Here is a 55,977-nt window from a genome sequence, read left to right as displayed (position 1 = left end):
GGCCGTGACGGCGGACGATGCGCATCGATATATCCTTCCTTCCGGCGCTGGCCGCCGTGTTCATGCTGGCCTTCGCGCGCGTCGGCGCAATGGTGATGCTGTTGCCGGGCCTCGGCGAGGTCAACATCCCGGTCCGCATCAAGCTCGCGACCGCGCTGCTGCTCACGATGATCGTGCTGCCGCTGCACCGTCAGGCCTATCGGGTCGACCTGCAGGCGTTGTCGCCGCTCTTGGTGATGATGGTGCACGAGATCGTGATCGGCATCGTGCTCGGCGCGACAGCGCGGGTGACGCTGTCGGCGCTGCAGGTCGCGGGCTCCGTGATCGCGCAGCAGATGGGACTCGGCTTCGTCACCGCGGTGGATCCGACGCAGGGACAGCAGGGCGTCCTGATCGGCAACTTCCTCACCATGCTCGGCGTGACCCTGCTGTTCTCGACCGACAGCCATCATCTGGTGATCGCCGCACTCAGCGACAGCTACAAGATCTTCGCGCCGGGCGAATTGATCCCGAGCGGCGACGTCGCCTCGCTGGCGACCAAGGCGTTTGCCGCGGCGTTCAAGATCGGTCTGCAATTATCGGCGCCGTTCCTGGTGTTCGGCCTGGTCTTCAACATCGGGCTCGGCGTCTTGGCGCGGCTGATGCCGCAGATGCAGGTCTATTTCGTCGGCGCGCCGCTCTCGATCCTGATCGGCTTCCTGATCTTCGCGCTGGTCCTGACCGCGATGATGGGAACGTTTCTCGGCTATTTCGAAGGCGTCATGCACGAGATGATGCCGCGGTGAGGGGGCCGATCGATGTCCGATGAGGCCGATTCCGAAGACAAAACAGAAGACCCGACGCAAAAACGGCTGGACCAGGCGCTCGAACGCGGCGATGTCGTCAAGAGCCAGGAGCTCAACACCTGGTTCGTGATCGCCTCCGCGACCTTGGTGATGTCGACCTTCTCGGGCTCGATCGGCACCGCGGTGCTGGTGCCGATGCGCAACCTGATCGCCAATTCCTGGATGATCCACACCGACGGCGCCGGCCTGCTGGCGCTGGCGCGCAGCCTGTCGTTCGCCGTGATCGCGGCGATCGGCGTGCCGATCCTGATGGTGATGCTGGCGGCGATCGCCGGCAACATGATGCAGCATCGCCTGGTCTGGTCCGGCGAGCCGATGAAGCCGAGCCTGAGCAAGATCTCGCCCTTGGCCGGCGCCAAGCGCCTGTTCGGCAAGCAGGCCGCGGCCAATTTCGCCAAGGGCCTCTTCAAGCTCGTGCTGCTCGGCACGGTCATGGTCATGATCCTGTGGCCGGAGCGGCTGCGCCTCGAATCGCTGCTGCATATGGACGTCAGCGAGCTGCTCGGCGTCACGATCTCGCTGACGACGCATCTGATGGGCTCGGTGGTCGCGCTGCTCGCCCTGGTCGCGATCGGCGACTACCTGTTCCAGTATCGGCAATGGTACGAGCGCCAGAGGATGTCGGTGCAGGAGATGAAGGAGGAGTTCAAGCAGTCGGAAGGCGACCCGCACGTCAAGGGACGCATCCGGCAGATCCGCCAGCAGCGCATGAAGAAGCGCATGATGGCCGCGGTTCCCAAGGCCTCCGTGATCATCACCAACCCGACCCACTACTCGGTCGCGCTGTCCTACGAGCGCGGCATGTCGGCGCCGGTCTGCGTCGCCAAGGGCGTCGACAACATCGCCTTCAAGATCCGGGAGGTCGCCAAGGCGCACGACATCCCGATCGTCGAGAACGTGCCGCTGGCGCGCGCGCTCTATGCCACCGTCGAGATCGACGAGGAGATCCCGGTGGAACATTATCATGCCGTCGCTGAGATCATCGGCTACGTGATGGGGCTGCGGCGCAACCTCTCGGGGCGCCCGCGATGACAACCGATTCGGTCCATGGACGGACCGCAAAATACGGATAAATCATGGAATATCGGCTTGACGGGCTTGCGCTTGACCCGTCGATTCAGGCAGGTGGAAGGGGGAGCCGCGCGAACGGGCTGGGGCTCCCAGCCGACAGGTCGCGTCCCCGAGCCATGAGCGCCGATTCCGACAACGATGGGTTACAGGATCAGGTGGGCCTGCCGGAGCGGCCGCGCCGCAGCGGCAGCATTCTGCTGATCCTGCTGGTGGCGTTCGGTCTCGTCGCGGTCGCGATCGCGTTGATGACGATCGGCCGCGCCCAGGCGCAGCCCTATATTCTCGGCCTGCTGTCGCTGCTCGCCACCGTCGGCCTGTTCAATCTGTTCGCGTTCGCCGCCGGCATCGTCCGCTTCGCCGACAAGGCGACCGACGATCCGGTGTTGGGCGCGATCGCCGATCACGCCTTCGATGGCCTCGCAGTGACCGATCCGCGCGGCCATGTCGTCTACGCCAACGCCGCCTATCTCAACATGACGGGAGCGGCGACCGCGCAGGAGGCGCGTCCCGTCGAGCGTGTCTTCATCGGCAATCCCGATGTCTCCGAAGCGGTGTTCCGCCTGCTCAAGGCGGCGCGCGAGGGCAAGCGGCAGCAGGAGGAGGTGCGCATCACCGCGGCCGAAGGCGCGCAGGGGCGCTGGCTGCGGATGCGCGTGCGCCCGCTCGGCCAGACCAAGCGCCACGCCCGCTACGCGGTGTGGTCGATCGCCGACATCACGCGGGATCGCGAGCGCCAGGAGGACGTGTTCCAGGAGCTGCAGCATGCGATCGAATATCTCGACCATGCGCCGTGCGGCTTCTTCTCGGTCAATCCGGAAGGCAGCCTCGTCTACGTCAATGCCACGCTCGCCAACTGGCTCGACTACGATCTCGCCGAGATCGGCTCGGGCGGCCTGAAGCTCGCCGACGTCGTCTCCGGCGACGGCGCGTCGCTGCTGACCTCGATCGTGGCGGTGCCCGGCGAGGTCCGCACCGAGGTGTTCGACATCGACCTGAAGATGCGCGGCGGCAAGACCATGCCGGCGCGGCTCTACCACAAGCTCGCCTTCGGCGCCGACGGCAAGCCGGGCGCCTCGCGCACCCTGGTCATCAGCCGCGCCCGCGACGAGCGCTCCGATCCGGAGCGCGCCGCCGAGGTGCGCTTCATGCGCTTCTTCGACCATACGCCGATGGCAATCGCCACCGTCGACCGCGGCGGCGCCGTGGTCAGGGCCAATGCGCGCTACGCCAAGCTGGCGCAGAGCGTCAGCGGCGACGTGGCCGCGGCGAAATCGATCTTCCGCACCGTCAGCCAGCGCGACCGGCACCTCCTGATCGCCGCGATCAACCAGGCCTCGGAAGGGCAGGCGGACATTCCGCCGGTCGAGGTGATGCTGGAGGGCGCGAAGGAGCGCTTCGGCCAGTTCTTCGTCACCGCCGTCGACGAGGACGAGCGCGAGACCGAGGCCGCGATCGTCTATCTGCTCGAGACCACCGAGCGCCGCGCGCTGGAGAACCAGATCAACCAGTCGCAGAAGATGGAGATGGTCGGCCAGCTCGCCGGCGGCATCGCCCACGACTTCAACAACGTGCTCTCGGCCATCATGATGGCCAACGACTTCCTGCTGAACGCGCACAAGCCGACCGACCCGTCGTTCCAGGACATCATGCAGATCAAGCAGAACGCGACCCGCGCCGCGACGCTGGTGCGGCAGCTGCTCGCGTTCTCGCGCCGCCAGACCCTGCGGCCCCAGGTGCTCGATCTCGGCGACGCACTGTCCGACCTGACGATGCTGTTGCGTCGGCTGATCGGCGAGAAGGTCAAGCTCGACCTGGTTCACGGCCGCGACCTGTGGCCGGTCAAGGTCGACGTCTCGCAGTTCGAGCAGGTGGTCGTGAATCTCGCGGTCAACGCCCGCGATGCGATGCCCGATGGCGGCAAGCTGTCGGTGCGCACCGCCAACGTCTCGGCCGACGAGGTCGCGCAGGCCGCCTACAAGGGCATGCCGGTGGCCGACTACGTCCGCATCGAGATCAGTGACACCGGAACCGGCATTCCGGCCGAGATCCGCGAGAAGATCTTCGAGCCGTTCTTCTCGACCAAGGAGGTCGGCAAGGGCACCGGTCTGGGACTGTCGACCGTCTACGGCATCATCAAGCAGACCGGCGGCTTCATCTACGTCGACAGCGAGGTCGGCAAGGGGACTTCGTTCCAGATCTTCCTGCCGCGGCACATCGTCGTGCCGGAGGTCCAGGCCGAGCCGCACGCGGCCAACGGCGCCGTCAAGGAGCCGGCCGTCGCGGAAGCGTCGAAGCCGCGCGCCGACCTGACCGGGCAGGGCACCATCCTGCTGGTCGAGGACGAGGAGGGCCTGCGGGCGCTGAACGCGCGCGGCCTGCGCTCGCGCGGCTACAGCGTCATCGAGGCGTCGAACGGCGTCGAGGCGATGGAGGCGCTGGACGAGTGCGACGGCGTGCTCGATCTCGTGGTGTCCGACGTCGTGATGCCGGAGATGGACGGGCCGACGCTGCTGAAGGTGATGCGCGAGAAGAATCCGGACATCAAGATCATCTTCGTCTCGGGCTATGCCGAGGATGCGTTCGAGAAGAGCCTGCCCGAGAACCAGCAGTTCGCGTTCCTGCCCAAGCCCTTCACGCTCAGCCAGCTCGTGGCGGCGGTCAAGGAAACCATGGCGCCGCAATAGGTTACCGGAGTTCCTTGGCAAATTGCTGGCAAGCCGGCCGTGCGCGTTTCATCCCGCGACCCCGCGCCGCAGCTGCGCGGCCTCGTGCCGCCTTCCCTTTTCGCGGGTTGTGCCCATCTTACAGGCATCCCCATTCCGGGGAGTTATGGGAAACACAGATGAGCTTCATGCAGCGCAAAAGCGGCCTCCTCAAGGCGATGGCCGTGGCCCTTTCACTGGCGCTGCCGACGGTGCTCGCCGTCTCGGCGGCCGACGCCCGGATCGGCGGCGGCTCCAGCTCGGGCTCCCGCGGCACGCGCACCTTCTCCGCGCCGCCTCCGACCACGACCGCGCCGGGATCGGCGTCGCAGTTCAACCGCACCATCACCCAGCCGGGCCAGCCCGGCGGCTTCAACACGGTTGCGCCCGCCCGTGGCGGGCTGTTCGGCGGCCGCGCGGGTGGCCTTCTGGGCGGCCTCGCTGCCGGCTTCCTCGGCGCCGGCCTGTTCGGCATGCTGTTCGGCGGCGGGCTGTTCTCGGGGCTCGGCGGCTTCGCGTCGATCATCGGCCTGATCCTCCAGGTCCTGCTGGTGGTGTTCCTGGTGCGCATGGGGATGGCCTGGTGGCAGCGCCGCAACCAGCCGGCCTATGCCGCCGGCCCGGCGCCATCGCCCACCGACGGCCAGCCGAGCTCGCGCTCGGGCCTGAGCGGCCTTGGTGGTTTCGGTGGCTTCGGCGGTGGTGGCAGCAACACGCCGCCGCTGCAGATCCTGCCGGCCGACTACGAGGCGTTCGAGCGGCTGCTCGGCGAGATCCAGTCCGCCTGGTCGAACGAGGATGTCGGCCGCCTGCGGCTACTGTCGACGCCCGAGATGGCCTCGTATTTCGAGCGCGATCTCGAGCAGAACCAGGCCCGCGGTGTGGTCAACAAGGTCAGCGCCGTGAAGCTGCTGCAGGGCGACCTCGCCGAAGCCTGGCGCGAGAATGGCGCCGACTACGCCACGGTCGCGATGCGCTTCACCTTGGCCGACAAGACCATCGAGCGCGCCTCGGGCCGCGTTGTCGACGGCTCCGACCAGCCGCAGGAGGTCACGGAGATATGGACCTTCCTGCGCCACGCCGGCGCCGATTGGCAGCTGTCGGGAATCCAGCAGGTCGGCTGACGCCATAGGTCGAACGATCATCGGGCGCCGCGGAGCAATCCGCGGCGCTTTTGTTTTGCGCGTGGTTATAGTGGCGTGCCGCGATGAACAGGCAACGAGGATGGGCCCATGCGTTACGAGCTGTATTACTGGCCGATGATCCAGGGCAGGGGCGAATATGTGCGGCTCGCGCTGGAGGAGGCGGGCGCCGCCTATCGCGATGTCGCGCGCGAGGACGGCATCGGTGCGATGACGGCGATGATGGACGCCGAAAGCGATACGCCGCCGTTCGCGCCGCCATTCCTGAAAGCGGGCCGCCGCATCATCGGCCAGACCGCCAACATCCTGCTGTTCCTCGGCCCCCGCCATGGCCTCGCCCCGAAGGCCGAGGCGGGGCAATCCTGGCTGCATCAGCTGCAACTGACGATCTCCGACTTCGTCGTCGAGATCCACGACACCCACCATCCGCTCGGGCCGACGCTGTACTACGAGGACCAGCGCGCGCCGGCCAGGAAGCGCGCCGCCGAGTTCTGGAACGAGCGGGTACCGAAATTCCTCGGCTATTTCGAACGGCTCCTGGCGAACAGCGGCGGCACCTATGTCACGGGGCGCCGGCTCACTTACGTCGACCTGTCGCTGTTCCAGATCGTCGCCGGACTGCGCTACGCGTTTCCCCACCGCATGACGGCATTCGAGCGCAACATTCCCGGCCTCGTCGCGCTGCACGACCGCGTCGCCGCCAGGCCGAACATCTCGGCCTATCTGGCCAGCGACCGCCGCATCCCCTTCAATGAAGACGGCATCTTCCGCCACTACAAGGCACTGGATGCGTGAGGGCTGAGGGCGTGCAGTCGTGCTGGAGTGAGCGTGCTCATCTGAGAGCCTCGCCGGCGCCTCGTCGGCGCTGCGCTCCCTCTCCCCGTTCTTCACGGGGGGAGGGGCGGCCGCACGGGAAGTGGGTGTCGAGAGACCTGTAACGCCTCGCCCGAACGAGCCGCGCGTGAGCTGAAACCACGTGGATCGCCGCGCCGCCACGGCCCAGCTCACACGTATAGCGGCAGGCGCCTGAGGCGCCGCCGCTATACGAAGTTGGCCTGAGGGTGTGGGATCGTCAGGCGAGAATGTCGACGCGGGTGCCCTGGCCGGGCGGCAGCGGCGGACGCGAGGCCTGCTTCTCCGCGGCCGCCTCGTCGCCGGTCTTGGCGGGATTCACGGCCTGGCTCTGCTGCGTCTGGTTGCGCGCCTGCGTGTCTTGGGTCTGCGGCTTGGTCGTCTCGGTCGAGATCGGCGGCGGTGAGGGCGGCGGCGATGACGACGAAACGCTCGAAACGGACATGGTCCAGCTCCTCGCTTGGTGTTGCGACAAGCGTGGCCATCGCTCACGAAAACTTCGTCAAGCAGATCGTTCGAATTGTCTGCAACTGTCGGTGGCGCGGCGAATAGTGAACGGGTCGCTGCCGCCGGCGCAGAAACCGCAAGGCTGTCGCGTCACCCCCGGCCTATTGGTCCTTGCTGCGGCTGATCGTGATCGAGGACTCGGTCTTGGTTCGGGCGCAGCGCATGTCGAGCCGGCGGTAGCGGCTGGCGACGTCGTCGCCGCGGAAGATTCCGAGCCGGCGGTAACAGCGTGTGACGCCGCGCTGCATGTCGTCCTTCGGCAACGTGAAAACGATCGCCGCTGCGCTCGCCATCAGCTCGATGAAGGCCGGCGTCGGCTTGCGCTCGGATTTTCCGAACAATTGATTGCTGACATTCTTCGATGAGCAGCCGAGCGTGATCTCGCGCGCCTTGGGATGAGCGAGATAGACCGTGCCCGCCGCGGTCTGTCCGATCTTGATGCCGTCGATGCCGTTCTTCAGTTCCTTGGCAACGTCGTCGCAACGATCCGCCCGGGCCGCGTGCGGCAGCAGCGTGCTGCTCGACGCAACGAGAAAAACAAAACCGGCCAAGCGGCCAAATGAGCAAAGCGATGACTGCATTCCAAATACCCCCGCGCCATTGAAGCCTGCGCGCGGAGGTCATGCAAGCGCGATGCGCCGCGGCCGCACAAGATCGTCGGCCGACGTGACCGCGTGTTGACGGGCCGCGGTCATATGCCGGCGGCAGCGGCGCGATCGCTTCGTCAGAACCAGCAGCGGCCCGGATGCGACAGCGATACGCCCGCGGCGCGACGCTCGCAGTCGTTGCTGTAGGTCTGGAAGTTGCAGCCGCACACCGGCATGTAGATCCGCGGGCAGAGCGTCGGCTTTCGGCGGCAGACACCCATCATGTCGAACCGGCCGCACTGGCCGGCCGGGAACTCGCAATAAAGACCGGCATTGCAGGGGATGCCGGCAAATCCGCCGCACGCACGGCCGGGACCGACTGCGCCGGCGCTGCCGGGGAGCATGGTGATCAGGGCAAGAGCAAATGTGATGGCAACGAAGAGACCTCGTGTCATGACGCCTCCAGGAGGAAAATGAATATGTCAACAATCTAAGGTTACATAATTCGGCGACCGATCGCAATCGATCTCGCCGTACGACATTGCGCTGGTCGCGGCGTCATGTTGCGGCGACCTCGCGGGCCGTCTCGATCAGCAGGTCGAACGTCTCGTCGGGTGCGTGCTGCACGACATCGTGCCCGCACGCAAATGCGTGCACGCGCCACGCGGGATCGCTGCGCAGCCGCTCATATTGCGCGGTGAATGGCGTCGCGCTCCATCCGCTGGCGTAGACGAAGGTGCGCTGCAGAGCCGCCGGCGCCGGACCGTGGAGGTTCAGGGCCTGGATGAAGGTCCCGAGCGGATGCGGCCGGCGGCGCGGATCGGAGCCTTCGCGCGGCAGCGCCGTCAGCCCGTCATGCCCGGCGCGTTCGATCACGAACCGGCGATACGCGTCACCGGCGAGATCCCACCATGACTGACCGTTCTCGGGTGCGAAGGCATCGAGATAGACCAGTGCGGCGAGCCTTTCCGGCACGCGGTCGGCGACGCCGGTCGCGACCATGCCGCCATAGCTGTGCGCGCACAGGATGACCTCGGACAGGTCCTCTATCGCCAGGAGCTCGACGACGTCGGTGATATGGGTGTCGAGATTGATGGCATGGGCGCGGGCGGGCGTCTCCTCCAATCCGCTCAGGGTGGGGGCATAGGCCGCATGGCCGGCTTGCCGGAGCCTGGCGCAGAGCGAGTCGTACATCCAGCCACCGTGCCAACCTCCTGGAATCAGAACGAAAGTCGCCATGGTCCTCCTCCTCGACGGATGCACCGAGACATGTCTTGCAAGGCTTCAGACGGGTAGCGTATCAGACCTGTCAAGACCGCTTTGGGCGGCCATTTCTAGAACCCCACGAGCTCGCCATGAACGCGCCCACCGCCTTTCCCGACCAGTCCAAGCCCGTCCCGCCCTACAAGCACACGCCGCTGTTTCCGCTCGGGCCGGACACCACGCCCTACAGGAAGATCACCACCGACGGCGTGCGGGTCGAGAAGGTCTTGGGCCGCGACATGCTGGTGGTGTCGCGGGAGGCGCTGCGGACCTTGTCGGAAGCCGCGTTCGGCGAGATCAACCACTTTCTGCGTCCCGGCCATCTGAAGCAGCTGCGCAGCATCCTGGAGGATCCGGAGGCCAGCCCGAACGACAAGTTCGTCGCGCTCGACTTCCTGAAGAACGCCAACATCTCCGCCGGCGGCGTGCTGCCGATGTGCCAGGATACCGGCACCGCGATCATCATGGGCAAGAAGGGCTGCAACGTCATCACCGATGGCGACGACGAGGCGGCGCTGTCGCAAGGCGCGCGCGACGCCTACTTGCGCCGGAACCTGCGCTACTCACAGGTCGCACCGCTGTCGATGTACGAGGAGAAGAACACCGCCAACAACATGCCGGCGCAGACCGAGATCTATGCCGAGGGCGAGGACGCCTACAAGTTCATGTTCATGGCCAAGGGCGGCGGCTCGGCCAACAAGAGTTTTCTGTTCCAGGCGACGCCCTCGGTGCTCACCAAGGACCGGCTGCTGGCGTTCCTGAAGGAGAAGATCCTGACGCTGGGCACCGCGGCGTGCCCGCCTTATCACCTCGCCATCGTGATCGGCGGCACCTCGGCCGAGCTGTGCATGAAGACGGTGAAGCTGGCGTCTGCGCGTTATCTCGACGCGCTGCCGACCCAGGGCTCCCCGGATGGCAATGCCTTCCGCGATCTCGAGATGGAGCAGGAAATCCACAAGATGACGCAGTCGCTCGGCGTCGGCGCGCAGTTCGGCGGCAAGTACTTTTGCCATGACGTCCGCGTCATCCGCATGCCGCGCCACGGCGCGTCGTTGCCGATCGGTCTCGGCGTGTCGTGCTCGGCCGACCGCCAGGTGCTCGGCAAGATCACCAGGGACGGCGTCTATCTCGAGGAGCTCGAGCATCATCCGGCGCAGTATCTGCCGGAGGTCGAGCAGGCGCTTGGCGGAGAGGTCGTGAAAATCGACTTGAACCAGCCGATGAAGGACATCCTTGCCACTCTGTCGAAGAACCCGATCAAGACCCGGCTGTCGCTGACCGGCACCATGATCGTCGCGCGCGATGCCGCGCATGCCAAGCTGCGCGAGCGTCTCGACCGCGGCGAGCCGCTGCCGGACTACTTCAAGAACCATCCGGTCTACTACGCCGGCCCCGCCAAGACCCCGGACGGCTACGCCTCCGGCGCGTTCGGCCCGACCACCGCGGGCCGCATGGATTCCTTCGTCGACCAGTTTCAGGCGGCCGGCGGCTCGATGGTGATGGTCGCCAAGGGCAACCGCGCGCCGGCGGTGCGCGAGGCCTGCAAGAAGCACGGCGGCTTCTATCTCGGCTCGATCGGCGGCGCCGCGGCCAACCTCGCCGAGCACTGCATCAAGAAGGTCGAGGTCGTCGAATATCCCGAGCTCGGCATGGAGGCCATCTGGCGCATCGAAGTGGTGGACTTCCCGGCCTTCATCATCATCGACGACAAGGGCAACGACTTCTTCAAGGAGCTGAACCTCGGCTGAGGTGAGCCGGGCGTGATGTTTGTTGCGGCGGCCGGGAGCGATCCCGCCCGTTGGTGTATGGGGGAGGCCCATCTCGCCTGAGCGCGTAGCGTGGCAACCGAATTCGCACGCCGACGGTGCGCTCCCCTCCCCCTTGCGGGGAGGGGTTGGGGGTGGGGGTCCACGAGTCGCGCTCTATCTGATGGGCGAGGAAACGCAGCGCGATGCGACCTCGCTCTCTCGATAGTTTGGTGGTTGATGTGTGTGCGCGCCCATAGCGTTCAGCGCCCGGAGACCCCCACCCCCGACCCCTCCCCGCAAGGGGGAGGGGAGCTCACTGCTGTTGTGGGGCCAGCTCGGCTCCGACTACCGTGGGACTCAGCGTGCGTTCGTGGCAAGAGGAGCACGATGCTGAACGAAGCAACTGGTAGTCTGATGTAATGCACGCCAACCGCATCATCGGTCTCGACGGCTCCTCCCGCGGCTGGGTCGCGGTGTCGATTGCAGGCGACCGGCGCGACATCGCCTTTCCCGCCGACGTTTCGACGGCACTATCGGCTCCTTTTACCCGCGCCGCGATCGACATCCCCATCGGCATGACCGACGGCGGCAACAGAACCTGCGACAAGCTCGCGCGAGACAAACTCGCGCCGCATCGCTCGCGCGTGTTCACCGGCGCGCGGCGCTGGCTGTGGGAGAACTACAAGGACCCAGATGAGGCCAATATCGAGGCGTCGCGGCGCGGGCAGACGCGCGCCTCGCGCCAGCTCTGGCATCTCGGCCGAAAGATCATGGAGGTCGACGCCTTCGTGCGCGCGCATCTCGATCGCGACATTCGCGAGGTGCATCCCGAGCTAGTGTTCCTTCGCCTCCACGGCGCGCCGTTGCCGTCGAAGAAGACGGATCATGGCGCCAGGCTGCGGCGCGACTTGTTAGTTTCTGCAGGCTTCGCCGCCATCGACGACTGGATGACTCGCGCCCGCATCGGCACCGGTGCCAAGCCCGACGACGTCCTCGACGCCTGCGCGGTCGCGCTGGCCGCTCGCGACTGCGCGGGCTGCGTACCGGAAGAAGCTGCGCCGCGCGACGCGCATGGCGTGCCGATGCAGATCTGGTTTTGAGGCGCGGCCCGGCCAAGTTTGTCCCACATCTGCTTCAGCGTGGAGGGCTGGCGTACATGGGGTAAGCGATCAACGGACGGGTTTCCGCTTATCCCTGCATAGGGCTAGGCCGTCGAGTTTCGAGATGCTGCTAGCGGAAATCGCGTGCGTTGAGCGGGTGCTTGTGGTTGGGCACCGGGCCGAATTCGCTGCGTGGTGCAAGAGGGAGCGTCTTTGTTGAGCACTGAACCATGTTCGTGCTGAGATTCAGGTCGCAGTCGTCATAATCCAACGTCACCCGCCGCTTGCAGCTGTTCTTCAGGCTGTACCAGTTGACCCCAGGAGCTTTCGGCCACGCCTTCTCTACCACGCACTGGCTTGGATCTGATTGTAGGGCCGAACTGACTGTCCGCGCCGGTCGAACTACGCTTGATGGTGGCTCGGCAACGGGCTTGGTAATGGGAGTTGCTGCCGGATTCGGCTGCGTTCTGTCCACGCCGAGAATGTCAGCGGTCACATTCTTCGCTGCAGAGCCAAGATCCCGGGAACGAGCGTTTGCCGGTACCGCTCCGATGCGGACAGCGGTAGCGGCCCCGCCATTCGTGGACATGGACTTTCCGTCCGGCTCGAGCGTGTAGTTCCATGTCCCCGCGCTGTTCGTATAGGTCAATACGTTTCCCGAGCAGGTCCACGTACCCTGGACACAAGCCGGGTGTTCGCTGCACAATGCTCTGCCGTCAGGGAGTAGCGTACCTCTGTTGCCACTGCCTGAGTGTCGCCAGTCACCGATAAACTTGGCTGCGCAACTCGATTGCGGAGCGGCCTCTGCCGCGGCGGTACCGGAAAGTAGTACCGAAAGAAGTAAGAGATATCTCATTGTAGTTCCAATGAAGCAGGTTGGACTATGATTACCCAATTCCTAGCTCGAATGTGAGTTAGGTGATCCAATCAGATTCCGATCGCGACCGCAACGATGACCGCTTGAGCCATTGCGGCAGCCGTAGCGATGGATATAGGAAGTCCCCGCCTCACGGTTGATGGCTTCGATGCCTGCCAGGGGTCGAAATACAAACAAGTGCGCACCGTTCCGCTGGTCGGACCTCAATGAGGGGGCGCGGCTTCCCTGACGGGCCATAGGCCAATGTTCGATCCGATTTCCAGGGGGAAGGTTCTAAAAAAAATAAATCGCTTGTGATTTTTCCGAAATCGTGATTTTATCTCGCCATCCCGCCTCACTGCGGAGGGGCGTTGCGCGCGATCGTCACGACACGCGAGGCGGGGAGGCGATGGCCGCGATGGAGCCGCAGCGTGTCTTCGGATACGCGGACGAACGGCTTGGCGCGGACGCGAAGTCGCAGCGTCCTGACACCCCGAAGCTGGTGTCACGTTCGTGCGGTGCTGAGCGCATCGCGCGGATCATGGTGGCCAACAAGCCGGCGCACCAGGGAGACTGCGTATAAGCGTGAAGCCATCGCGCAGGGAAGGCCGGGCGTTTCCGGCTGCACCTGTGGTACCTGCCGCCTGCATTTCTTTCGCAGGCGGGCCGCAGGCGTCAGCCGACGCCTGGCCTTCCCTGCGCCCTCTGCATTTGGCGAGGGACATGCCGATGCATCACTCGGGCCTTATCAGCCGCGAGGCTGCGTCCGCTTGTCCGGGCTGTTTGAGATGTGAAGCGGAACGAGCCGGACAAACGCTGCCGCAGGGTGGGCAAAGCGTCCGCCCGTGGGGCGGGTGCATGCCCACTGTCGATTGGCGCACTGCGGAGCTAATGGTGGGCACGGCGCGCGTGGGGCCGCCACGAAGCGGCAGCGGCGTGGCGTGCCTTTACCCACCCTTCAGAACGGTGATCAGCCCCGCGCGCCGGTGAACGGGAAGCTGCCCATGAAGCCGATGCCCATCTCGCCGGAGATGGTGTCGCCGGCGACCTTGCCCTTGAAATCCAGCGTCAGCGGCATCGGGCTGGTGATCGAGACCTTCCAGGCGACGTCGTCGCCGTTGACGGTGCCGTCGAAGATCTCGGCGGAATCGCCTTCCGCGGCCTGGGTCCCCGTCAGCGTCGCGCCCGAGCTCTTCAGGCTCAGGGTCGCGCTGCGCTCGCCCATGGGCGTGTTCAAGGTCAGATTCCAGTTGCCGTCCACAGCCATCGATCGTTCTCCTGGCATTGCGATTTTGCGGACCTCGAGGCAACGACCTCGAGGATGCGTTCGGCCGCCCCTATAGCGCATCTTTGCGCGTAAGCCCATTGCGGCGATCGGATGCAGCGATCAGGCCCGCGCCGCCCTGAGGCGGTTGGCGACCACGAAGCGGAAGGCCATGAACTGCAGCGCGAAGGCCGCGACCTTGGCGCCGCCCGCGACCACGGTGATGTAGAGCACCCACAGCTTGATGTCGCCGGTCATGGCGACCGCGATCGTGCCGAGACCGAGCGCGAACATCAGCGCCGCCCAGGCATAGCCGGCGATGGTGACGTATTCCGGAATGGTCTCCGACACGATCGGCGGCACGTAGCGCAGCATCCAGCCGCGCTTGAGCATGATCAGCCCGATGGCGAAATGGCCGATCGCGGGCTTGGCGAACATGAAGCGGGGGTCATTGGTCAGCAGCGTCACGCCGCCGAGCACGATGACGAGGCCGACGCTGGCATAGGCCATGAAGCTGAGGTTCACGCCCCTGATGCGCGCCCAGACCACCTGCACCACGGCGACGGCGACCGCGGCGGCGGTGGCCAGCACGACATCATCGGTTGCGATGTACAGGATGAAGAACACCGCGGCCGACAGGAAGTCGGCAATCAGCTTGGCAAACACGATTTTCACGCACGTCTCCTGCAGCAGACCCCGGTCACGAATCTTGGCCGGACATTGCGGCGGCAGTCTGCGCTGCCACGTCCTTTGTTCGGCGGTAGTCAGGATACCAGCGCGTGAAATAAAGTGCACTATTGCGGGCGGCAAAGGCGATGGCGAGGCCGGTCCAATAGGGCAGGCCCGGCACGTAGAGCGTCATCAGGTTGCCGACGATCATCAGCAGCGCCGATACGGTCCAGGCGCCGGTGATGACGTAATTGGCGCGCAGGAAGCCCGGAATCGCCGCGGTTTCCGGCGGTACGGCCTCGAGCGCATATTGCAGCGTGAACGGCGCGCGCAGCAGCATCGAGCCGAGCGACAGCGCGAAAATGCCGCAGTCGACCGCAAGACGCACCGCGGATGCGCTGAGGGTCGGATCGATGAGGCCGAGGTAGGCGGCTATGCTTGCGAACACGATCGCCGAGCCCAGGCCGAGAATCTTGATCGAGCGTCCCTTGACGACGTCGACCGCGACAACGATCAGGCACATCGCCGTGGCCACGGCCAGGCTGAGCGTGGCCGAGACCACCATCATCAGCGCCGCGTAGACGCCGTAGGGCGCAAGGATGAGGAAGATCGTCATAGAGCTCGCCCGGCCAATCTTTACACTGCCAAGATTAGTAGGATCCCGGCGGAACCGGGTCAAGCAAATCTTGACAATGTCAAAATTTTGTGAAGCAACATATTTAGCTAAGCTTTATCAATGACTTGCTTCGTTTGCGCCGACCCAATTGCCGTGGAAGCCATCGGGCACGCGGTGGCCGAGATGAACCAGGGCCACCGGACCGCCGCCGATGTCGGTGGCGTTGAACACGGCGAGGTCGCTGGTGTTGGAGCCGGCACGCCAGACCACGGTCAGCAGCCAGCCGTCGCCCTCGGCGGCATCGCGGCTGCGCGGCACGAATACCGGCTCGGACAGGGTGTCGCCGGCGGGCAGCAGATGCGTCGCGTGGCGCGTGCCGGCGCCGTCGACATGGACGAGGCCGGACAGCGCCCCGAACAGCGGGCCGTCCGGATTGGCGCAGGCGTACCAGCCATGGCCGCTCTTGAGCCCGGCGCGGCGGTCGTCGATGCGGGGGAATTCACCGGTGAGGTCGTCGAGATAGCTCTGGGTGAAACGGTCGGTGTTGCCGGCGAGATCGAAGCTCCAGCGGCACAGCCGCGCGACCGACTTGGCCGGATCGGTCGGACGTCCGTCGGGATGCGGAAACAGCGGCGCTTCCTCGAACTGCATGACGTCGGCAATGATCCGGCTGCCGTCCTCCCAGGCATTCATGATGTGGAAGACGTAGCAGGCGTCACCGCGAAACCAGACGATGTCCTTGATGTCGCCGCTGCGCTTCATCACACCGACATAGGCGCCCTTGTCGGGCTCCCAGGCATAAGGCGGCTTGCCGGACATTGCGCGCTCGATGCTGCCGGTGAGCGGCAGGATTGGAAACAGCACGTGATTGGCCGTGACGATGAAGTCGTGCACCATGCTGGCATAGGGCGCCTCGAAACGATTGAGACGCGTCAGCTTGCCGGCCGCATCGACCGTGCCGTAGGACAGCGCTGGCGTCAGCGGACCGGCGGCGTTGTAGCCGAAGAACAGCAATTCGCCGGTGACCGGATCGGTCTTCGGATGCGCGGTGAAGGCGCCGCGCAGGCGGCCGCCGAAATCGTGATAGCCGCGGGTGGCGAGCGTGCCGGGCTCGATCTCGGTCGGCAGATGCGCCTCTTCGAGCGCGAGCAGGCGGCCGGCATGGGCGATGATGTTGGTGTTGGCAACGCCGCCATCGGTGACCTCGGCTGGCGCGTCCGGCAGCCTGCGGCCGAAGCCGCCGAACAGCGCGCGCCCCGCGCGGCGCTCGGCCTCGAATTTCGGGGTGCGGATCCAGCGGTTGCGATAGGACGCGCGGCCGTTCTCCAGATGGAACGCGTGCAGCATGCCGTCGCCGACGAACCAGTGCGAACCCGGCGAGTCGAATTGCGGATTGGGGCCGTTGCGATAGAGCGTGCCGTTCAGCTCACGTGGCAGTTCGCCGGTGACTTTCAGGAACGGCGCGTCGCATTCGAACGGGATCGGCGCGATGTTGTCGCGCGGTGTGGGGCGCTGGCGGGCTGTGTCGTGCAACGGTCCGTTCATCGACTGTCCATTCATGGCGCTTCCTTCCCCTTGGATCCGGCTTTATCTTTACGATGTAAAGATAAGGCTACCGGCCGAGCGCCTGCAGGTCAAGGCTAATCTTTACGCTGTCAAAATTGCTTGTATAAGGAGAGGCATGACGAAGATCGAACAGGCAAGACTGAGCAGGCACCGGACGGCTACGGCGGTGGCCCGGACGCGGTCGCGCCGCGCGGTGAGCGCGGGCGAGCCGGCGGCGCCCTATCATCACGGCGCGCTGCGCGATGCGCTACTCGAAGCGGCCGAGCGCGTGCTGGAGCGCGACGGGCTGGCCGGACTCACCTTGCGCGCGGTGGCGCGCGAGGCCGGCGTGTCGCATGCGGCGCCGACGCATCATTTCGGCGATCTCACCGGGCTGGTCAGCGAGCTCGCGGCGATCGGCTTCACGCGGTTCAATGCGGCGATGAAAGCGGCCGGCGAGCAGCCCGGCACGCCGATCGAGCGGGCGATGGCGCGGGCCCGCGCCTATGTCGCCTACGCGCAGGCCAATCCCGGCATGTACGGACTGATGTTCCGCACCGAGCGTCTGGATTATTCGCGCCCTTCGCTGCACGAGGCCGCGGAAGCCTCGTTTGCCGGACTCGCGGGATCGGTCGCCGCGCGCAGCGAAGGCCCGGTCGGTGACGAGGAATTGTCGCTCGATCAGTCGGCGGCGATCGCCCGCGCCTGGTCGCTGGTGCATGGCTACACGATGCTGCTGCTCGACGGCCGCCTTGCCGACATTCTGCGCCGTTCGCCGCCGGGCACCACGGCCGAATCGCTGCTGGAGGCGATGCTCCGGGCCACCGTGCCGAAGCTGCCGCCGGGCGCGTAGTTCGACACACCGGAAACCGGGTGGGGGATCGTGCGTTGGCAACGCATGGCACGAACCCCACGCGCTCCCTGGAGCAAGGCCAATCCGCGCAAGCGCGCCGGCAAGGCCTCCGTCCGTCTCACCCCGGCCGAAAAGGCGGCGGCCAAGGCCCGCGCCCGTCGGGCCGGGCGGCGCTATCCCAACCTGGTCGACAATATGCGCGTCGCGGCCAGGAAGGCGGCAAAGACCAAGACCAGTGGCCGCAAGCGGGCGGCGAAATCGAAGACCGGGAAGGGCGCATCGAAGACGGCGAGCAGGCGCACATCCGCCGTGCGCAAGACCGCAAAGTCCGGACGGAAGTCGGCGCGCTAATTGGGCGGCAACGCCAGATCGACGGCCCGGCCGCGCGCGCCGACGATCTTCACCCTGTCCTTGCCGCAGGCAAAGCCTCGCGCCGTCTGGTCAGCCGCCTGCCGCGCTAGTTCGTTGGCATTGGAGTTGGCGGCAGCGTCGACATAGGCGACGTGGCAGACCGGTCCGGGCGGCAGCCGGGTCACCACCAGCATCGGCTTGTCCTTCGGCCCCTTGCTGCCTTGATCGTCGTTGTCGGCGATCTGCCAGCGCTGGATGATCGCGAACGGCCTGCCGTCAGCCAGCCTCCATTCGACAGCGTTGCCGGCGGAGTTGAACGGTCCGAACCAGGTCTGAGCAGCCGGCTCCTTGGCGGCCGCGCGGACATTGCGCCCCACAGACACGGTCTGGCGAAGATCGCCTTCGTTGACGAGCAGAATCAGGCCGTCCTTGCCAGGGCAGGTCTCAGTCGAGCTGTCATCCTCCTGCTTGCCGCCGATGGTCCGGCAGTCCTTGGCGGCGGCCGATGTATAGGCGCTGGCGATGGTCTCTGCAGCCGCCTGTCCGATCCACGCCGTGCAGAGCATCAATGCGACACTGATTCGTCGCGCCACGACGCGATGTGGGAGGAATTCGGACATGCGAGGGCCCCTGATGACCGGAATTCGTCCTGCGCAGGACGCTGCAAACTGGGGACGGCGTGAAACGGCGGCGGGAAACACCTGACATCGTCGCGAATTTATCCTAGAACGGCGGCCTCGCGAGGTCCATGTCTTCTCATCACTCATGCCTGTCATCCCGCAATCCAAACCCTATCGCATCGGCCGCTCCAAGACGGGGCTTGGTCTGTTCGCCACCCAGCCGATCAAGAAGGGTACCAAGATCATCCGCTATTTCGGTCCGCTCTTGGATTCGAAGAAGGCGGACGAGGACGCGATCGAGAACAAATATCTGTTCGAGCTCGACAAGCGCTGGACCATCGACGGCTCGATCCGAGAGAACGTCGCCCGCTACATCAATCATTCCTGCAAGCCGAACGCCGAGTCCGACGTCAAGCCGCGCAAGAAGAAGATCTTCATCCGGGCCATCAAGAACATCGAGCCCGGCGAGGAGATCAACTACGACTACGGCACGGACTACTTCAAAGCCTATCTGAAGCCGATCGGCTGCAAATGCGACGCCTGCGAGAAGAAGCGCGCCAAGAAGAAGGCCGAGGCGCGCGCCGAGCGGACGCGGGTGAAGGCGAAGGACGTGCGCAAGGCCGAGAAGAAGGCGAAGAAAAAGGCCGGGAAGCTCGTCAAGGACAAGGCCAAGCAGCGGCCCAAGGCCAGAGCCCAATCGGGCGAGGCGGCTCGCGGCAAAGCCAAGACCCGGCGGCCGGCTGCCGGCAATCGTGGCAGGACCAAATCCACCCCGGCGAAGACGCAGACCAGCCGCGCCAAGGCGGCCTGATCCGATCAGCTCGTTTCCGGGATCTCTCAGGACGGCTTGCCGAAGGCCAGCGTCGTCCAGGTGACGCCGGCCGCCCGGTTCTCCGCGCCGAGCGACTCGCCACGCCGGTTGAGCTGGAGCGTCAGCCCGAGCTGCCGCGCAGGCTCAACGATCGTCTCGGCCGCGACCTCGAACATCCGGCGGCCCGGCGGCACCGGACCATGCCGCAACGTCATGATCAGCAGTCCGCCGGGAGCAATCCGCGCCGCGATGTTGGGAAGCGCACGTCGCCGCTGTGCCTCGTCGAGATGCATCAGGACGGCGGTCAGCATGACGAGGTCGAACTGCTCGTCACGAGCGGCCAGTGCGGCGAGCTCCGGAAGGCTGTCGTCGACCCAGGTGATCGCAGGCGAGGCATGCAGTTGCATGGCGCCGACGCGCAGTGCTTCGGTCGGCTCGACGGCCACCACCTGATGTCCAAGACCCGCGAACCAGGCGGCGTCGCGGCCCGTGCCCGCGCCGATGTCGAGCACGCGCGCGGGCGCGTTGGGCAGCAGATGAAGCACGGCGGCATGGACCTGTTCCGACGGGATGCTCTCGTAGCGCACGAAGAGATCCTCGGCCTCGGTGGCGTAGCCCTCCGTTCCGATCACCTGAGGCTGCATCGCTACGATCTCCCGTCGATCTCCAATTATGCAGAAGAGGCGTTCGCCGCGCATGTCCAAATATCGGTTTGGCCGTGAGCGCCGGGCCGCTCGATCATGAAGCCCGGCGCTCACCACCGGTCAGGCCGTGACCGCGGCGGCGCTCCGGCGCAAGCCCATATACTGCAATTCGGCGAATAGGCCGGTGCCCACCGCCTGCACTGCGACGAAGATCTCGCCGAGCACGTTCGGTGCGACCAGGCCCGAAAACAGCAGCGCGACGCTGCCGACCGTCCACGCCGCATTGCCGGCGATGACCAGGACGATCAGCGGCCTCGGCGCCACCGGCCGCCAGCCCAGCCAGCCGACGAAGCTCGCGTAGACGACCAGGAACAGGCCGGTCTCGCGCAGCAGCGCGTCGGGCAGTTGCAGCAGCGCCGCCAGCGGCGAGGCGCCGAAGGTGAGCGCGAGCCCGGCAACGCCGCTGAAGGCGGCATCGGCGAGCAGAGCGCGGCGGAGCAGGGCGGACGAGGTGATCATGTCGGGTCTCCTTTCGGTTGGGGGCGGTTCAACGGAACCAGGCCAGGAGCTGACGGCGCAGGCGCGCCGGGCGCAGCGAGCGCGCTGCTCTCGTCTCGATCGCGTACACCTGTGCAAAGACGAGGCTGCACGTGACGTACAGCAGTGGCTCCGGCATGTTGAGCGAGCGCGCCAGCAGCGATGTCGCGAGACCCGCCAGCCATTGGCTGGCGGCGGTGAACGGAAGGGTCTCGAGATTGCGCTGCCTGCTCATCGTCATCTCCTGTGGTGAGGACGATGACCTGCGCCGGGAGGCATTTCGATTACCTGGCAGGTCATGGAGGTGCTGACGTCAGCGTGTTAGGTCTTGGCTCATGAATGCACAGCTTGCTTCGGCGCGCGCCGACCGCGCCAGACCCGTTCATGTCGGCGAGCACCTGCGGCAATGGCGGCAGCGGCGGCATCTGTCCCAGCTCGATCTCGCGCTCGATGCCGAGATCTCGGCGCGCCATCTGAGCTTCGTGGAAACCGGCCGCGCCGCGCCGTCGCGCGACATGGTCCTCAAACTGGCGGAGCGACTGGACGTGCCCCTGCGCGAACGCAACGTTCTGCTGGTGGCGGCTGGCTACGCGCCCGCCTTCCAGCAGCGCCCGCTGGATGATCCGGCGCTCAAGCAAGCGCGCGAGGCGATGAACCTCGTGCTCAAGGCCCACGAGCCCAACCCTGCGCTCGCGATCGACCGGCACTGGAACCTGGTCGCGGCGAACCGGATGATCGCGCCGCTGCTGTCCGGTGTCTCCGAGCGGCTGCTTGCGCCGCCCCTCAATGTGCTGCGCGTGGCGCTGCATCCGGAGGGGTTGGCGGCGCGGACGGTGAACCTTGCCGAATGGGCCGGCCATCTGCTGGAGAGACTGCACCGGCAATGCGAGGCAACCGCCGATGCCGGCTTGCTCAAGCTCTATGAGGAGCTGAAGTCCTATCCGATCCCCGCGCGATCGGCGCCGCTCGCGGCCGACAGCGTCGCGATCCCGTTGCGGCTTCGGGTCGGCGATGATGTGCTGAGCTTCTTCTCGACGACGATGGTGTTCGGCACGCCGGTCGATATCACGCTGTCGGAGCTGGCGTTGGAGACCTTCTTTCCGGCCGATGAGCTCACCGCGCTCAGACTGAAGGAGATGGTTACCTCGCCGTGACCCCGCTTGTGTTGGCCGTGCGTGGGTTTATCTTGGGCGCAGCCATGGGAACCTGGAGGCACGCGCATGAGCACCTTGAAGCCGCTGATCATCGATGTCGTCTCCGATGTCGTCTGTCCCTGGTGCTACATCGGCAAGAAGCGCATCGAGGAGGCGCTGAAGCTCGTGCCTGACGTGCCGGTCGAGGTGAACTTTCGGCCGTTCTTCCTCAATCCCTGGGTGCCGCGCGAGGGCATCAGCCGCGAGCAGTACCTCACGACCAAGTTCGGATCGGTCGAGGCCTACAAGGGCATCGCAGGCCGCGTGGTCGCGGCCGCGGAGCAGGAGGGGCTGAGCTATCATCCCGATCGTGTCGCCCGTCAGCCCAACACGATCGATTGTCATCGCCTGATCCGCTGGGCCGGCGAGATCGGCAAGGCGCCCGAGATGAAGCAGCGGCTGATGGAGTTGTATTTCCGCGACGGCGGCGATCTGACCGATGTCGAGGTGCTGGTACAGGCCGCAGCGGAGTGCGGGCTCGATGCCGAGGTGGTCCGCAAGATGCTGGCGACCGACGAGGATGTGGCGCTGGTCTCGGCCCAGGCGCAGGAGGCCGCAGAGAAGGGCATCTCCGGAGTGCCGACCTACGTCTTCGCGCAGAAATACGCCGTCTCCGGCGCGCAGGATCCGCAGATGCTGGCGCGCGCCATCCGGCAGGTGTCGGCGGAGGTCAACGCCGAGGCGGCTGAGTAGTCGGCCGGCGCTTTCGGATGGCGCGGACCGCGTGCACGGCGCGGCGTGCCATGGCGAGGCCTTCGCGTCGCGCAGTCAATGCGCCGTGAATAAGCTCGACGACCGGATCGCGCGTATAGAGCGGGATAATCACGTCGCCGATGGCGAGGCGCTCGCGCCAGATCGGGTTGATCATGGGATGGTCGGGACCGGCGGTGGAGTCGGCGGCGTTGATCTTCGGATCCGCGCAAAGGTGCCGCGTCAGGTCGAGCGTCAGCTGGACACCGGGCGAGTATTTCGCGAAGCGCTCGTCGACGCCGAGCTTGAAGAAAAAGGCGCGATCCTGATGCCGTAATACGACGCCTGCGGCGACGGTGGTGTCGCCCGCGATGAGGCTGATGATCTCGCAGGCCTCGTGCTGTGCCAGCGCCGGTGCAGCGCGTCGGATGAACGCCGCGTCGCCGTCGTGCTGGATCAGCGCAGTGCCGCGACGCCCCTTCCAACCGCTCGCCTCCAACACCAGAAAAGTCTCCAGCGCAGTGGAAACGTCGCCGGGAGAGCGCGCGACCTCGAAGCGGACGTCGCCATGCTCGGCCAGCCGATGACGCAGGCGGCGCAACTCCTTCAGCTTTTTGGCGCCGAGCGCATCATGCAGCACCGTGTCGGCGTCCCCGCTCGCATCGAGCAGGGCCCGGTCATAGGATTGCAGCACGCGCGGGCGCAGATCCACGCGACGAAGCGCCGCCTCGAACGCCTGCATCACGGAGCCTGCCAGCGACATGTCTCGCAGCAGCAGGGCGCGCGCGCCTGTTCGTCGCGCAGCGTCGAGCAGTTGCGCCGCAGCCCGCTCAGCGCTCCTTCCGTCGAGCAGCGGCGTGCACAGCGTGCCGTAGGGATGGCCGCTGGCGAGCGCGGGCAGGGGAAGCCTGCAGGCATGCCATAGGGAGGTCGTGGGCATCAGGCCGATGAGACGCGAGGGCTGATCGTCATCCCATGCGCAGAGCGCCGATGTTCCGGTGCGGCCGCGTGCCGTGGCGTTCACCGCGCGTTCCCAGCCGGGCAGGTAATAGCCGTTCGGCTCCCGCGCATGCTCCGCCAGATCCTGCCACGCCTGCGGTGAAACGGTATCGAGCGGCACCAGGTCAGCGGCGCGCACGCGTTCGAGCGGACCGGCCTGCTGGTTCCTTGCCGTCGATGAAGCAGTCGCAATCGCGCGATCGATGATCTCGGCCACGTCCCGATGGTCCCCTCGCGGCGCGGACAACCCACACCGCGGGCGACACTAGCGCAAAGCTGACAAGAGACACTTGCCGTTGGCAGACAATTCGAATCGATGCGTTAACGGCCGGTTCAGCACGTCGCCTGATGCGATCAGCGGATCAGCGCCACCTCGCGGAAGGCGCCGATCAGCGGCTTCTCGAGCTTGCCCTCCATCCCCCGGAGGATCTCGTAGGCCTTCTCGCGCGTCATCATCGGCTTGTAGCTGCGGTATTCGATCAGCGCCGAGAAGATGTCGGAGATGGTGAGGATGCGCGTCAGGTCCGGGATGCTGTCGGCCATCAGCCCATCGGGATAGCCGCTGCCGTCGAGAAATTCGTGATGGTTGCGCACCGCCTTCAGCACTTCGTCGGTGATCGCTGCGTTGTCCTTCAGTGCATCGTAACCGGCCACCGGATGGGTTTCCACCAGCGTACGTTCCTTGACGTCGAGCCGGCCCGGCTTGTCGAGAATGGTGAGCGGGATCTTGGCCTTGCCGATGTCGTGGAACATCGCGGCCATGTAGAGACGCTCCAGATCGGAACTGTGGACGCCGAGGCTCAAACCGAAATCCACGGTGATGCCGGTCACGAGCAGGCAGTGTTGATAGGTGCCTTCGTGATGGCGGCGAACGGTGGCAAGCCAATCGGACAGACCGTTTTCCGCTATACAGTCGGCGATCCGCTTGCCCGCCCGCCGGGTCTCCTCGACGTCGATCGCTGCACCGCCCAGCACGGCTGCAAACATCGAGGCGATGCAGGACGCGCCGGCAAATGCGGCCTGTCGGTCGTCGACCGCGATGCTCTTGGCCGCAGAACCCGGACGCACATCGAGCAGCTTTCCGAGCAACTGATTGCGGCTCGGCGTGCTCGACAATACACTTGTCGCACCGAGCGCATAGGCCTGGACCGTCGACAGACGGGATTTGTTGTTGGTCAGGAAGATCCGCCGCGGAATACGCGAGAGCCGCTCGGAGATCTCCTTCAATGCGGTGATGTTGTCGACGTGGCGCAGATCGGCGGCCACGACGATCGCGTCGATATCGCCGCCTTTGAAGTCGGCATCACCGATCAGTTCAGATGTGAGCGAGCAGCGTTCGGCCAGCATGCCGCGAAGCATAGCGAGCTTGGCCGTGTCATCGCCGACGAGGTGAACGTTCATGGAAAACCAGGTCCAGGGTCATTCCGCGTTTAGGCCCCGATGTTCCGCAGGAATTGTTAAATTTGAGCCATTCGTTCGCTGTGCGGTTGCGGATTTGCGTTAGCTAAGAACTAACAATCGGCGACCGGTGTGGTACCCCGTTCCTGCACGCCCACCGACGGGACGAGTTCCAGTCGGCGTGGCGGATCCAGCTCGCCTTCGGAGGAATTACTTCGTCGGCAGGATGGCTTTGTAATCTTCAGAAACACAGTCGTCGCCGGCCGCCGCGCGCCGCCGGTCGATGATCTCGTTGTGCCTGATCAAGAGCCGATAGGTCTGGCGCCGGAGCGCGGTCCCACTGGCGGATATGATCTGAGCCCGCACGCAGGCGGTCCATGTATCGCCGGCATCGGCATGTCGGGCGGATGTGGCCTCGACATCACGTGGCAGCGTCGTTGCGACGAAGATCATGTCGAGATTCTTGCGCACGAGAAGCGCGACATCTGGCGCGGCTTCGGGCTGCGGCGGCTCGGGCGCCTTGGCCCGCATGAAGGCCGGCAGGCGCGCATTGCTGTCGGCGGCGCAGCCGATCAGGAGCAGGGCCGAGAGCAGCCCCGAGAGCAGCCCCACGCGTGACGCAATCCGCCGCATGCCGCATCGTCCCCCATTGCGGCGCGCACGCTAGCGAGAGATCGCGGCATTGCTGCGGGAAACTCGTGCAGCAACGATGTCCGGTCGCGGCCGGCGGCAGTCATGCGCGCCCGAACGGCGCCGGCCGTCCGGCATCGTGCTCACCGGATTGTGCTCGTCGGGATGAACCGGGCCGCGAACCGGCTCGACCAACAGGCACGCCATGAGCAGATTGGAGATCCCATGTTTCGGCACGCTCTCAGGGCTGCATTGCTCGCCGGCGGCCTGTTTGCCGGCCTTGCTCCCGCATTGGCTGAAAGCAGCAGGCTGGCGCTGGTGATCGGGCAGTCGGCCTATCGTTCGGTGACGCCGCTGCCGAATCCCGCCAACGATGCCAAGGCAATGGCGAAGATGCTGGGTGAAGCGGGGTTCGACGTGACGACCGCCGCCGATCTATCGCAGCGGGACCTCAACAGGGAGGTCGGCGACTTCGCCGCCAAGATCGCGGCCAAGGGACCCGACACGGTGGCGCTGGTGTTCTATGCCGGCCACGGACTGCAGATCGACGGCGAGAACTATCTCGTACCCGTGGACGTCGATCCGCGACGTGAAGCCGACATTCCGCTGCAGGCCGTGCGTCTCAACGATCTCCTGAACACGCTCAATTCGGTGCCGAGCCGGATGCGAATCCTGCTGCTCGATGCCTGCCGCAACAATCCGTTTCCCGCCATCAGCCAGAACGCGGGCCGCGGTCTTGCGCTGGTCGACACAAAGACGGGAGCGCCGGGCACCTTCCTGTCCTACTCGACCTCGCCCGGCGCGGAAGCCGAGGATGGCACTGGCGCAAACAGCCCCTATACCACGGCACTACTGCAGGCGGCGCGGGAGCCGGGCCTTCCCATCGAGCAGGCGTTCAAGCGCGTGCGCGTTGCGGTGAACAAGGTCACCGAGGGCCGGCAGACGCCGTGGGATTCGTCGTCCTTGACGGAGGATTTTCGCTTCGTCGGGTCGGCGGATGGAGGCGCTGCCAATGCCGGCCCGCAGCCGGTCGTCGCCAAGCGCAGCGTCGACGAATGGAAGCGCAGCCTGGAGGGCAAGCCGATCGAGGCCGCCAACGAAATCATCGTCGGCGACGGCAGCGTCGAGGCGTATGAGGCCTTCGTGACGCTCTACACCGCGCCGCCCTATGGCCCGCAGGCGCGGGAATGGCTCGACCTCCACAACAGGATGGCAGCCTGGAACGAGGCGGTGCTGATCAATACGGTGGCGTCCTATCAGGGCTTTCTCGACCGCTATCCGAACAGCGACCTGACCCCGACCGCGCGCAAGCTGATCGAGCGCCTGCGCAACCGGCCCGTGGTGACGTCGGTGGTGGCGGCCGCCAATGCGGCGATCCCGGCCGCCGCTTCGGCAACCCTGCCGGTCGTGCCGGCCGTAGCGGCGGCAGGCCCGACCTGCCCATGCTCGCAGACGCCTCCGCCGGCCCGGAAGTCTGAGACGCCGAAGCGGGTCGAAGAGAAGCCGGCGAGGAAGCGCGACGAGGACCCTTCCAAGCGCGCCGGCCGCACGCCCCGACGCGACCCTGACGACGATGTCGTCGTCTACGCGCCACCGCCTCCGCCGCGCGCGTATTATGGACCGCCGGTGCGCGTGGTGCCGCCGGTCAGTATCGGGATCGGCATTGGCGGCGGCTATGGCGGTGGCTATGGGCGGGCACCTCAGAACTATCCGACACGGCGCGGCTATGGCTACTGAAGCTGGCTGACGTCTGCGCATCGATGTGGCCGCCCGCAAGGGCGGCCACTGATGTTTGGCGGGGGACGTCCGTTCGGATCATCCTCTCGGTTCTGCCATTCGTCATCGCTCCTCACCACTCGTCCCGCGGATGCCGCCGCCCGTCCCATCCTGCTCGATCCGCCCGCGAAGGCTGCTTTCATCGTCCCGGTGCGTCGCTTCGGATGCAGTCTGCGGGAGGGAAGGGTCATGTCATTGCGTCGAGCAGGTGTTTGCGCGGTCCTCGTCGGGAGCCAGTTGATGGTCGTGCCGGCCCTTGGCTGGCAGCACTGGGGCGGCGATGCCGGTGGAACGCGGTTCTCGCCGCTGGCGCAGATCACGCCTTCCAATGTCGATCGGCTGGTGCCTGCCTGGGAATATCACACCGGGGATCTGCAGAGCCGGCCGCCCGCGGCAGCCTTGCGGACCAAGTTCGAGGCGACGCCGATCCTGGTCGAGGACAGCCTGGTGTTCTGCACGCCGTTCAATGAGGTGGTCGCGCTCGATCCCGGCACCGGCGTGCAGCGCTGGCGTTTCGATCCCAAGGCCGGTGACGGGCGGCGCCCGGCCAATCGCTATGCCTGCCGCGGCGTTGCCCATTGGGTGGACGAGCGGGCGCCGACCGGCGCGGCATGTCGCAGCAGGCTGTTCATGGGCACGGTCGATGCTCGCCTGATCGCCCTCGACGCGCAAACGGGACAGCCCTGCGCCGGCTTTGGATCGGACGGCGAAGTGCGGATCGACATTTCCAAGGATCTGCTATGGCCGGGCGAGTTCCAGATCACCTCGGCGCCGGTGGTGGGCGGGGGTGTCGTGGTGGTCGGCTCATCGATCGGCGACAATGTGCGGGTCGATGCGCCCAAAGGCACGGTCCGCGGTTTCGATGCGCGCACCGGCGCGCTGCGCTGGAGTTTCGATCCGTTGATCCATGACGGCATCGCTGCGGGACATGCGAACGTCTGGGCGCCGATGTCGGTCGACGAGACGCACGGCCTCGTCTTCCTTCCGACCTCGTCGCCCAGTCCGGATTTCTTCGGCGGTGCGCGTCCGGGTGACAACCGGCATGCCGATTCCGTGGTCGCTTTGCGGATTGAAAGCGGCGAACTGGCCTGGTCGTTTCAGACCACGCACCACGACGTCTGGGATTACGATCTGCCGGCGCAGCCGACGTTGGCCCGAATCGATGCCGGGCAGGGGGCGCGTGACGTCGTCATACAGCCGACCAAGCAGGGCTTCGTGTTCGTGCTCGACCGCGACACCGGCGCGCCGGTCTGGCCGGTGGAGGAGCGCGCAGTGCCGCAAGGCGCCGCCGAGGGTGAGGTTCTATCGGCGACGCAGCCATTTCCGACCCATGTGCCGCCGCTGCTCGATCAGCGCTTCGCAGCGGATGATATTTTCAGGGCCGTGCCGCGCGTCCTGGATTCCTCCTGCGACGATCAGCTCGCGTCATTGCGCAATGAGGGTTTGTACACGCCGCCCACGATCCAGGGCACGTTGCTGTTTCCGATGACCGGCGGCGGCGTGAACTGGGGCGGAGCGGCGTTCGATCCCGTCCATCAAATCCTCTACGCCAATGTCAGCCGTGCCATCCACATCGTCCGGCTGATCCCGCGTGCGGAAGCTGACGGGATGACGCCGCCGCGTGGTGTCGATGTCGGGCTGCAGCGCGGGTCGCCGTTCGCGGTGACGCGGGTGGTCGCCATGTCCAAGCTCGGCCTGTTGTGCAACCGGCCGCCATGGGGCGAAATGGTCGCGGTCGATCTCAAGGCCGGCAAGATCCTGTGGCGCTCGACCGTCGGTACCACCGAGGATCGCGCACCGCTCGGGCTGGCGTTCAAATGGGGCACGCCGCTCGTCAACGGCGTCGTGGTCACAGCCGGCGGCCTCGTCTTCACCGGCGCAATGGACGCCTATCTGCGCGCCTTTGATGCTGTCTCAGGTCAGGAGCTCTGGCAGGGCCGGTTGCCCGCGCCGGGCGTCGCCAATCCGATGACCTATGAATGGAAGGGCGAGCAATTCGTGGTGACCGCAGCCGGCGGCCATTCGGAGGCGGGAACGTCGCTCGGCGACAGCGTCGTGGCGTTTCGGCTGGCGCGCGATGGCGAAGGGCCCTCGCTGTGGTCACGGACGATTGATCGTCCGGGCGGACGGTTCGCCGCCGGCTCCCTGCTCGCGGCCGGGGTGCTGGCCGGCCTGTTGGTGGCGTTGTGGCGATGGCGCCTGCGGTGGGTCTAGCCCGCCGCGCCGCTATCAGTCGAATGCCACGCCGATCCGCTTGTCGTGGCTCCAGACTGCGTGGCAGCGCCGCGTGAATTTGTCGGCCGGGATCACCAGCGTGAAGGCTTCGGGCAGACCGACCGGACTGACCACCTCGACCCTGGCGCCGGTGTCGGACATGTTGCGGACCATGCAATCGACCGCGCCGCCGCCGTCGAATGCCAGCCTGCCCTGCTTCAGCACCCGATGCCTCGGTGCAATGCGCTTGTCACTCGTCTCGCTCATGGCCTGTATTCCGGTGCCGGACGGCGTCACCTTTCGCGTCAAAAGCACCTAAAATAAATCAGGCTCGCGTTTCGATCAGATGAATCCGGCGTGCGAAGCCCGGGCCCTCGCCTTCACGTTTCGTTAACCCGGCCAGGCCGCGGATCAGAGCATCGCGAAGGCGCTCGACACCATGGCCACTGGCTTGCCATCGCCGGCGCTGGTCAGTGTGACCCGGCCGAAGCTCATGGTGCGGCCCATCCGCACCACGCGCGCATCGGCCATCACGTCGGCGGAGGCAATGGCGCGCATGAAATGCGTGGTCTGGTCGACAGTGGTCATCGGCCGGTAGCCGCCGCTGGCGGTGACCATCCCGATCACCATCGCGGTATCGGCAAAAGCCATCAGCGCCTGGCCGCAGACGACGCCATTGTCGCGGCAGAGCCGCGGCGAAAACGGCATGCGCAGGATGGCGCCGGCTTCGCCCTGCGGAGACGGCGCGATGTCCTCGACGATCAAGCCAAGATCCTTGATCCAGGGCGCGAACACGTCATCGAGGATGCGCCTCGCGTCGTCGGTGGTGAAGTTCAGGGTCTCGTTCGGCACGCGCGGAGGTCCTTCCATGATCGTGTCATCGACGTGTCTTGGCATCGACTTGCCTCGCCGCGATCGGCGGAGCTGCCGGAATGTTGCCGCAGAGCGGCGGCTTGAAAAGGCCGGAGTTGGAAAACTATGATGATGGCCTGCCGTGGAACAGACGGGAGGTGCGCGCAGACGATGCGGCCGTGAACATCCCGACCTGCGCTCCACCGTTCCGGCACAGTGCCGCGGGCTTGGCGCATGGCGAAGCGATGGTATAAGGCGCCTATACCGGGGAGTAACCAATGAAGAAGCTGATCGTGACGATGGCGGTCGCCGTGCTGGCCGGCTGGGCGGTGCCCGCAATGGCGCAGATGCCCAACATCAACCTTCTCGCCGACGGTCCCTCCAAGTCGCCCGAGGAGAAAGAGGCCGAAGCGGCGCGGGAGCAGGCCTACAGGGACACCATGCGCAAGATTCCTGACGCCAAGACGAGCACCGATCCCTGGGGCAACGTCCGGGCGGCGGAGCAGCCCAAGGCGGCGCCTGCCATGAAGACCACCGCGGCCAAGAAGCCGAAGGCTGTCGGCAGCACCAACTGAGATTTATCGCGCTCGGGTCGGGCGGGCTCTGACCCTCCCGGGCCCGCTTGCCGATTGCGGACTCGGATTCTTCGCGGCCCCGTCTATATTGATGGTGTGGCAGCGCGTTGGAGTTCGTCGATGGGGATGCGCCCCCGGGACATTGCCAGCCGGATGGCGGCCCGGCGCCAGAAGGGCGCCCCGCAGGCTCGCGACGGCTACGTTCGCGACACGTTCACGCTGCCGCGCGAGCAAGCGCGCGCCAAGGCCCGCGACTATCTGACCCGCTATCCCAAGGCCGGCTACATGAGCGCCGTCGAAAGCTGGCGCGAGCTTCCCGATGGGGCCATCGAGTTCACGATGCGGCGGCTTCCCAGCGCCGATTGAACGATTGCGGCGAGCGCCTCATTCCTTTTCGCCGAGAAGCTTGCGTGTATCGCGATTGATGAAATGAAGCCGCGTGCAGGCCTTGCAGACCACGGTTTCATAGGAGCACGTGGGATCGCCTGGCTTCGGCTCTTCCAGCCAATGCTGCACGTTCATCCCCGTTCGCGGACATTTGAAGATCAGATTACCCATACAAATTTAAATGTCTGCCAAGATGCAGACAGGCATTTTGATCTCGATCAAGTTCGGCTGCCGAAATGAAGAGCAGTCAACCTCGCTGGCCACAATCTTCGGTGGCGGTTTTCGCCGATGACGATCCATAAGATGTGTGGCGAGCCGTCAGGCCTGATCCAGCGACTCGGCGACGATCCGGATGCGGAAGACCGGCTGCCTTGCCTCGTCGAGCAGCTCCATCTGCCATTCGGAGTTTTCGGCGAGCTTGCGCGAGATGCTGCTGGCCATGTCGGCGCAGACGGTGGTCATCTCTTTCCAGGCTGCGTTGCGGTCGGCGCACTCGGTCCCATACTCGGACGCGCCTGAGAAGTGGCCGTTGCGGATACGAAAGAAATAGAGCGGCATTGCCAAAACCGGTGAGCCCTGACCGCCCCAGGCCGCTGGGTTTGATGTACGCACCACAAATGGAAGCGCAAAACCCACTCGGATCAATTCCGGTAAAATACGGTCGGTCGCGCTGTTCGCTTCCGTTAGGCTGATTGCCATGGGTGATGTGCGGCGCAACCGGACGAATCGCGGGCCAACGAATGAGCCTCGGACCGCTGCGGTCCGAGGCTCGGCGTCAACGTCGTAGCTTCCCAGCGAGGGCAGTTCGGCAGTGACACGATTAAATTAGTGCGAAATCTGTAGGCGTGCCTTGCGTCAGATCAAGGTTGCAATCTCGATCGGCCGCCGTGGGACGCGCACCTGGCTGTGGTCGAAGATCCGTTCCGGCACGGCTGTCAGTCGGTAGGCGATCTGCGTCGCGCCGTCGACCATTTCCAAGAGTTCATCGCAGGCCGGACAACGCCTCTCTCCCGCGGCGTCTTGCTGCGAGTGAAGCTCGATCCTTTGAAGGCCGGCCCTGCAGGACGGGCACGTCACGTCATTTGTTGTCATCGCCAATATGAAGCGCAACGCACGCGATCCGTTCCCCGACATCACGACAATGACGGAGGGAGATGCATCCCGAGCGGAGCTATCAACGTCGAAAGCCCCGGACGTCGTCCGGGGCTTTCTTTCGGCGCGGATGGTTTCAGGGCCGTGCGCCTACGTGTGACGGAGCCTGCAAGTGCGGGAGCTGACAGGCTGCAAGGGATCGGTCGACGGCACACCAAAGGCGATAAACTAGACGATGTGCGGCGACCATCATCGCAACGAACAAACAAATCCGGGGCTGATCAAAAATCTGCTCAGACGTACGACAACCACGATTCTATAACGCAACCCAAAGTTTATGACAATGGTTTGTGGCTTGAAGATGTCGTGAGCGCCGGCGCGCGTGATGCGGATCACGCGGGTTTTTTCCGGGCCATTCCTCGGGCCGGCATGAGGAGCCGCGCCAATGGCGCGCTAACGCATTCTTGGGCAGGGTCCGACACGGGGGCGTCCGAGGTTCGTCGCTTCATCTGTCGTCCGTCATATGGTGGCCGTCGAGTGCTTGCACGCCACGTGATGCGGAACCTGATGGCCGGCCGCCGCTTGCGCGCGGCTGCGCGTCTGCATCGAAATCGTGCGCCTGCACGCACGACGAGCCGAACAAAAGCAGAAGAGGCGATGGAACTTCGTTCCTCTCAGGAGAACCACGGAATGTGCGATCTACGCACGCGTGTAGGAGTTGGTAGTTTCAAGGAAAAGACCTGACAAGCACGATCGGTCCAACGATTGCGGCGTTGAAGTCGGCGAGGTCTTCGCTGGGAATCCAGTACTCGCGATGCTTGCGGCCGCCGGCCTCGCGCACCTCGTAGGTGTCGATGAAGCCTCGCAGGATCGCAAAGCGCAGCACGTGGCCGGCGCCGCTCGCCGGCACGTTCCAGTCCCGTGCGATCTTCACGGCATAGTCCTCGGTCAGCACCGGGTAGAAGATCGGCTGCTCCGGAAGGCGCGGCGGAAACGCACGCATGCCCGACGCCTCGATCAAGGCAAGCTCCTTTGGGCCGACAGGGCGCCACAGCGTGAGGGTCTGTTCGTTGTTGGATCCGGTCATGCTGGTTCCGAAAATTGGAAGCGGTCTGCGAGGCTCAGAGAGAAGGACCAGCAGGATGATAGGGCACGGCCGAGACGACAATAACTACTTATAATTGATTTTGTGTATGCCGCAGGCGTGGAAAGCGAGGTTGGAGCGCTCGCGCAGGCTGGTCGTAGTCCGCGCGATCACCGGTCGGCGGCCGCGCCGTTCGCGCGCATGGCTTCCGCCTCCAGCCGGATCGGGATCCCTTCGCAGTCGCCGTCATCCAGCATCCCGCATGCCGTACTTCGCTTCCGGGCGCGCTGATCGGGCAGCGCTCCCTCGCTGGTGCGCGGTGCACCGCGCGCCGGCCCTCGGCCCTCGAGCGGCAGGCGTGTCTCCCGCGGGTTGTCAGGGGTTTGTGAAAGAGAGGTGTGAATGTCGAGAAGAACATATTGCGAACAAAGAACGGATGGAGTACATTCACCTCAAGATTGCTGGCCGACCTCGTTAACCGTTTGTCCATCCCGCGAATCCCCGCCATAAGGAGCGCCAATGTCCGCCACCGCCCTGCGTATCGTCGAAGGTTCCTCCATGGATAAGAGTAAGGCGCTCTCCGCTGCGCTGTCCCAGATCGAGCGTCAGTTCGGCAAGGGCTCGGTGATGAAGCTGGGCAAGAACGACCGTTCGATGGATGTCGATACGGTGTCCAGCGGCTCGCTCGGGCTCGACATCGCGCTCGGCATCGGCGGTCTGCCGAAGGGCCGCATCGTCGAGATCTACGGGCCGGAATCCTCGGGCAAGACCACGCTGGCGCTGCACACGGTGGCGGAAGCGCAGAAGAAGGGCGGCATCTGCGCCTTCATCGATGCCGAGCATGCGCTCGATCCGGTGTATGCGCGCAAGCTCGGCGTGAACATCGACGAGCTTCTGATCTCGCAGCCGGATACGGGTGAGCAGGCGCTGGAGATCTGCGACACCCTGGTGCGTTCCGGTGCGGTCGACGTGCTGGTGGTCGACTCCGTGGCGGCGCTGGTGCCGAAGGCCGAGCTCGAAGGCGAGATGGGCGAGTCGCTGCCGGGCCTGCAGGCCCGCCTGATGAGCCAGGCGCTGCGCAAGCTGACGGCCTCGATCAACAAGTCCAACACGATGGTGATCTTCATCAACCAGATCCGCATGAAGATCGGTGTGATGTACGGCTCGCCGGAGACCACCACCGGCGGCAATGCGCTGAAGTTCTATGCCTCGGTCCGCCTCGACATCCGCCGCATCGGCGCGATCAAGGAGCGCGACGAGGTGATCGGCAATTCCACCCGTGTGAAGGTGGTGAAGAACAAGCTGGCGCCGCCGTTCAAGCAGGTCGAGTTCGACATCATGTATGGCGAGGGCGTCTCCAAGATGGGCGAGATCCTCGATCTCGGCGTAAAGGCCGGCATCGTCGAGAAGTCCGGCGCCTGGTTCTCCTACGATAGCCAGCGTCTCGGGCAGGGACGTGAGAATTCGAAATCGTTCCTCAAGGCCAATCCGGACATGACCGCCAAGATCGAAGCCGCGATCCGCCAGAACTCCGGCCTGATCGCCGAGCAGATCCTGGCCGGCAACGCCGAGCGCGACGCCGACGCCGACGGCGAGGAGCCGACGGAGGAGTAGAGGTAAGACGGCGGCGGGTGCCGTGGACGTTGCGTTGCCGACGTTCCGGCGCCCGTTTGCAGATGTGTGGTGTTCTGCCGAAATCTGCGGTTGCTGCATGACCGAATGCAGTGAGCCTGAGTTTCCGAGCGCCGGATACGATCTTCAGCGCGAATAATCGAATGCGTGCGCGCGGACGAGCGGACCGGATCCGCGCGGCGGCACCGACATTTCCGACGCCAGTCCTGGGCGCCGGGAGCCGATCGCGAGCGTGTTGATAGCGTCTTGAGCCAATCAGGTCGTGCCGGAGCCAACAGCATGACGCGTTTGATTCTAGCGGCCGATGATCCCAGCGCCGGAGCGCTTCGGAGAGGCGGCTTTGCCGACCTAGTGGTGCCAATTCTCCATCGTTTCGTATGGGGACCGTTGCCATCAGATGCCGAGTTATCGGCTTATCTCGTCCAGCGCACCGCGCGACCGAAGCGCGGGCATTGGTTGGATTTCGCCTCGCGTGGCGACTTCATGGCGGTCGGCGGGCGGAGTCAGAGTTTTCTCGAACTTGTCGACCGTTGCGATAGCGTCGAGCTGTGGATGGGGACCCGTCCGAACGACCAGTTGGTGCTGATCTGGCTCTTGGACTATCTGCGCCATCACGCGGAGATCGCGACGAAGATCGTATTGCGGCATGTCGATGTCCCGCTATCCGATGCCCCGGCCGGGCGACTCGCCGGTCGGGCCATTGCCGGCGTAGAGCTTGCGCGTGAGCATCTCGATTTGGGCCATCTGGCATGGCAGGCGTTTCGGGCGCCCACGCCGCAAGCCTGGTTCGATCTGTTGAAGCAGGATCTCAGTGCACTGCCGCAGCTTCGCCGCTGCTTGCAGGAGATGCTCGATGAGCTTCCTGGTGTTGCGACGGGCCTGGGAGCATCGGAGCTGAGAATCCTCGAATTGCTGTCAGCCGGCTATCAGCACCCATTCGACCTGTTGCCGCATCATCGGGATCGCTTTCAACGCCGCGTCTATGACTATTGGGAGGGAGGCGCGTTGCTCGACGGTCTGGCACTGGCGCCGGCGCCGGCAATTTCGGGCCTCGCCGAACGGCCGTTCTCGGTCGAGATGCACGACAGCCGTGAACGCCTCGAGCGCTACAAGGCGAGCACGCTGTCGCTGACGCCGCTCGGCAAGGCGATCCTGGCCGGCGAGGAGGATTTCAGCAGCCATAATCCGATCCGGCGCTGGTGGGGCGGCACCGAATTGATCAACGCCAATCTCTGGCGTTGGCATGCGGTGCTCATCGCTCCGGATCCCGACACGCCTCACGTCATTGATTGTCGCGAGCCGTGGCGCCCGATCCACTGGAACATGCGTGAGGAGGCTTACTCCGCCGCCTGGGCGTAGTCCGCCACCGGCGGGCATGAGCACACCAGATTGCGGTCGCCGTAGACGTTGTCGACGCGGCCGACCGGACACCAGTACTTGTCGGTGCGCGAGGTGCCCGCGGGGAAGCAGCCCTCGCTGCGCCGGTAGGCCCTGTTCCAATCGTCGTCGGCGATGTCGTGCACCGTGTGCGGCGCGTGGCGCAGCGGCGAGGCCTCGATTCCGAAGCGGCCCTGTTCGACCTCGGCGATCTCCTTCCGGATCGCGATCATGGCGTCGCAGAAGCGGTCGAGCTCCGCCTTGGACTCCGATTCCGTCGGCTCGATCATCAAGGTGCCCGCCACCGGGAAGCTCATGGTCGGCGCGTGGAAGCCGTAGTCGATCAGCCGCTTGGCGATGTCGTCGACGGTGACGCCGCTGCTCTGCTTGAGCGGCCGCGGGTCGATGATGCATTCATGCGCGACGCGGCCGCGCTCGTTGCGGTAGAGCACCGGAAAATGCGCATCGAGCCGCGCCGCGACGTAGTTGGCGTTGAGGATCGCAATCTCGGTGGCGCGGGTCAGGCCGTCGCCGCCCATCAGCAGCATGTAGATGTAGGAGATGGTCAGGATCGAGGCCGAGCCGTAGGGGGCGGCCGAGACCGGCCCGATCGGATGCGCGCTCGCGCCGTCGGTCGCAGGGTGACCGGGCAGGAAGGGCGCCAGATGCGCCTTCACGCCGATCGGGCCCATGCCCGGGCCGCCGCCGCCATGCGGAATGCAGAAGGTCTTGTGCAGGTTGAAATGGCTGACATCGGCGCCGTAATCGCCGGGTCTGGCGAGGCCGACCTGCGCATTGAGGTTGGCGCCGTCGAGATAGACCTGTCCGCCGTGGGCATGGACGATGTCGCAGATGTCGCGGATGTGCTCCTCGAACACGCCATGCGTCGAGGGATAGGTGATCATGATGGCGGCGAGCTTGGCGCTATGCGCTTCCGCCTTGGCCTTGAGATCGGCGAGATCGACATTGCCGCCTGCATCGCAGCCGACCACGACCACCTCCATGCCGGCCATGTGCGCCGAGGCCGGGTTGGTGCCGTGGGCGGAGGAAGGAATCAGGCAGATGGTGCGATGGCCCTCGCCGCGGGCGGCGTAGTAGCCGCGGATCGCCAGGAGGCCGGCATATTCGCCCTGCGCGCCCGAGTTCGGCTGCAGCGACACCGCGTCATAGCCGGAGATCCGGCACAACCAGTCGGTCAGATCGGCGAACATCGTATGATAGCCGGCGGCCTGCGCGCGCGGCACGAACGGGTGCAGGCTGGCGAATTCCGGCCACGTCAGTGGAATCATCTCGGTCGTCGCGTTCAGCTTCATCGTGCAGGAGCCGAGCGGAATCATCGCGCGATCGAGCGCGAGGTCGCGGTCCGCGAGCTTGCGCAGATAGCGCAGCATCTCGGTCTCGGAGCGATGCGCGTGGAACACCGGATGGGTCAGGAACGGCCGCTGCCGCTTGAGCTCGGCCGGCAGAGCCTCGCGCGCTTCCGCCTCGATCGTCGTGTAGGAGAGCTCGCCGCCGAAAGCGCGCCAGACGGCTTCGACGACATCGGCCGTCGTGGTCTCATCGAGCGCGATCCGCAGCCTGCTGCCGTCGCGCCCGAGATTGATCCGCTCGCCTTCCGCGCGGGCGATGATCGACTCGGACTTGGCGCCGGCCTCGACGGTGACCGTGTCGAAGAAGGCCTCGCTTTCCGGCGCAAAGCCGAGCTTGCGCAGCCCTGCAGCCAGCACCGCGGTCCGCCGATGCGCGGTGCGGGCGATCGCCTTCAGCCCGTCGGGGCCATGATAGACCGCGTACATCGCGGCAATCACCGCCAGCAGCACCTGCGCCGTGCAGATGTTCGAGGTCGCCTTCTCGCGGCGGATGTGCTGCTCGCGGGTCTGCAGCGCCAGCCGATAGGCGGGAGCCCCGCGTGAATCGACGGAGAGGCCGACGATGCGGCCGGGCAGCGACCGCTTCAGCGCATCGCGCACCGCCATGTAGGCCGCATGCGGTCCGCCATAGCCCATCGGCACGCCGAAGCGCTGCGCCGAGCCGATCGCGATGTCGGCGCCGAGTTCCCCCGGCGAGGCAATCACGGTCACCGCCAGCAGGTCGGCGGCGAGGATCGCGAGCGCGCCCTTGTCATGCAGCTTGGCAATCGCGGCGCGCGGATCGCGCAGCGCGCCCGTCGTGTCCGGATATTGCAGCAGGCCGCCGAACACCTCGGTGCCGTCCAGATCCTCGGCGGGGTCGCCGACGATCAGCTGCCAGCCGAGCGGCTCCGCGCGGGTGCGCAGCACCGCCAGCGTCTGCGGATGCACGTTCCGATCGACGAAGAACGCCTTGGTCTTCGCCCGCGCCGAACGCTCGGCCAGAGCCATCGCTTCCGCCGCCGCCGTGGCCTCGTCGAGCAGCGAGGCGTTGGCGACGTCGAGCCCGGTGAGATCGCAGATCATGGTCTGGAAGTTGAATAGCGCCTCCAGCCGGCCCTGGCTGATCTCCGGCTGATAGGGAGTGTAGGCCGTGTACCAAGCCGGGTTCTCCAGGATGTTGCGCTGGATCACCGCCGGCATGAGCGTGCCGGAATATCCCTGGCCGATCAGCGAGGTGAAGACCTGATTCCGTGCGGCGAGTGCGCGCATGTGTGACAATGCTTCGGGCTCGCTCAGCGCCGGCTCGAGGGTGAGCGGCGCCGTCTGCCGGATCGTGCCGGGTAGCGTCTGCGCCATCAGCTCCGCCACGCTCTTGGCGCCGACGGTCTCCAGCATCGCCGCGACGTCGCGCGGCGAGGGACCGATATGGCGGCGGGCGAAGCTGGTGGCGGCATCATCGAGCGGCTTGAGCGGCGTGGTCATGAGCAAATCCTCTATGCCTCGTCATGCCCCGCGACGGCGGGGCATCCAGTAAACATCGATGGTGAGATCAGGCGGAGAGAGCGCGGCGTACTGGATCGCCCCCTCGAGCCGGGCGATGACAGTGGTGAGTGTCGCCGCACCGCACGTCTCACGCCGTATGCGCCTTGTAGGCGGCCTCATCCATCAGGCCGCCGAGTTCGCCCCGGTCGGCGATCTTGAGCTTGAAGAACCAGGCCTTGCCGCCGGCGTCGGTGTTGACGAGCGCCGGCTCGTCGACGATCGCCTGGTTGACCTCGACCACCTCGCCGGTGATCGGCGCGTAGACGTCCGAGGCGGCCTTGACCGATTCGACCACCGCGGCGGCTTCCGACTTCTTCAGCGCGCGGCCGACCTGCGGCAGCTCCACGAACACGACGTCGCCGAGCTGGGCCTGCGCATAGTCGGTGATGCCAATGGTGGCTGTGTCGCCATCGATGCTGAGCCATTCATGGTCGGAGGTGTAAAGCGTGGTCATGGACGTCCTTCAGCGCTTGTAGGTGTTGGGAACGAAGGGCATGGCGGCGACGCGCAGCGGCAGGCGTTGGCCGCGCACATCGGCGAACAATGGGGTGTCGAGCGCAGAGAGAGTGGTCGGCACGTAACCCATCGCGACCGGAGCATTCAGCGTCGGGCCGAAGCCACCAGAGGTGACCTGGCCGACCGGCTCGGCTGAATCGGCCGACGCGAACAGCGCAGCTCCCTCGCGCACCGGCGCGCGGCCCTCGGGCCTCAAGCCGACGCGGCGGCGTGTCGCACCGCCATCGAACTGGGCAAGGATCTTGTCAGCGCCGGGGAAGCCGCCGGCGCGCGCGCCACCGCTGCGGCGGACCTTCTGCACCGACCACTCCAGCGCGGCCTCGACCGGGGTCGTCGCCGTGTCGATGTCGTGGCCATAGAGACAGAGCCCGGCCTCGAGCCGCAGGCTGTCGCGGGCGCCCAGTCCGATCGGCAGCACGTCCTTGTCCGACAGCAGCGCTTCGGCGAGCTGCTCGGCCTTGGCGGCGGGAACGGAGATCTCGTAGCCGTCCTCGCCGGTGTAGCCGGAGCGCGAGACGTAGCAGGCGAGCCCGTCGACCGTGCGCGGGCCGGAATCCATGAAACGCATGCCCTCGGCATCAGCGCAGAATTTTGCCAGCACGCTCGCGGCCTTCGGCCCCTGCAACGCCAGGAGTGCCCGGTCGTTCAGCGGCTGCACCTCGCAGACGTCGGACAGCCCGTCGCGCAGCAGCTCGATGTCGGCGTCCTTGCAGGCGGCGTTGACCACCAGCACCAGGTGCTCGCCGAAATTCGCCACCATCAGGTCGTCGAGGATGCCGCCGTCGGCGCTGGTGAACTGGGCATAGCGCTGCCGGCCCGGGGGAATGCCGATGACGTCCTGAGGCACCAGCCGCTCGAGCGCGGCTGCGGCGTCGGCGACTTTGCCGGATTTCGGCACCAGCGCGACCTGGCCCATGTGGGACACGTCGAACAGTCCGGCCGCGCTGCGGGTATGGAGGTGTTCCTTGAGCACGCCGGGCGCGTACTGCACCGGCATCTCATAGCCCGCGAAGGGCACCATCTTGCCGCCAAGGCTGACGTGCAGCGCATGGAGCGGCGTTCGCTTCAAAAAAGGGGAGGCAGCCGGTTCAGCCATCGATCAGGGGTCCTCGCGCGGTTCCTCGGGACCAGTCCCGAAAAACGCCACCGAAGCCCCATCTGTCGCTGTGCCTGAGAGTATTATCCCGTCGGCGGACGCGTCCCGGTCAAAACCGGACAAGCGTCTCTTTCCAGATGCAGTATCAGTCGCGAGGGTCCTTTTGCCTGAGAGTTTCCGGGGCGGTTGCTCCTTCGGCGCCGACCCTTGACGTTCAACCAGAACCTCAAAAGGCCAGTCTCTCCCGACGCGACTGTCGTCTATGTCTGGGACCAAACACCAGCCCGCGCAAGCTGTCAACGCGTCACGGCGGCTTTCAACCAGCTTTAGGAGCCGTGCAGCAAGCCCATGATGTTTCTGCACAGTTTCTGGACACGCGAAGTTGCCTTGTCTAAAAGCATTGCCGCCGAATTCCCGGACTTCTTCGATTGGATTGCTATGAGCGGCGTCAACGAGATCAGGTCGACCTTCCTCAATTTCTTCGCTGCGAACGGCCACGAGATCGTGCCGTCCTCGCCGCTCGTGCCGCGCAACGACCCGACCCTGATGTTCACGAACGCCGGCATGGTGCAGTTCAAGAACGTCTTCACCGGCGTCGAGAAGCGGCCCTACAACCGCGCCACGACGTCGCAGAAATGCGTGCGCGCCGGCGGCAAGCACAACGATCTCGACAATGTCGGCTACACCGCCCGGCACCACACCTTCTTCGAGATGCTCGGCAACTTCTCCTTCGGCGACTATTTCAAGGAGAACGCCATCGAGCTCGCCTGGAAGCTCGTCACCAAGGAGTTCGGCCTCCCGAAGGACAAGCTGACCGCGACCGTCTACATCGATGACGACGAAGCGTTCGGGCTCTGGAAGAAGATCGCGGGCCTGCCGGAATCGCGCATCATCCGCATCGCCGGCTCGGACAATTTCTGGCAGATGGGCGACACCGGCCCGTGCGGCCCGTGCTCGGAGATCTTCTACGACCACGGCGACAAGATCTGGGGCGGCCCGCCCGGCTCGCCGGAGGCCGATGGCGATCGCTTCATCGAGATCTGGAACCTCGTGTTCATGCAATACGAGCAGCTCGAAGGCGGGGTCCGCAATCCGCTGCCGAAGCCGTCGATCGACACCGGCGCCGGCCTGGAGCGCGTTGCCGCGGTGCTGCAGGGCAAGCACGACAATTACGACATCGACCTGTTCGTCGCCCTGATCCGCGCCATCGCCGACCTCACCAATGCCGACCCGCAGGGCCCGCAGAAGGCGTCGCTCCGCGTCATCGCCGACCATTTGCGCGCCTCGTCGTTCCTGATCTCGGACGGCGTGCTGCCCTCGAACGAGGGCCGCGGCTATGTGCTGCGCCGGATCATGCGCCGCGCGATGCGCCACGCGCAGTTGCTCGGTGCCCGCGAGCCCTTGATGCACAAGCTGGTCGGCACGCTCTCGCGCGAGATGGGCCAGGCCTATCCGGAGCTGATCCGCGCCGAGGCGCTCATCAAGGAGACGCTGCGGCTCGAAGAGACCCGCTTCCGCAAGACGCTGGAGCGCGGGCTGGCCATCCTCGACGAGAAGTCGGCCTCGCTCTCGAAGGGCGACATGTTCGACGGCGACGTCGCCTTCACGCTGTACGACACCTACGGCTTCCCGCTCGATCTCACCCAGGACGCGCTGAAGTCGCGCGGCATCAGCGTCGACCAGGCTTCCTTCACCGACGCCATGGACCGCCAGCGTGCCAAGGCGCGCGCGGCCTGGGCCGGAAGCGGCGAGGCTGCGACCGAGACCGTCTGGTTCCCGCTGCGCGAAAAGCTCGGCGCCACCGAGTTCCTCGGCTATGAGACCGAGACCGCGGAGGGCGCGGTCACCGCGCTGGTCAAGAACGGCGCCGAGGTCGACAGCCTCAAGGCCGGCGAGAGCGGCGTCATCGTCCTGAACCAGACCCCGTTCTACGGCGAGTCCGGCGGCCAGGTCGGCGACACCGGCCTCATGACCGGCGACGGCGTCCGCGTGCGCATCACCGACACCCAGAAGAAGGCCGGCGACCTGTTCGCGCACATCGGCACCGTGGAGCAGGGCACGCTCAAGCTCGGCGCGGCGCTGCAGCTCGACGTCGACCACACCAGGCGCTCGGCGATCCGCGCCAACCACTCGGCGACCCACATCCTGCACGAGGCGCTGCGCCAGGTGCTCGGCGACCACATCGCCCAGCGCGGCTCGCTGGTCTCTCCGGACCGCCTGCGCTTCGACTTCGTCCATCCGAAGCCGATCACCCCGGATGAGCTCGCCCGCGTCGAGGACATCGCCAACGACGTCGTGCTCGAGAATGCCGAGGTCACGACCCGGCTGATGGGGCTCGACGACGCCCGCGAGGCCGGCGCCCGCGCGCTGTTCGGCGAGAAATATGGCGACGAGGTCCGCGTCGTCTCGATGGGCAACGCCGCGCGTGATCACGGCAATAACGCCATGGGCTGGTCGGTCGAGCTGTGCGGCGGCACCCATGTCAGGCGCACCGGCGACATCGGCCTGATCGCGGTCACCTCGGAGAGCGCGGTGGCGTCCGGCGTCCGCCGCATCGAGGCGCTGACGGCGCGCGGCGCGCGGGCGCATGCCAACCACAATCTCTCGCTCGCCAAGGCGGCGGCGGCCGAGCTGCGCACCACGGTCGAGGACGTGCCGGCGCGCATCACCGCGCTGATGGAGGAGCGCAAGAAGCTGGAGCGCGAGCTGTCGGATGCGCGCAAGAAGCTCGCGATGGGCAGCGGCACCTCGATCGGCAATGGCTCGCCTGCTGCCGGCGTCCGCGACGTCGGCGGCGTGAAGCTGATGGCGCGCGCGGTCACCGGCATCGAGATGAAGGATCTGAAGTCGCTGGCCGACGACGCCAAGAAGCAGCTCGGCTCCGGCGTGGTCGCGCTCGTCGCGACCTCGGAGGACGGCAAGGCCGGGGTCGTGGTCGGCGTCACCGCCGATCTCACTTCGCGTTTCAATGCGGTCGACCTCGTGCGGGCTGCGTCCGAGGCGCTCGGCGGCAAGGGCGGCGGCGGCCGTCCCGACATGGCCCAGGCCGGCGGTCCCGACGGCTCCAAGGCGGAGGCTGCGCTGGCCGCGATCGAGAGCGCGATCAGCAAGGCAGGCTGATCGTGCCGACGCTCGGGCCGGGCGAGAGCGTTCGCGATCCCGATCTGCGCGACCGGCTGTACGAGCTGCTCGAGCACGACCATCTGCCGAGCACGCACGGCTCGCGCGTCGTCCAGTTCATCGTGCTCGTCATCACGCTCGATGTGCTGGCGGTGGTGCTGGCCTCCGACCCGGACATCGCGGCCGCCATTGGCGGATTGCTGCGAGCGATCAAGGTCTGTTCGCTGATCGTGTTTGCCGTGGAGTATGTCGCTCGGATCTGGAGCGTGGCGGGGCACATGCCGCGGCGCCAGTCGCCGCACCGGGAGCGGCTCGCCTACGCCTTGTCAGCGCTCGGCGTCATCGACCTCCTGTCCTTCGTGCCGGCCGCGATCGCGCTCGTGCTCGGCGACCGCAGCTTGGAAGCGGTGTGCATCGTGCTGCCGTTCCTCAAGCTGGTGCGCTATTCGCCGGCGCTGCGCTCGCTGCTGTCGGCGGTGCAGGCCGAGCGGCGCATCCTGATCGGCTGCCTCGTCATCCTGGCCGGCGCGGTGCTGCTGTTCGCCTCGCTGCTCTATGCGGTCGAGCGCGACGTCCAGCCCGACAAGTTCGGCACCATCCCGCATGCGATGTGGTGGGCAATCGTGACGCTCGGCACGGTCGGCTATGGCGACGTCGTGCCGGTGACGCCGCTCGGCCGCATCATCACGGTGTTCGCGATCATCTGGGGCTTCGCCATGATCGCGCTGCCGGTCGCGATCATCTCCACCGCGTTCGCCGAGGAGATCAAGCGGCGCGACTTCGTCGTCACCTGGGGCATGCTGGCGCGGGTGCCGCTGTTCTCGCATCTTTCGGCGTCCGAAATCGCCGACATCATGCGGCTGCTGCGTGCACGCACGATCGAATCCGGCGAGGTGCTGGTGCGGCGCGGCGATGCCGCCTCCTCGATGTATTTCATCACTGCCGGCGAGGTCGAGATCGAGCTGCCGACGCAATGCGTCAAGCTCGCCGACGGCACGTTCTTCGGCGAGATCGCGCTGCTGCACCGGACCAAGCGCTCGGGCACCGTGACGGCGACGCGCAAGACCCGGCTGCTGGTGCTCGACGCGCAGGATTTCCACGCGCTCATCGCGCGCATGCCGGCGCTGGCCGCGCATGTCCGGACCATCGCCAAGGCGCGCATGGCCGATTCCGGCGACCTCGCCCTCGCCGAGCTGTCGCAGGCCGAGCACGACGACCAGACGGACGGGTAGGGGCGGCGCGCGGATTCCGTACGTCGTTGGCGAAGGCAGGCGCAGAGCAGGCGCGCGTCTCATTCCATCTTCCAACGAGTCAAACAGCCGGGCGCGCGCGCACCATCCCGCGGCGCGATTGCACCCAGGAGATGCGGAAGACGTCCGCCCTCGATAGTGATGAGGGCGCAGGGAATGCCGGATGAGGGCCTCACCCATGGCCCGCCTGCTGAAAAAATGCAGGCGGCAGGTACCACAGGCAAAGCCGGTTCATCCGGCATTCCCTGCGCGGCGGTTTTAACGCTTATACGCGATCTCCTCGGTGCACCGGGCTTGTTGGCCACCGTGCGCGACGACGCGCGTCTCGCTCGCCGCCGCGGGGACACCAGCTTCGGGGTGTCAGGACCACGCGACTTCACGTCCGCGAGCGCATCGTTCGTCCGCGCATGAAGCGCGCTGATGCCCTCACGTCCACCGCATTGCCGGCCCAACGTTTCGTGACGACGCGTACGCCCCTCATCCGGACCGGAACGAAGGGAGAATAGACATGATCTGCTGATTTTCGGAAGTAGTTTATTTTTGCGCGAAGCTCTTGAAATGAGCGATGATATTGAAGTCGCTGACGAAACGCGCCGTTCCGGCGAGCGCCGATCGGGGGGCGGAGGAGACCGATTTCGTTGCATGAAAGGCCGGGACGCTGCTCGTCGGGCAAATCAACGAACAGGAGGTCACGACCGAATTCGACCCCATCGCTCTGACCTGCGCGGCGCAGCAAGCCGGCGGCTGTCTGCGGTACAACGGCCATGGCGCTCAGGCGTTCGAGACGGCAGCTTGAGACCAGAGTGCACGTTGCAAACGCAAGCGTTACAGGTAAATCGCGCAACCTCGTTCCTTGAGCTCAGCGAACCAGTCCGGGTGGGAAATCGTCGTCACCCAGCGCAGATCGAGCTTTTCGAGGCGTGGAAGCTTGAGCAGCGCTTCCGGCAATGCGGCGACAGGGTTCCCTCTCAAGTCGATCTGCCGCAGCTCCACCATTGAACCGATCTCTTCCGGCAAATGGGTCAAGCTGTTGTTCCTGAGATGCAGCTCACGCAGCCGCGTCAGCTTGGAAATGGTCGTCGGCAGAGTCGTCAGGCGATTGTCGGTCACGCGAAGTTCGAGAAGTCCCGACATCTCGGTAACCGCGTCGGGCAGCCTCTCGAATTCGTTTGCACTGATGTTGAGGTAGCGCAGCCGGGTAAGTCGCCCCAACGACGGCGGAATCTCTTTCAGCGCGTTGTCGTGCAAGTACAGGAAGTCGCTCAGGCCGACGAGTTCGCCTAGCGCAGCCGGAATCTGCCGCAACAGGTTATGGCCCAGGTCCAGCGTTCTCAGGGCGCGCAGCTCGCCGACCCTGTCCGAGAGCTCCACCAGGCGATTGTCGGCCAGCACGAGCGATTGCAGGTTCGTCCGATCCCAGACATGATCCGGCACGGCGCCGAGCGCCTGTTTCCACAAGGACAAGTGCAAGTCCGACGCGTTCCTCACGGCCGGATCATGCCTCGACTTCACCCGGAGACCAAGGGCGCTTCTGGCCCGTCTCGGGCCTTTCGGTCCGCGGCGGAGGTTTACGCTATCAGGGTGCAACTGGAAATAAGCTGGCAGTGACGCCACAAGGCAGTTTTTGACCCGAAGCCGGCTGACCCTCGGCTGACGCGTAACTGGTGCTTACACACTTAAACCGCACAACTGCCGATGCAATTCTGATGGGCTGGATGTCATGGGGATCGATGCCTTGAGAACGGCAATTGCATTGCTGCTTGTTGCCGCGGCGCTGTTAGTATCAGCACGGGCTGAGAACGACAGACTGCGTCGAGTGGTCTCTAACCTCAAAGCCTGCGTCCGCACGTATGCACCAACAGCCAAAGCCGCTGGGGTTAAGACAGGAGGCGACGCCGTCAACTTCTTCATCGAGACATGCGGCCCATCGCCCAGTCATCTTGCGCCAGAGAACGTGGGCGCGATCCCTCCTGGTCTGCTTCGGGACGCCGTTCGCGATGAGTGGAATGCCCTCGTTCAAGATGCGCAGCCTCGCTAGGACGTACGACGCGCTCTCTCCTTGTCATTGCGAGCGCAGCGAAGCAATCCAAACTGTCTCTCCGAGGGATTCTGGATTGCGTCGCTGCGCTCGCAATGACGCGCGCAGACATCGTGCTTCCAGGCGAGCCGCCCGCCACCGATCGCCTCACGCAAATTGCGCGAGGCCGTGGCCGACCGACCAGTTCTCCTTGGCGGCATCGAGGATGGTCACGAACAGGTCGTCCGGCCGGATGCCGGGGCTGTCCCCGAGCAGGTCGGCGATGCGTCGGAACAGCGCCTTCTTCTGCTCTCGCGTGCGGGTGTTGAAGACGGTGATCTGGATGTAGACGAGATCGTCGCTGCGGTTGATGCCGAAGGCGTTGCCATAGCGGAAGTTTGCGGGATCGTGCTCGGTGATGGTCATGAACTGATCGTCCTCAGGCACGTCGAGCGCCTCGCGCATCGCCCGGTAGAGGCTGTCGAAGATCGCCTGCCGGTAGGCCTCCGGCTTGCCCGCGCGCAGCGAGATGTGAAGCAGCGGCATCCCTAGTCCTTTCATCCGTGATGTCGGCTGAGAGGTTAGATGCGGCGGTGCGGTTCGGGTATGCTGGGGATCGAGATATCAGTCATAATGGCTGGAAATGACCGAACATCCGCTCGACCTGGACGAGGTCCAGGCCTTCGTCCGCATCGCCGAGCTCGGCAGCTTCACCCGCGCCGCCGAGGCGATGCAGACGACCCAGGCCGCGATCAGCCTGAAGCTGCGGCGGCTCGAGAACCGGCTGGGGTGCCGGCTGATCGAGCGCACGCCGCGTCATGTGCAGCTCTCGGAGCGAGGCAGGGTCTTCCTCGATCCTGCCCGTCAGCTGCTGGCAGCGCACGACCGCGCGCTCGCGGTGTTCGCCGGTGTGCGGCAGCGTCTGATCATCGGCATCAGCGACCATGTCGCCGGGCCAGAGCTGCCGGCGCTGATCGCGCGCATGAACGACCATGATCCGCATCTCGTGGTCGAGATCCGCATTGGATCGTCGGCCGACCTGCTGCAGAGCTACGACCGGCGCGAGCTCGAGGCGGTGATCGTCCGCCTGCATGCCGGACGCAGCGATGGCGACCTCGTGGCCGAGGAGAAGTTCGGCTGGTTCGCTGGCCCGGATTGGGAGCCGCGCGCGGGCGAGCCGTTGCCGGTCGCGACCATGGCCGAGCCGTGCGGCGTGCGCGCGATGGCTGCGCAGCATCTCGATGCGGCCGGCGTGTCCTGGGCCGAAATCTTCGTCGGCGGCGGCGTTGCAGCGGTTGTCGCGGCCGTCACGGCCGGGCTCGGCGTTGCCGCACTCGCGCCGCGCATGCTGCCATCGGGCGCGGTCGATGTCGGCGCAAGGCTCGGATTGCCGGAGCTGCCCCGGCTGCCGGTCGTGCTGCACACGCGGGTCAGGGACGGCCGAGCGCGCGCGGCGCTCGATGCCCTCGTGGCGGCCTTCCGAAGCGCGGTGCGGGCGTGATGCATGCGACGCGTGCCGCGGCGCAGGTGATGGAGCCTGGAGCTGAGATGAACTCCGAACGCTATTTCGGCGGCCGGATTGATGTCCTGCTCGCGGATGGATCGCGCGTGCCCGCGCGCAGATCTGATCGCTCTTGGAATTGGCTCTTCAGGAGTCGCCGGGTGGAATTGACGTAAGCCTTATTCCGCAGTGCGGCATGTGACACTCATGTCACAGTTACGGTTATACCGACTCCCAAATATAATATGACTATTCAAAGGCGCCTCGGCGCTTGCTAGGATTGCCATCCAATCTCAGGTTGACGAAATCGCCCCTCGAATGGGCGGCGGCCGGGGATTGAGCCGTGGGGAAGCGCGTGCCGGGACGGAGGCTCTGGGCCGGGCGCGACAGAACAACATCCAGAGCCTGGGGACGCTGCGAGGAGCAGGAAAAATGAGTGGGTTCGCGACGACCGCGCGCATGTGCGGCGTAGGGGTTGCTTTGTCTTGTTTGTTGGGTGGCGGTGGTGCGGTCGCGGCCGATCTGCCGACGAAGGCGCCGCCGATTCCCTATGCGGGTGTCGATGATTTCTGGACGCGGCCGTATCTGTTCGGCGATCTCGGCCGGACCAGGCTGAAGGAGCAGGGCATCTCGCTCGCGCTCACGCTCGGCGACGAAGCCGTCACCAATCTGTCGGGTGGCTCGCGCAACACCGCGGCCAATGCCGGGCAATTGTGGTTCGAGGCCAAGTTCGACATGGCCAAGCTCGCCGGCATCCAGGGCGGCATGATCGGCGTGACGCTGGTCGATCGCTTCGGCAAGAATCTCAACAGCGAGGCCGGCATTCCGGCGCTGCAACTGACCAACGAGGTGTTCGGCCGCGGCAACATCCTGCGCCTCACCGAGTTCTACTATCAGCAGAAGCTGTTCGACGACCGCCTCGTGCTCAAGGGCGGCCGGCTCCCGGTCGGCTCCGACTTCTTCTTCGGCCAGTGCGAGTTCATCAACCTGACCTTCTGCGGCGGCCAGCCGGGCAACATCCAGGGCGGCTACATCTACAACTGGCCGGTGAGCCAGTGGGCCGGCGTCGTGCACTACAACTTCACCAAGGAATGGAAGCTGTCGGTCGGCGTCTACGACGCCAATCCGAACTATCTGACGACGTCGGACGCGGGCGTCTATCTCGCGCCGGGCATTCCGCGCTCGAATCCGGCCGCAGGCGTCTTGGTGCCGGTCGAGGTGGTGTATGAGCCGAGCGGTCCGCTCAACGGCACCTGGCGCGTCGGCGGCTGGTATGACAGCGCCTCGACCATCGACGGCGGTCTGCCCGGCATCACCGGCGTGTATGCCGGCGGCCCCGGCGTCGGCGATCAGAACCTCAGCAGCCAGCGCGGCCGCTACGGCTTCTACGAATCGATCCTGCAGCGGTTGACGGTCGAGGGTCCCAAGGCGCAGGGCTGGTACACCTTCCTCAACACCAGCGTCGCCGATCACCGCACCGCGTATCAGGACTACCAGATCTCCTGGGGCGTCAAGCACACCGGCACCTTCTCGTTCCGTCCCGACGACGAGGTCGGCTTCGCGGTCGGCACCACGCATGTCAACTCGGCGGCGCTGACGCCGAATGCGGGCGGCAACGAGGTGCCGATCGAGGCCTGGTATGGCTGGCAGGCGACCGGCTGGATGAACCTGAAGTTCGACGCCCAGTATGTCATCAATCCGGGCGGGCGGGGCTTCAATGGCGCCGGTGTCAAAACCGGCAATGCGGTGGTTCTCGGCCTGCGGACGGTGGTGCACTTCTGATCCTGTGATGTGAGCCGATGGGGCGGGTGTGCAGCATCCGCCCCACCGCGTGAGGCGTCCCCGGCTCACCGAACCGATGAGGAGCCGGCGCATCCTGCCCATCCGGGTGGGCCGCGATGCGATGACGTCGATTGACTCTTTCGCATTGCGGCACGACATCTCCTGGACCGCGACGCCGAGCCGCCAGGAGATCGCCATGACCGCAACAGACGTCCATCTCGCCCCTGGCCAGCGCCTGGGCGACGAGGTCGTGGACTGGCTCACCAACGGCACCCGCGACGAGCGCTTCATCGACAACATCTTCGCGCAGATGTGCATCCGGCTGCAGCGCGCCGGCATTCCGCTCAAGCGCGCCTCGCTGCACGTTCAGATCAACCATCCGCAATGGCTCGGCGCCCGGATGCTGTGGAGCGACGGCATGCAAGGGGCCGAGATCGCCCGCATCGACTACGACGTCCGCGAGCGGTCCGAATTCATCGGCAGCCCCGGCGCCGAAATCTACGGCGGTGCCGAGGAGATTCGCGAAGATCTGGCGCGCGATCCCAGGCTCGGCCGTCAGCATGCGATCTATGACGAGATGCGGGCGCAGGGGCTGACCGACTACGTCGCCTGGCCGATGTATCACACGCTCGGCAAGCGGCATTTCGTGACGTTCGCGACCGATCGCCACGGTGGCTTCGACCAGGCCGACATCGACGCGCTGCAGCGGCTGCTGCCGGTGCTGGCGCTGGTCAGCGAGATCCGCATCAAGAACCGCCTGGCGCGGACGTTGCTGGAGACCTATGTCGGGCCGCATGCGGCCGAGATGGTCCTGGCGGGAGCGACGCGGCGCGGCAGCGGCACGACGGTGCGCGCTGCGATCATGATCTGCGACCTCAGAGACTTCACCAGGATCTCCGACAACTGGCCGCGCGATGACGTCATCGATCTGCTCAATGGCTATTTCGACGCGATGGTGGAACCGATCACGCAGCACGGCGGCGAGATCCTGAAATTCATCGGCGACGGCCTGCTCGCGATCTTTCCACTCACCGAGCCCGCAGCCTGCGCCAACCTGCTGCATGCCGTAACCGGCGCCCGCAAGGCGATGGCGGAGCTGAACGCGCGCCACGCCGAGACCGGCCGCGCGCCGCTCCGCTACGGCATCGGCATCCATGTCGGTGACGTGATGTACGGCAACATCGGCTCGCAGACACGTCTGGATTTCACGGTGATCGGACCCGCGGTCAACATGGCCTCGCGCATGGAGGCGCTGACCAAGCAGGTCGGCCGTCCCGTGCTGATGTCGCGTGCGTTTGCCGAGCTCGTCGAGGGCCCGTTCGCGCTGGAGCGCGTCGGCGAATTTCCGGTACGCGGCTTCAGCGACCCGATCGAGCTGTTTTCGTTCGAGGGGTAGCGAATTCGGGCAGGGCCGTGTCGATCGACTGAGCCTAGCCCAGCCGGGGCGGGTGCCAGAAAACAACATCCGGCGCGAACAAGACGATTGCGATGGCGATGGGCCCTCCGGCAACCAAGATCATGATGATCGCCCGCGACGACAGTCTTTGGGCATGCGGAAGGAAGGTCAGTGCGCGGATGGCTGCTCCGGTCAGGAAGCCTGCTCTCGCAATCGGCAGCAGCGGAATGGCGAGCAGATCGTTGAGTGTACAGGTGCTGTGACAACGATCCGACGCTGGCGACCACCAATGCCGTATCCCGTCGAACACAGTCAGCAGCACGACGATCAGCGTCGCCACGAGCAACGCCCGCCACGACGGCATTAGAACAGCGATCGCGTAGGAGACGATGCATGCGGCGAGCACCTGCGTCAGGATGTCGAGCATCGTCCGCCCGCGAGTGGATTCTCATCCAAAAAGGGCGCCACCACCTCGCGCGTCTCCGCGCTGGTCACGACCGGGACGATCTCGAACGTCATGCCGGTGTCGCGGGCGTTGGACAGGATCCATTGCTGCAGCAGGCGTGCGTCGTCGCATTCCATCAGCTGGAAGCAGCGGTCGAAGTTCGGCTCGATCCAGCTGCCGAGATATTTGAGGCCATCGGGAAACGTGATGCCGGGATCGCGCACGCGGCGGTAGACCGGAATCGGATCGCGGTCCTTGAAACGTTCGATCACCATGAACAGCATGCGCGCCTCCGGTTGCCGCCCATTGTGGGCGAGTTCGCGCGCCTGTTCCAGATCGCCCCGGTTGTCTCGTCTCCGGACGCGGCCGTCCGCTCAGCGCCGCCCGGCCATCATCCGGCCGATGCAGTTGTTGAACGACATCGTGTTGCCGCCGGCGCCGTTGCGGCCGTATTCCCAATGGCCGGTGGCGGGATTGCAGCGGCCGCCGATCTCGATCGCGCAGCGCTGGCTGATGCTGGTGCAGCGGCCGCCGCCGCTGACGCGCTTCGGCTCCGGCTCGGAGCGCGCCGCCACCGCCGGCTCCTTCTTGCGCGCCGGCTCGTCGTGCCTGAGCGCCTCGTCCGGCTTCTTCGCGATCGGCTCGTCCTTGCGCCTCACGCAATCGCCATCCCCGTCGCGCGCCTGACCGGCGGGGCAGGCGATGGCGACGCAGCTCTCGCCGTCGGCGCGCTGGCCTTTGGGGCAGAGCAGCGGGCAGACACGGGCTGTCTTCGCCTTGACGGCGTCGAGCGCGTCGAGGCTGGCGAGCTTGGTATCGAACCGGGTGCCGGCCTGCTTGTTGAAGCGCTCCAGCGCCCGGCGCGCGTTGATGTCCCAGGTGCCGTCGCTGTCGGCGGTGCTGCAGCCGACGCGCCGCAGCTCGCCGGCAAGCTCGCGTGCCAGGTTCGGCGGCGCGACCTTGTCCGCGGGCGGCGGCAACGCCGCGACGATCGCGGGCTTGGCAGGCTCCGACGCCGCGGGCGGCTTGTCCGCACGTTGCCCTGACGCTTCGGGCGGGCTGCGCGTGACGTCGGTCGCGGCGGGCGCGGCGACGTCGGCTGCCGCCGGCGCGAGCTTGGCGCGCTGCGCCCTGGCGAGCGCGGCGTAGAATCCGCTTGGATATTTCTCGATGAAGGCATCGAACGCCGCCTCGCTGCCGATGCGCTCGGCGAGCTCGTAGTCGCGCCGCATCGCTGCGTCGGGATCGGCCGCCGCGCTCGGAGCTTGCACGACCGGCACAAGCGCCACGTCGTTGCCGCCGAGCGATCCGTAGACATAGGGCTCCTGGCGATAGCCGGTCGCCTTCAGTACGTCGTCGCGGACGAAGCCGAACGCGCGGCGCAGATCGAGGCCGGGCTTTGGCAGATGCGCCACCAGCGCCGTTGCGAACGGGCTGTTGCTGGCGTCGCCGTCGGCGGCGGTCGACCCGGCCTTGGCCGAGAATGCGATCATCGTGTTCGGGCTCGACGGCTCGACCTTGGCGAGGCCGCGTCCGATGCTGCGCGAGGCGACGCTGCGCTTCATCGTCTTGGCGAACGGATTGTCGCGGCAGGCGTCGAGCACGACGAGGCGCAACTGCTTGGCCGGCTCGATCGCGAACAGCACGCGCTCCAGCGCGATCGCCTCGTCGAGAACGTCGCTGTCCGCCTCCAGCGCGGCATCGGTCGGGATCAGATAGTTGGTGCCGTCGAGCTCGATGCCGTGGCCGGCGTAGTAGATCACCGCGACCTCGGCCTCGCGCGCCCGCGCCCCGAACTCGCGCAAGGCCCGGCGCATCTCCTGCACGCCGAGATCGAGCCTGACGTCGACGCGCTCGAAGCCGGCGTTGCGGAACATGTCGCCGACGAGCTTCGCATCGTTGGCCGGGTTCGATAGCCTGGCGACAGTCTTGTAGGCGGAGTTGCCGATGATCAGCGCGACGCGCTTGTCCGCCAGCGCGGCGGTGCTGCCTGAACTGATGAGAACGAGAACAAGCAACAGGTAACGCAATGCCGTCATGACAGCCCCGGAGTCGGTCGTGCGTCAGACTATCCGGCAATATCGGCAAAGCAAGGTCGTCGGCCTTGAGCGATGACCGCTCGCACTACTGTCCGGAGGGCGTGCGCAGGCCGTGCCAGGCGTCGCGCACCTGGTGGTAGTGCACCTCGGGCAGATAGTCCGGCGTATTCAGATTGAGGTTCTTGACGTCGAGCCGGCCGATCGCGCTGAGCAGCGTATAGGAGGCGATGACGCGGTCGCGCTGCGCGCCGATCAGCCGTGCCTTGGCCTGGATCAGATCGGCCTGCGAGTTGAGCACGTCGACCGTGGTGCGCTGGCCGCCCTGGGCCTCGCGCGAGACGCCTTGCAGCGCGATGGTGGCGGCCTTCACCTCGGCCTCGGAGGCGCTGACGGCGACCTTGGCACCCTCGTTGGCAACCCAGGCGCTGACCACCGCAGTTCGCGCCTGGTTGCGGACCTGGTCGAGCACGAGGCGGCTCTGCGCCGCGAGCTCCTTGCTCTGGCGGGTCTGCGACGCCGCCGTGCCGCCGTCATAGATCGGCGCGGTGATGCTGCCGACGATCGATGCCTGGTCGGTGCCGAAGGTACCCAGCGTCTGATCCGAATCGCGGCTGCGGCTGACACCGCCCTGCAGGGTCACGCTCGGCAGCAGCGCGCCCTCGGCGACCTTGATCGAGGTCGAGGCCACGTCGACGTCGAAGCTCGCCGCAGCCACGGCCGGATTTTCCTTGTTGCCGAGCGCAATCGCGTCCTCGCGGCTGCGCGGCAGCAGGCGATCGATCGGGTCGGCCGCGCGCAGCTGGCCCGGCGCCATGCCGATGACCTGGGCATAGGTCGCCTGGCTGATGGCGAGGTTGACCTCGGCGGCGTTGAGATCGGACAGCCCGCGCGACAGCCGCGCCTCGGCCTGCGAGGCGTCGGTCGGCGTGACGTCGCCGGCATTGAGACGGCGCTGCGTGACCGAGAGCGTCTCGCGCAGGAAGGCGACGTTGGAGCGCTGTGCCTCGACCAGCGACTGGTTGGCGAGCACATTGGTGTAGGCGGTGACGGCGTCGAGCAGCACGCCCTGGCCGACATTGCGCAGCGCCTCGCGGCCCGACTGCACCTGCAGCTCGGCCATGCGGACGCTGTTGGCGGTCCGGAAGCCGTTGAACAGCGTCTGCGTAACGGTGACGCCGATGGTCCAGGGCTTCAATGTCGCGGTCTGGATCGTGTTGTTGGGCAGCAGATTGCGCACCGCCTGCAGGCCGGCGCCGAGGCTCGCGATCAGTTGCGGACGATAGCCAGCCAGCGCCTGCGGCACGTTCTCGTCGGTGGCGCGCTGGCGCGCGCGCTCCGCATTCAGCGCCGGATTGGTCTGATAGGCTTTCGCGAGCGCGGCGGCGAGATCCTCGGCGCGCGCGGGCGAGCACACGACGACAAGGCTGCCCGCGAGGGTC

52 protein-coding genes and 1 riboswitch (1 of these 53 only partly in view) are annotated in these 55,977 nt (G+C 66.0%); of the genes, 23 read left to right on the top strand and 29 right to left on the bottom strand.

The features are described from left to right. Positions 1-17: 17 nt before the first annotated feature. The 5 genes from fliR (at position 18) to QW863_RS18890 (ending at position 6,555) form a co-directional block, all read left to right on the top strand. On the top strand, positions 18-785 hold the full coding sequence (gene fliR, locus QW863_RS18910; protein ID WP_315753134.1) for a flagellar biosynthetic protein FliR: 768 nt from the start codon (positions 18-20) through the stop codon (positions 783-785). Between the two features lie 12 nt (positions 786-797). After that, entirely contained in the window at positions 798-1,877 is a 1,080-nt protein-coding gene (gene flhB / locus QW863_RS18905; protein ID WP_315768203.1) for a flagellar biosynthesis protein FlhB, read from the top strand. 155 nt (positions 1,878-2,032) lie between these two features. Next, the gene (gene cckA, locus QW863_RS18900; RefSeq protein WP_315768201.1) at positions 2,033-4,600 is read left to right on the top strand and encodes a cell cycle histidine kinase CckA; all 2,568 of its coding nucleotides are present in this window, start codon (positions 2,033-2,035) and stop codon (positions 4,598-4,600) included. A 167-nt stretch (positions 4,601-4,767) separates the two neighbouring features. Beyond that, positions 4,768-5,742: a Tim44 domain-containing protein gene (locus QW863_RS18895; protein ID WP_315768303.1), complete on the top strand. Its 975-nt coding sequence runs from the start codon at positions 4,768-4,770 to the stop codon at positions 5,740-5,742. 108 nt (positions 5,743-5,850) lie between these two features. Beyond that, entirely contained in the window at positions 5,851-6,555 is a 705-nt protein-coding gene (locus tag QW863_RS18890) for a glutathione S-transferase (RefSeq protein ID WP_315768199.1), read from the top strand. A 277-nt stretch (positions 6,556-6,832) separates the two neighbouring features. Here QW863_RS18890 and QW863_RS18885 read toward each other — a convergent pair whose 3' ends face one another. The 4 genes from QW863_RS18885 to QW863_RS18870 form a co-directional block, all read right to left on the bottom strand. Next, positions 6,833-7,057: a hypothetical protein gene (locus QW863_RS18885; RefSeq protein WP_315716033.1), complete on the bottom strand. Its 225-nt coding sequence runs from the start codon at positions 7,055-7,057 to the stop codon at positions 6,833-6,835. 163 nt (positions 7,058-7,220) lie between these two features. Continuing rightward, on the bottom strand, positions 7,221-7,700 hold the full coding sequence (locus tag QW863_RS18880) for a hypothetical protein (RefSeq protein WP_315768197.1): 480 nt from the start codon (positions 7,698-7,700) through the stop codon (positions 7,221-7,223). A 143-nt stretch (positions 7,701-7,843) separates the two neighbouring features. Further along, a complete protein-coding gene (locus tag QW863_RS18875; RefSeq protein WP_315768195.1) occupies positions 7,844-8,161 on the bottom strand; it encodes a hypothetical protein in 318 nt (105 codons plus the stop codon). A 103-nt stretch (positions 8,162-8,264) separates the two neighbouring features. Then, positions 8,265-8,945 carry an alpha/beta hydrolase gene (locus QW863_RS18870; RefSeq protein ID WP_315768193.1) on the bottom strand — a complete coding sequence of 227 codons (681 nt, stop codon included), beginning with the start codon at positions 8,943-8,945 and terminating at the stop codon, positions 8,265-8,267. A 116-nt stretch (positions 8,946-9,061) separates the two neighbouring features. Here QW863_RS18870 and QW863_RS18865 point away from each other — a divergent pair, with 116 nt between their 5' ends. After that, on the top strand, positions 9,062-10,717 hold the full coding sequence (locus QW863_RS18865) for a fumarate hydratase (protein WP_315768191.1): 1,656 nt from the start codon (positions 9,062-9,064) through the stop codon (positions 10,715-10,717). A 419-nt stretch (positions 10,718-11,136) separates the two neighbouring features. Then, a complete protein-coding gene (locus QW863_RS18860) occupies positions 11,137-11,817 on the top strand; it encodes a DUF429 domain-containing protein (protein ID WP_315768189.1) in 681 nt (226 codons plus the stop codon). A 130-nt stretch (positions 11,818-11,947) separates the two neighbouring features. Here the strand turns inward: QW863_RS18860 and QW863_RS18855 are convergent, their stop codons facing one another. From QW863_RS18855 to QW863_RS18835, 5 genes are all read right to left on the bottom strand, one after another. Further along, positions 11,948-12,466 carry a hypothetical protein gene (locus QW863_RS18855; RefSeq protein ID WP_315753124.1) on the bottom strand — a complete coding sequence of 173 codons (519 nt, stop codon included), beginning with the start codon at positions 12,464-12,466 and terminating at the stop codon, positions 11,948-11,950. A gap of 1,177 nt (positions 12,467-13,643) precedes the next feature. Further along, positions 13,644-13,940: a hypothetical protein gene (locus QW863_RS18850; RefSeq protein ID WP_315753123.1), complete on the bottom strand. Its 297-nt coding sequence runs from the start codon at positions 13,938-13,940 to the stop codon at positions 13,644-13,646. Between the two features lie 120 nt (positions 13,941-14,060). Continuing rightward, positions 14,061-14,612: a septation protein IspZ gene (locus QW863_RS18845; protein ID WP_315753122.1), complete on the bottom strand. Its 552-nt coding sequence runs from the start codon at positions 14,610-14,612 to the stop codon at positions 14,061-14,063. A 25-nt stretch (positions 14,613-14,637) separates the two neighbouring features. Further along, positions 14,638-15,222, bottom strand: a complete 585-nt coding sequence (locus QW863_RS18840) for a hypothetical protein (protein WP_315753121.1) — start codon at positions 15,220-15,222, stop codon at positions 14,638-14,640. Positions 15,223-15,339: 117 nt separating this feature from the next. Beyond that, the gene (locus QW863_RS18835) at positions 15,340-16,767 is read right to left on the bottom strand and encodes a carotenoid oxygenase family protein (RefSeq protein ID WP_315753120.1); all 1,428 of its coding nucleotides are present in this window, start codon (positions 16,765-16,767) and stop codon (positions 15,340-15,342) included. Between the two features lie 136 nt (positions 16,768-16,903). Here QW863_RS18835 and QW863_RS18830 point away from each other — a divergent pair, with 136 nt between their 5' ends. Then, positions 16,904-17,620: a TetR/AcrR family transcriptional regulator gene (locus QW863_RS18830; protein ID WP_315716048.1), complete on the top strand. Its 717-nt coding sequence runs from the start codon at positions 16,904-16,906 to the stop codon at positions 17,618-17,620. Between the two features lie 45 nt (positions 17,621-17,665). Continuing rightward, complete coding sequence (locus QW863_RS18825) at positions 17,666-17,971, top strand: hypothetical protein (RefSeq protein WP_315768187.1); 306 nt, start codon at positions 17,666-17,668, stop codon at positions 17,969-17,971. Here QW863_RS18825 and QW863_RS18820 read toward each other — a convergent pair. Beyond that, on the bottom strand, positions 17,968-18,591 hold the full coding sequence (locus QW863_RS18820; RefSeq protein ID WP_315768185.1) for a hypothetical protein: 624 nt from the start codon (positions 18,589-18,591) through the stop codon (positions 17,968-17,970). The genes QW863_RS18825 and QW863_RS18820 overlap by 4 nt on opposite strands. Positions 18,592-18,736: 145 nt before the next feature. Between QW863_RS18820 and QW863_RS18815 the strand changes: the two genes are divergently transcribed. Then, positions 18,737-19,402: an SET domain-containing protein gene (locus QW863_RS18815; protein ID WP_315768183.1), complete on the top strand. Its 666-nt coding sequence runs from the start codon at positions 18,737-18,739 to the stop codon at positions 19,400-19,402. 26 nt (positions 19,403-19,428) lie between these two features. Here the strand turns inward: QW863_RS18815 and QW863_RS18810 are convergent, their stop codons facing one another. The 3 genes from QW863_RS18810 to QW863_RS18800 form a co-directional block, all read right to left on the bottom strand. Further along, positions 19,429-20,046, bottom strand: coding sequence for a class I SAM-dependent methyltransferase (locus tag QW863_RS18810; protein WP_315768180.1), 618 nt, complete (start codon positions 20,044-20,046; stop codon positions 19,429-19,431). Between the two features lie 120 nt (positions 20,047-20,166). Further along, on the bottom strand, positions 20,167-20,565 hold the full coding sequence (locus QW863_RS18805) for a hypothetical protein (protein WP_315768178.1): 399 nt from the start codon (positions 20,563-20,565) through the stop codon (positions 20,167-20,169). 28 nt (positions 20,566-20,593) lie between these two features. Then, entirely contained in the window at positions 20,594-20,818 is a 225-nt protein-coding gene (locus QW863_RS18800; RefSeq protein ID WP_315768177.1) for a hypothetical protein, read from the bottom strand. A 100-nt stretch (positions 20,819-20,918) separates the two neighbouring features. Between QW863_RS18800 and QW863_RS18795 the strand changes: the two genes are divergently transcribed. Then, on the top strand, positions 20,919-21,737 hold the full coding sequence (locus tag QW863_RS18795; RefSeq protein ID WP_315716054.1) for a helix-turn-helix transcriptional regulator: 819 nt from the start codon (positions 20,919-20,921) through the stop codon (positions 21,735-21,737). 66 nt (positions 21,738-21,803) lie between these two features. Further along, positions 21,804-22,469, top strand: coding sequence for a DsbA family oxidoreductase (locus QW863_RS18790; RefSeq protein WP_315716055.1), 666 nt, complete (start codon positions 21,804-21,806; stop codon positions 22,467-22,469). Here the strand turns inward: QW863_RS18790 and QW863_RS18785 are convergent. The 3 genes from QW863_RS18785 to QW863_RS18775 form a co-directional block, all read right to left on the bottom strand. Further along, a complete protein-coding gene (locus QW863_RS18785; RefSeq protein WP_315768175.1) occupies positions 22,447-23,682 on the bottom strand; it encodes a GNAT family N-acetyltransferase in 1,236 nt (411 codons plus the stop codon). The genes QW863_RS18790 and QW863_RS18785 overlap by 23 nt on opposite strands. A gap of 137 nt (positions 23,683-23,819) precedes the next feature. Next, positions 23,820-24,866 (bottom strand): HD-GYP domain-containing protein, encoded by a 1,047-nt coding sequence (locus QW863_RS18780; RefSeq protein ID WP_315716057.1) that lies wholly within the window; start codon positions 24,864-24,866, stop codon positions 23,820-23,822. Between the two features lie 207 nt (positions 24,867-25,073). Next, positions 25,074-25,496: a hypothetical protein gene (locus QW863_RS18775; RefSeq protein ID WP_315768173.1), complete on the bottom strand. Its 423-nt coding sequence runs from the start codon at positions 25,494-25,496 to the stop codon at positions 25,074-25,076. Positions 25,497-25,718: 222 nt separating this feature from the next. Between QW863_RS18775 and QW863_RS18770 the strand changes: the two genes are divergently transcribed. Both QW863_RS18770 and QW863_RS18765 read left to right on the top strand, forming a co-directional pair. Beyond that, positions 25,719-27,230 (top strand): caspase family protein, encoded by a 1,512-nt coding sequence (locus tag QW863_RS18770; protein WP_315768171.1) that lies wholly within the window; start codon positions 25,719-25,721, stop codon positions 27,228-27,230. Positions 27,231-27,509: 279 nt separating this feature from the next. After that, positions 27,510-29,483, top strand: coding sequence for a pyrroloquinoline quinone-dependent dehydrogenase (locus tag QW863_RS18765; RefSeq protein ID WP_315768169.1), 1,974 nt, complete (start codon positions 27,510-27,512; stop codon positions 29,481-29,483). A 15-nt stretch (positions 29,484-29,498) separates the two neighbouring features. On the opposite strand, the gene QW863_RS18760 is transcribed toward QW863_RS18765, so the two are convergent. Together QW863_RS18760 and QW863_RS18755 are read right to left on the bottom strand one after the other, a co-directional pair. Then, a complete protein-coding gene (locus QW863_RS18760; RefSeq protein ID WP_315716061.1) occupies positions 29,499-29,750 on the bottom strand; it encodes a PilZ domain-containing protein in 252 nt (83 codons plus the stop codon). A gap of 144 nt (positions 29,751-29,894) precedes the next feature. After that, positions 29,895-30,353, bottom strand: coding sequence for a PaaI family thioesterase (locus tag QW863_RS18755; protein WP_409977944.1), 459 nt, complete (start codon positions 30,351-30,353; stop codon positions 29,895-29,897). A 260-nt stretch (positions 30,354-30,613) separates the two neighbouring features. Here QW863_RS18755 and QW863_RS18750 point away from each other — a divergent pair, with 260 nt between their 5' ends. Both QW863_RS18750 and QW863_RS18745 read left to right on the top strand, forming a co-directional pair. Then, positions 30,614-30,910, top strand: coding sequence for a hypothetical protein (locus QW863_RS18750; RefSeq protein WP_315716062.1), 297 nt, complete (start codon positions 30,614-30,616; stop codon positions 30,908-30,910). Positions 30,911-31,030: 120 nt separating this feature from the next. Next, positions 31,031-31,276: a hypothetical protein gene (locus QW863_RS18745; protein WP_315716063.1), complete on the top strand. Its 246-nt coding sequence runs from the start codon at positions 31,031-31,033 to the stop codon at positions 31,274-31,276. Positions 31,277-31,615: 339 nt separating this feature from the next. On the opposite strand, the gene QW863_RS18740 is transcribed toward QW863_RS18745, so the two are convergent. Further along, positions 31,616-31,855: a DUF6894 family protein gene (locus tag QW863_RS18740; protein ID WP_012045383.1), complete on the bottom strand. Its 240-nt coding sequence runs from the start codon at positions 31,853-31,855 to the stop codon at positions 31,616-31,618. Between the two features lie 1,261 nt (positions 31,856-33,116). Beyond that, positions 33,117-33,410, bottom strand: coding sequence for a hypothetical protein (locus QW863_RS18735; protein WP_315716194.1), 294 nt, complete (start codon positions 33,408-33,410; stop codon positions 33,117-33,119). 582 nt (positions 33,411-33,992) lie between these two features. Here QW863_RS18735 and recA point away from each other — a divergent pair. Continuing rightward, positions 33,993-35,087 (top strand): recombinase RecA, encoded by a 1,095-nt coding sequence (recA, locus tag QW863_RS18730; RefSeq protein ID WP_315716064.1) that lies wholly within the window; start codon positions 33,993-33,995, stop codon positions 35,085-35,087. Between the two features lie 297 nt (positions 35,088-35,384). Next, complete coding sequence (locus QW863_RS18725; protein WP_315716065.1) at positions 35,385-36,464, top strand: DUF1835 domain-containing protein; 1,080 nt, start codon at positions 35,385-35,387, stop codon at positions 36,462-36,464. Here QW863_RS18725 and gcvP read toward each other — a convergent pair. From gcvP to gcvT, 3 genes are all read right to left on the bottom strand, one after another. Continuing rightward, positions 36,443-39,316, bottom strand: a complete 2,874-nt coding sequence (gene gcvP / locus QW863_RS18720; RefSeq protein WP_315716066.1) for an aminomethyl-transferring glycine dehydrogenase — start codon at positions 39,314-39,316, stop codon at positions 36,443-36,445. The two genes, QW863_RS18725 and gcvP, sit on opposite strands and share 22 nt — an antisense overlap. 148 nt (positions 39,317-39,464) lie before the next feature. Beyond that, entirely contained in the window at positions 39,465-39,830 is a 366-nt protein-coding gene (gcvH, locus tag QW863_RS18715; protein WP_315716067.1) for a glycine cleavage system protein GcvH, read from the bottom strand. Between the two features lie 9 nt (positions 39,831-39,839). Continuing rightward, positions 39,840-40,988 carry a glycine cleavage system aminomethyltransferase GcvT gene (gene gcvT / locus QW863_RS18710; protein ID WP_315716068.1) on the bottom strand — a complete coding sequence of 383 codons (1,149 nt, stop codon included), beginning with the start codon at positions 40,986-40,988 and terminating at the stop codon, positions 39,840-39,842. A gap of 145 nt (positions 40,989-41,133) precedes the next feature. After that, a riboswitch (glycine riboswitch) is annotated at positions 41,134-41,245 on the bottom strand. Positions 41,246-41,426: 181 nt separating this feature from the next. Between gcvT and alaS the strand changes: the two genes are divergently transcribed. Together alaS and QW863_RS18700 are read left to right on the top strand one after the other, a co-directional pair. Continuing rightward, on the top strand, positions 41,427-44,108 hold the full coding sequence (gene alaS / locus QW863_RS18705) for an alanine--tRNA ligase (RefSeq protein ID WP_315716195.1): 2,682 nt from the start codon (positions 41,427-41,429) through the stop codon (positions 44,106-44,108). Positions 44,109-44,110: 2 nt separating this feature from the next. Then, positions 44,111-45,340 (top strand): cyclic nucleotide-gated ion channel, encoded by a 1,230-nt coding sequence (locus QW863_RS18700; protein ID WP_315716069.1) that lies wholly within the window; start codon positions 44,111-44,113, stop codon positions 45,338-45,340. An 843-nt stretch (positions 45,341-46,183) separates the two neighbouring features. Here the strand turns inward: QW863_RS18700 and QW863_RS18695 are convergent. Further along, complete coding sequence (locus QW863_RS18695) at positions 46,184-46,822, bottom strand: leucine-rich repeat domain-containing protein (RefSeq protein WP_315768166.1); 639 nt, start codon at positions 46,820-46,822, stop codon at positions 46,184-46,186. A 721-nt stretch (positions 46,823-47,543) separates the two neighbouring features. Continuing rightward, on the bottom strand, positions 47,544-47,921 hold the full coding sequence (locus QW863_RS18690) for a tautomerase family protein (RefSeq protein ID WP_315768164.1): 378 nt from the start codon (positions 47,919-47,921) through the stop codon (positions 47,544-47,546). A 97-nt stretch (positions 47,922-48,018) separates the two neighbouring features. On the opposite strand from QW863_RS18690, the gene QW863_RS18685 reads away from it, so the two are divergent. The 3 genes from QW863_RS18685 (at position 48,019) to QW863_RS18675 (ending at position 52,054) form a co-directional block, all read left to right on the top strand. Beyond that, on the top strand, positions 48,019-48,876 hold the full coding sequence (locus QW863_RS18685; protein ID WP_315716073.1) for a LysR family transcriptional regulator: 858 nt from the start codon (positions 48,019-48,021) through the stop codon (positions 48,874-48,876). A gap of 432 nt (positions 48,877-49,308) precedes the next feature. Then, positions 49,309-50,658: a carbohydrate porin gene (locus tag QW863_RS18680; RefSeq protein WP_315768162.1), complete on the top strand. Its 1,350-nt coding sequence runs from the start codon at positions 49,309-49,311 to the stop codon at positions 50,656-50,658. 196 nt (positions 50,659-50,854) lie between these two features. Beyond that, positions 50,855-52,054, top strand: coding sequence for an adenylate/guanylate cyclase domain-containing protein (locus QW863_RS18675; RefSeq protein WP_315716075.1), 1,200 nt, complete (start codon positions 50,855-50,857; stop codon positions 52,052-52,054). Positions 52,055-52,088: 34 nt separating this feature from the next. On the opposite strand, the gene QW863_RS18670 is transcribed toward QW863_RS18675, so the two are convergent. From QW863_RS18670 to QW863_RS18655, 4 genes are all read right to left on the bottom strand, one after another. Then, positions 52,089-52,481: a hypothetical protein gene (locus QW863_RS18670; protein WP_315768160.1), complete on the bottom strand. Its 393-nt coding sequence runs from the start codon at positions 52,479-52,481 to the stop codon at positions 52,089-52,091. After that, positions 52,466-52,783 carry a DUF3303 domain-containing protein gene (locus QW863_RS18665; protein WP_315768158.1) on the bottom strand — a complete coding sequence of 106 codons (318 nt, stop codon included), beginning with the start codon at positions 52,781-52,783 and terminating at the stop codon, positions 52,466-52,468. Before QW863_RS18665 ends, QW863_RS18670 begins: the two co-directional genes overlap by 16 nt. 90 nt (positions 52,784-52,873) lie before the next feature. Beyond that, on the bottom strand, positions 52,874-54,538 hold the full coding sequence (locus QW863_RS18660; RefSeq protein WP_315768156.1) for a caspase family protein: 1,665 nt from the start codon (positions 54,536-54,538) through the stop codon (positions 52,874-52,876). Positions 54,539-54,623: 85 nt separating this feature from the next. Continuing rightward, positions 54,624-55,977 carry the 3' portion of a TolC family outer membrane protein gene (locus tag QW863_RS18655; protein WP_315753100.1) on the bottom strand. Its footprint extends 65 nt past the window's final position, so the window shows 1,354 of its 1,419 coding nt (coding positions 66-1,419); its start codon lies off the right edge, out of view; its stop codon occupies positions 54,624-54,626.

Origin of the sequence: Bradyrhizobium sp. SZCCHNR1017, from assembly GCF_032381375.1 — a bacterium.
Taxonomy (GTDB): Bacteria; Pseudomonadota; Alphaproteobacteria; order Rhizobiales; family Xanthobacteraceae; genus Bradyrhizobium.
This window is presented reverse-complemented; position numbering and strand designations above follow the sequence as displayed.

What these genes read in the sequence shown, in the direction of transcription:
- fliR (WP_315753134.1), top strand. Translation starts at nt 18, where the DNA reads ATGCGCATCGATATATCCTTCCTTCCGGCGCTGGCCGCCGTGTTCATG.
- flhB (WP_315768203.1), top strand. Translation starts at nt 798, where the DNA reads ATGTCCGATGAGGCCGATTCCGAAGACAAAACAGAAGACCCGACGCAA.
- cckA (WP_315768201.1), top strand. Translation starts at nt 2,033, where the DNA reads ATGAGCGCCGATTCCGACAACGATGGGTTACAGGATCAGGTGGGCCTG.
- QW863_RS18895 (WP_315768303.1), top strand. Translation starts at nt 4,768, where the DNA reads ATGCAGCGCAAAAGCGGCCTCCTCAAGGCGATGGCCGTGGCCCTTTCA.
- QW863_RS18890 (WP_315768199.1), top strand. Translation starts at nt 5,851, where the DNA reads ATGCGTTACGAGCTGTATTACTGGCCGATGATCCAGGGCAGGGGCGAA.
- QW863_RS18885 (WP_315716033.1), bottom strand. Translation starts at nt 7,057, where the DNA reads ATGTCCGTTTCGAGCGTTTCGTCGTCATCGCCGCCGCCCTCACCGCCG.
- QW863_RS18880 (WP_315768197.1), bottom strand. Translation starts at nt 7,700, where the DNA reads ATGCAGTCATCGCTTTGCTCATTTGGCCGCTTGGCCGGTTTTGTTTTT.
- QW863_RS18875 (WP_315768195.1), bottom strand. Translation starts at nt 8,161, where the DNA reads ATGACACGAGGTCTCTTCGTTGCCATCACATTTGCTCTTGCCCTGATC.
- QW863_RS18870 (WP_315768193.1), bottom strand. Translation starts at nt 8,945, where the DNA reads ATGGCGACTTTCGTTCTGATTCCAGGAGGTTGGCACGGTGGCTGGATG.
- QW863_RS18865 (WP_315768191.1), top strand. Translation starts at nt 9,062, where the DNA reads ATGAACGCGCCCACCGCCTTTCCCGACCAGTCCAAGCCCGTCCCGCCC.
- QW863_RS18860 (WP_315768189.1), top strand. Translation starts at nt 11,137, where the DNA reads ATGCACGCCAACCGCATCATCGGTCTCGACGGCTCCTCCCGCGGCTGG.
- QW863_RS18850 (WP_315753123.1), bottom strand. Translation starts at nt 13,940, where the DNA reads ATGGCTGTGGACGGCAACTGGAATCTGACCTTGAACACGCCCATGGGC.
- QW863_RS18840 (WP_315753121.1), bottom strand. Translation starts at nt 15,222, where the DNA reads ATGACGATCTTCCTCATCCTTGCGCCCTACGGCGTCTACGCGGCGCTG.
- QW863_RS18835 (WP_315753120.1), bottom strand. Translation starts at nt 16,767, where the DNA reads ATGAACGGACCGTTGCACGACACAGCCCGCCAGCGCCCCACACCGCGC.
- QW863_RS18830 (WP_315716048.1), top strand. Translation starts at nt 16,904, where the DNA reads ATGACGAAGATCGAACAGGCAAGACTGAGCAGGCACCGGACGGCTACG.
- QW863_RS18825 (WP_315768187.1), top strand. Translation starts at nt 17,666, where the DNA reads ATGGCACGAACCCCACGCGCTCCCTGGAGCAAGGCCAATCCGCGCAAG.
- QW863_RS18820 (WP_315768185.1), bottom strand. Translation starts at nt 18,591, where the DNA reads ATGTCCGAATTCCTCCCACATCGCGTCGTGGCGCGACGAATCAGTGTC.
- QW863_RS18815 (WP_315768183.1), top strand. Translation starts at nt 18,737, where the DNA reads ATGCCTGTCATCCCGCAATCCAAACCCTATCGCATCGGCCGCTCCAAG.
- QW863_RS18810 (WP_315768180.1), bottom strand. Translation starts at nt 20,046, where the DNA reads ATGCAGCCTCAGGTGATCGGAACGGAGGGCTACGCCACCGAGGCCGAG.
- QW863_RS18805 (WP_315768178.1), bottom strand. Translation starts at nt 20,565, where the DNA reads ATGATCACCTCGTCCGCCCTGCTCCGCCGCGCTCTGCTCGCCGATGCC.
- QW863_RS18800 (WP_315768177.1), bottom strand. Translation starts at nt 20,818, where the DNA reads ATGAGCAGGCAGCGCAATCTCGAGACCCTTCCGTTCACCGCCGCCAGC.
- QW863_RS18795 (WP_315716054.1), top strand. Translation starts at nt 20,919, where the DNA reads ATGAATGCACAGCTTGCTTCGGCGCGCGCCGACCGCGCCAGACCCGTT.
- QW863_RS18790 (WP_315716055.1), top strand. Translation starts at nt 21,804, where the DNA reads ATGAGCACCTTGAAGCCGCTGATCATCGATGTCGTCTCCGATGTCGTC.
- QW863_RS18780 (WP_315716057.1), bottom strand. Translation starts at nt 24,866, where the DNA reads ATGAACGTTCACCTCGTCGGCGATGACACGGCCAAGCTCGCTATGCTT.
- QW863_RS18775 (WP_315768173.1), bottom strand. Translation starts at nt 25,496, where the DNA reads ATGCGGCGGATTGCGTCACGCGTGGGGCTGCTCTCGGGGCTGCTCTCG.
- QW863_RS18770 (WP_315768171.1), top strand. Translation starts at nt 25,719, where the DNA reads ATGTTTCGGCACGCTCTCAGGGCTGCATTGCTCGCCGGCGGCCTGTTT.
- QW863_RS18765 (WP_315768169.1), top strand. Translation starts at nt 27,510, where the DNA reads ATGGTCGTGCCGGCCCTTGGCTGGCAGCACTGGGGCGGCGATGCCGGT.
- QW863_RS18760 (WP_315716061.1), bottom strand. Translation starts at nt 29,750, where the DNA reads ATGAGCGAGACGAGTGACAAGCGCATTGCACCGAGGCATCGGGTGCTG.
- QW863_RS18755 (WP_409977944.1), bottom strand. Translation starts at nt 30,353, where the DNA reads ATGGAAGGACCTCCGCGCGTGCCGAACGAGACCCTGAACTTCACCACC.
- QW863_RS18750 (WP_315716062.1), top strand. Translation starts at nt 30,614, where the DNA reads ATGAAGAAGCTGATCGTGACGATGGCGGTCGCCGTGCTGGCCGGCTGG.
- QW863_RS18745 (WP_315716063.1), top strand. Translation starts at nt 31,031, where the DNA reads ATGGGGATGCGCCCCCGGGACATTGCCAGCCGGATGGCGGCCCGGCGC.
- QW863_RS18740 (WP_012045383.1), bottom strand. Translation starts at nt 31,855, where the DNA reads ATGCCGCTCTATTTCTTTCGTATCCGCAACGGCCACTTCTCAGGCGCG.
- recA (WP_315716064.1), top strand. Translation starts at nt 33,993, where the DNA reads ATGTCCGCCACCGCCCTGCGTATCGTCGAAGGTTCCTCCATGGATAAG.
- QW863_RS18725 (WP_315716065.1), top strand. Translation starts at nt 35,385, where the DNA reads ATGACGCGTTTGATTCTAGCGGCCGATGATCCCAGCGCCGGAGCGCTT.
- gcvP (WP_315716066.1), bottom strand. Translation starts at nt 39,316, where the DNA reads ATGACCACGCCGCTCAAGCCGCTCGATGATGCCGCCACCAGCTTCGCC.
- gcvH (WP_315716067.1), bottom strand. Translation starts at nt 39,830, where the DNA reads ATGACCACGCTTTACACCTCCGACCATGAATGGCTCAGCATCGATGGC.
- gcvT (WP_315716068.1), bottom strand. Translation starts at nt 40,988, where the DNA reads ATGGCTGAACCGGCTGCCTCCCCTTTTTTGAAGCGAACGCCGCTCCAT.
- alaS (WP_315716195.1), top strand. Translation starts at nt 41,427, where the DNA reads ATGAGCGGCGTCAACGAGATCAGGTCGACCTTCCTCAATTTCTTCGCT.
- QW863_RS18690 (WP_315768164.1), bottom strand. Translation starts at nt 47,921, where the DNA reads ATGCCGCTGCTTCACATCTCGCTGCGCGCGGGCAAGCCGGAGGCCTAC.
- QW863_RS18685 (WP_315716073.1), top strand. Translation starts at nt 48,019, where the DNA reads ATGACCGAACATCCGCTCGACCTGGACGAGGTCCAGGCCTTCGTCCGC.
- QW863_RS18680 (WP_315768162.1), top strand. Translation starts at nt 49,309, where the DNA reads ATGAGTGGGTTCGCGACGACCGCGCGCATGTGCGGCGTAGGGGTTGCT.
- QW863_RS18675 (WP_315716075.1), top strand. Translation starts at nt 50,855, where the DNA reads ATGACCGCAACAGACGTCCATCTCGCCCCTGGCCAGCGCCTGGGCGAC.
- QW863_RS18670 (WP_315768160.1), bottom strand. Translation starts at nt 52,481, where the DNA reads ATGCTCGACATCCTGACGCAGGTGCTCGCCGCATGCATCGTCTCCTAC.
- QW863_RS18665 (WP_315768158.1), bottom strand. Translation starts at nt 52,783, where the DNA reads ATGCTGTTCATGGTGATCGAACGTTTCAAGGACCGCGATCCGATTCCG.
- QW863_RS18660 (WP_315768156.1), bottom strand. Translation starts at nt 54,538, where the DNA reads ATGACGGCATTGCGTTACCTGTTGCTTGTTCTCGTTCTCATCAGTTCA.